The sequence below is a fragment of the Nostoc favosum CHAB5714 genome, assembly GCF_020829495.1.
Classification (GTDB): Bacteria; Cyanobacteriota; Cyanobacteriia; order Cyanobacteriales; family Nostocaceae; genus Nostoc; species Nostoc favosum.
The window spans coordinates 57,672-115,181 of record NZ_JAIVFQ010000007.1; the positions used below are offsets into that span (position 1 = coordinate 57,672).

General features: G+C 41.6%; 63 protein-coding genes and 1 pseudogene (1 of these 64 cut by a window edge). 26 read left to right on the plus strand and 38 right to left on the minus strand.

The window, feature by feature from the left end; translation table 11 throughout:
- Positions 1–1,480, minus strand: partial view of a tetratricopeptide repeat protein gene (locus tag LC586_RS07415; protein ID WP_229483947.1) — the 5' portion only. It extends 155 nt beyond the left edge of the window; the window shows 1,480 of its 1,635 coding nt (coding positions 1–1,480); the start codon lies at positions 1,478–1,480; its stop codon lies off the left edge, out of view.
- A 436-nt stretch (positions 1,481–1,916) separates the two neighbouring features.
- Positions 1,917–2,834: an RpnC/YadD family protein gene (locus LC586_RS07420; protein WP_229483948.1), complete on the minus strand. Its 918-nt coding sequence runs from the start codon at positions 2,832–2,834 to the stop codon at positions 1,917–1,919.
- A gap of 124 nt (positions 2,835–2,958) precedes the next feature.
- On the opposite strand from LC586_RS07420, the gene LC586_RS07425 reads away from it, so the two are divergent.
- Complete coding sequence (locus LC586_RS07425) at positions 2,959–3,417, plus strand: endonuclease domain-containing protein (RefSeq protein WP_229483949.1); 459 nt, start codon at positions 2,959–2,961, stop codon at positions 3,415–3,417.
- A gap of 44 nt (positions 3,418–3,461) precedes the next feature.
- On the opposite strand, the gene LC586_RS07430 is transcribed toward LC586_RS07425, so the two are convergent.
- Complete coding sequence (locus LC586_RS07430; protein WP_229483950.1) at positions 3,462–3,656, minus strand: hypothetical protein; 195 nt, start codon at positions 3,654–3,656, stop codon at positions 3,462–3,464.
- A 147-nt stretch (positions 3,657–3,803) separates the two neighbouring features.
- Between LC586_RS07430 and LC586_RS07435 the strand changes: the two genes are divergently transcribed.
- A complete protein-coding gene (locus LC586_RS07435; RefSeq protein WP_229483951.1) occupies positions 3,804–4,058 on the plus strand; it encodes a hypothetical protein in 255 nt (84 codons plus the stop codon).
- Between the two features lie 20 nt (positions 4,059–4,078).
- Here LC586_RS07435 and LC586_RS07440 read toward each other — a convergent pair whose 3' ends face one another.
- From LC586_RS07440 to LC586_RS07455, 4 genes are all read right to left on the minus strand, one after another.
- On the minus strand, positions 4,079–4,912 hold the full coding sequence (locus tag LC586_RS07440; RefSeq protein WP_229483952.1) for a hypothetical protein: 834 nt from the start codon (positions 4,910–4,912) through the stop codon (positions 4,079–4,081).
- Positions 4,913–5,032: 120 nt separating this feature from the next.
- On the minus strand, positions 5,033–5,407 hold the full coding sequence (locus LC586_RS07445) for a transposase (RefSeq protein ID WP_229483953.1): 375 nt from the start codon (positions 5,405–5,407) through the stop codon (positions 5,033–5,035).
- A gap of 139 nt (positions 5,408–5,546) precedes the next feature.
- A complete protein-coding gene (locus tag LC586_RS07450) occupies positions 5,547–6,332 on the minus strand; it encodes a DUF4058 family protein (protein WP_229483954.1) in 786 nt (261 codons plus the stop codon).
- A gap of 81 nt (positions 6,333–6,413) precedes the next feature.
- Entirely contained in the window at positions 6,414–6,953 is a 540-nt protein-coding gene (locus LC586_RS07455; RefSeq protein ID WP_229483955.1) for an SH3 domain-containing protein, read from the minus strand.
- An 86-nt stretch (positions 6,954–7,039) separates the two neighbouring features.
- On the opposite strand from LC586_RS07455, the gene LC586_RS07460 reads away from it, so the two are divergent.
- A complete protein-coding gene (locus LC586_RS07460) occupies positions 7,040–7,276 on the plus strand; it encodes a hypothetical protein (protein WP_229483956.1) in 237 nt (78 codons plus the stop codon).
- Between the two features lie 133 nt (positions 7,277–7,409).
- Here the strand turns inward: LC586_RS07460 and LC586_RS07465 are convergent, their stop codons facing one another.
- Together LC586_RS07465 and LC586_RS07470 are read right to left on the minus strand one after the other, a co-directional pair.
- A complete protein-coding gene (locus tag LC586_RS07465; protein ID WP_229483957.1) occupies positions 7,410–8,918 on the minus strand; it encodes a UbiD family decarboxylase in 1,509 nt (502 codons plus the stop codon).
- Between the two features lie 1,133 nt (positions 8,919–10,051).
- The gene (locus tag LC586_RS07470) at positions 10,052–10,774 is read right to left on the minus strand and encodes a carbonic anhydrase (RefSeq protein WP_229483958.1); all 723 of its coding nucleotides are present in this window, start codon (positions 10,772–10,774) and stop codon (positions 10,052–10,054) included.
- Positions 10,775–11,495: 721 nt separating this feature from the next.
- Here LC586_RS07470 and LC586_RS07475 point away from each other — a divergent pair.
- From LC586_RS07475 to LC586_RS07490, 4 genes are all read left to right on the plus strand, one after another.
- The gene (locus LC586_RS07475; RefSeq protein WP_229483959.1) at positions 11,496–12,098 is read left to right on the plus strand and encodes a Uma2 family endonuclease; all 603 of its coding nucleotides are present in this window, start codon (positions 11,496–11,498) and stop codon (positions 12,096–12,098) included.
- Between the two features lie 69 nt (positions 12,099–12,167).
- Positions 12,168–12,500 (plus strand): DUF4258 domain-containing protein, encoded by a 333-nt coding sequence (locus tag LC586_RS07480; RefSeq protein WP_229483960.1) that lies wholly within the window; start codon positions 12,168–12,170, stop codon positions 12,498–12,500.
- Complete coding sequence (locus LC586_RS07485) at positions 12,490–12,711, plus strand: YgiT-type zinc finger protein (protein ID WP_229483961.1); 222 nt, start codon at positions 12,490–12,492, stop codon at positions 12,709–12,711. The genes LC586_RS07480 and LC586_RS07485 overlap by 11 nt, the downstream gene beginning before the upstream one ends.
- A gap of 76 nt (positions 12,712–12,787) precedes the next feature.
- Complete coding sequence (locus LC586_RS07490; protein ID WP_229483962.1) at positions 12,788–12,988, plus strand: hypothetical protein; 201 nt, start codon at positions 12,788–12,790, stop codon at positions 12,986–12,988.
- A gap of 497 nt (positions 12,989–13,485) precedes the next feature.
- Here the strand turns inward: LC586_RS07490 and LC586_RS07495 are convergent, their stop codons facing one another.
- The gene (locus tag LC586_RS07495) at positions 13,486–14,106 is read right to left on the minus strand and encodes a tetratricopeptide repeat protein (protein ID WP_229483963.1); all 621 of its coding nucleotides are present in this window, start codon (positions 14,104–14,106) and stop codon (positions 13,486–13,488) included.
- A 217-nt stretch (positions 14,107–14,323) separates the two neighbouring features.
- On the opposite strand from LC586_RS07495, the gene LC586_RS07500 reads away from it, so the two are divergent.
- Complete coding sequence (locus LC586_RS07500) at positions 14,324–15,043, plus strand: rhomboid family intramembrane serine protease (RefSeq protein WP_229483964.1); 720 nt, start codon at positions 14,324–14,326, stop codon at positions 15,041–15,043.
- 126 nt (positions 15,044–15,169) lie between these two features.
- Positions 15,170–15,841, plus strand: a complete 672-nt coding sequence (locus LC586_RS07505) for a rhomboid family intramembrane serine protease (RefSeq protein WP_229483965.1) — start codon at positions 15,170–15,172, stop codon at positions 15,839–15,841.
- Positions 15,842–16,103: 262 nt separating this feature from the next.
- Here LC586_RS07505 and LC586_RS07510 read toward each other — a convergent pair whose 3' ends face one another.
- The 5 genes from LC586_RS07510 to LC586_RS07530 form a co-directional block, all read right to left on the minus strand.
- On the minus strand, positions 16,104–18,278 hold the full coding sequence (locus LC586_RS07510; protein ID WP_229483966.1) for a GumC family protein: 2,175 nt from the start codon (positions 18,276–18,278) through the stop codon (positions 16,104–16,106).
- Positions 18,279–18,388: 110 nt separating this feature from the next.
- Positions 18,389–19,741 carry a polysaccharide biosynthesis/export family protein gene (locus LC586_RS07515; RefSeq protein ID WP_229483967.1) on the minus strand — a complete coding sequence of 451 codons (1,353 nt, stop codon included), beginning with the start codon at positions 19,739–19,741 and terminating at the stop codon, positions 18,389–18,391.
- 211 nt (positions 19,742–19,952) lie between these two features.
- On the minus strand, positions 19,953–20,675 hold the full coding sequence (locus LC586_RS07520) for a cyanoexosortase B system-associated protein (protein ID WP_229483968.1): 723 nt from the start codon (positions 20,673–20,675) through the stop codon (positions 19,953–19,955).
- 153 nt (positions 20,676–20,828) lie between these two features.
- Complete coding sequence (gene crtB, locus LC586_RS07525) at positions 20,829–21,722, minus strand: cyanoexosortase B (protein WP_229484056.1); 894 nt, start codon at positions 21,720–21,722, stop codon at positions 20,829–20,831.
- A 124-nt stretch (positions 21,723–21,846) separates the two neighbouring features.
- On the minus strand, positions 21,847–23,040 hold the full coding sequence (locus tag LC586_RS07530) for a DegT/DnrJ/EryC1/StrS family aminotransferase (protein ID WP_229483969.1): 1,194 nt from the start codon (positions 23,038–23,040) through the stop codon (positions 21,847–21,849).
- 554 nt (positions 23,041–23,594) lie between these two features.
- Here LC586_RS07530 and LC586_RS07535 point away from each other — a divergent pair.
- Both LC586_RS07535 and LC586_RS07540 read left to right on the plus strand, forming a co-directional pair.
- Entirely contained in the window at positions 23,595–25,148 is a 1,554-nt protein-coding gene (locus LC586_RS07535) for a GAF domain-containing sensor histidine kinase (RefSeq protein WP_229483970.1), read from the plus strand.
- A gap of 267 nt (positions 25,149–25,415) precedes the next feature.
- Entirely contained in the window at positions 25,416–26,834 is a 1,419-nt protein-coding gene (locus tag LC586_RS07540; RefSeq protein ID WP_229483971.1) for an IctB family putative bicarbonate transporter, read from the plus strand.
- 255 nt (positions 26,835–27,089) lie between these two features.
- On the opposite strand, the gene LC586_RS07545 is transcribed toward LC586_RS07540, so the two are convergent.
- Together LC586_RS07545 and smpB are read right to left on the minus strand one after the other, a co-directional pair.
- Positions 27,090–27,380, minus strand: a complete 291-nt coding sequence (locus LC586_RS07545; RefSeq protein ID WP_229483972.1) for a WGxxGxxG family protein — start codon at positions 27,378–27,380, stop codon at positions 27,090–27,092.
- Between the two features lie 181 nt (positions 27,381–27,561).
- Positions 27,562–28,047 carry an SsrA-binding protein SmpB gene (gene smpB / locus LC586_RS07550; RefSeq protein ID WP_229483973.1) on the minus strand — a complete coding sequence of 162 codons (486 nt, stop codon included), beginning with the start codon at positions 28,045–28,047 and terminating at the stop codon, positions 27,562–27,564.
- Positions 28,048–28,740: 693 nt separating this feature from the next.
- Between smpB and LC586_RS07555 the strand changes: the two genes are divergently transcribed.
- Entirely contained in the window at positions 28,741–29,424 is a 684-nt protein-coding gene (locus LC586_RS07555) for a response regulator transcription factor (RefSeq protein ID WP_229483974.1), read from the plus strand.
- Positions 29,425–29,513: 89 nt separating this feature from the next.
- Here LC586_RS07555 and LC586_RS07560 read toward each other — a convergent pair whose 3' ends face one another.
- The 5 genes from LC586_RS07560 to murC all read right to left on the minus strand — a co-directional run bounded on the left by LC586_RS07560 (position 29,514) and on the right by murC (position 33,560).
- Positions 29,514–29,984, minus strand: coding sequence for a low molecular weight protein-tyrosine-phosphatase (locus LC586_RS07560; RefSeq protein ID WP_229484057.1), 471 nt, complete (start codon positions 29,982–29,984; stop codon positions 29,514–29,516).
- Between the two features lie 69 nt (positions 29,985–30,053).
- A complete protein-coding gene (locus LC586_RS07565) occupies positions 30,054–30,401 on the minus strand; it encodes a YbaB/EbfC family nucleoid-associated protein (RefSeq protein ID WP_100900466.1) in 348 nt (115 codons plus the stop codon).
- Positions 30,402–30,783: 382 nt separating this feature from the next.
- Positions 30,784–30,954, minus strand: coding sequence for a hypothetical protein (locus LC586_RS07570; RefSeq protein ID WP_229483975.1), 171 nt, complete (start codon positions 30,952–30,954; stop codon positions 30,784–30,786).
- Positions 30,955–30,971: 17 nt separating this feature from the next.
- The gene (gene murB / locus LC586_RS07575) at positions 30,972–31,973 is read right to left on the minus strand and encodes a UDP-N-acetylmuramate dehydrogenase (protein ID WP_229483976.1); all 1,002 of its coding nucleotides are present in this window, start codon (positions 31,971–31,973) and stop codon (positions 30,972–30,974) included.
- Between the two features lie 123 nt (positions 31,974–32,096).
- Positions 32,097–33,560 (minus strand): UDP-N-acetylmuramate--L-alanine ligase, encoded by a 1,464-nt coding sequence (gene murC / locus LC586_RS07580; protein ID WP_229483977.1) that lies wholly within the window; start codon positions 33,558–33,560, stop codon positions 32,097–32,099.
- A gap of 398 nt (positions 33,561–33,958) precedes the next feature.
- Between murC and nadD the strand changes: the two genes are divergently transcribed.
- The gene (gene nadD / locus LC586_RS07585; RefSeq protein ID WP_229483978.1) at positions 33,959–34,585 is read left to right on the plus strand and encodes a nicotinate (nicotinamide) nucleotide adenylyltransferase; all 627 of its coding nucleotides are present in this window, start codon (positions 33,959–33,961) and stop codon (positions 34,583–34,585) included.
- A gap of 116 nt (positions 34,586–34,701) precedes the next feature.
- On the plus strand, positions 34,702–35,715 hold the full coding sequence (locus tag LC586_RS07590; protein WP_229483979.1) for a type I glyceraldehyde-3-phosphate dehydrogenase: 1,014 nt from the start codon (positions 34,702–34,704) through the stop codon (positions 35,713–35,715).
- A gap of 61 nt (positions 35,716–35,776) precedes the next feature.
- On the opposite strand, the gene thiL is transcribed toward LC586_RS07590, so the two are convergent.
- A complete protein-coding gene (gene thiL / locus LC586_RS07595; protein WP_229483980.1) occupies positions 35,777–36,799 on the minus strand; it encodes a thiamine-phosphate kinase in 1,023 nt (340 codons plus the stop codon).
- Between the two features lie 89 nt (positions 36,800–36,888).
- Between thiL and LC586_RS07600 the strand changes: the two genes are divergently transcribed.
- Positions 36,889–37,476 carry a Uma2 family endonuclease gene (locus tag LC586_RS07600; RefSeq protein WP_229483981.1) on the plus strand — a complete coding sequence of 196 codons (588 nt, stop codon included), beginning with the start codon at positions 36,889–36,891 and terminating at the stop codon, positions 37,474–37,476.
- Between the two features lie 62 nt (positions 37,477–37,538).
- On the opposite strand, the gene LC586_RS07605 is transcribed toward LC586_RS07600, so the two are convergent.
- Positions 37,539–38,645 carry a peptidylprolyl isomerase gene (locus tag LC586_RS07605; RefSeq protein ID WP_229483982.1) on the minus strand — a complete coding sequence of 369 codons (1,107 nt, stop codon included), beginning with the start codon at positions 38,643–38,645 and terminating at the stop codon, positions 37,539–37,541.
- Between the two features lie 259 nt (positions 38,646–38,904).
- Between LC586_RS07605 and efp the strand changes: the two genes are divergently transcribed.
- From efp to LC586_RS07620, 3 genes are all read left to right on the plus strand, one after another.
- Positions 38,905–39,462, plus strand: a complete 558-nt coding sequence (gene efp, locus LC586_RS07610) for an elongation factor P (protein ID WP_229483983.1) — start codon at positions 38,905–38,907, stop codon at positions 39,460–39,462.
- Positions 39,463–39,570: 108 nt separating this feature from the next.
- Entirely contained in the window at positions 39,571–40,128 is a 558-nt protein-coding gene (gene accB / locus LC586_RS07615) for an acetyl-CoA carboxylase biotin carboxyl carrier protein (RefSeq protein ID WP_229483984.1), read from the plus strand.
- 75 nt (positions 40,129–40,203) lie between these two features.
- Positions 40,204–40,551, plus strand: coding sequence for an ArsR/SmtB family transcription factor (locus LC586_RS07620; protein WP_012407243.1), 348 nt, complete (start codon positions 40,204–40,206; stop codon positions 40,549–40,551).
- Positions 40,552–40,676: 125 nt separating this feature from the next.
- Here the strand turns inward: LC586_RS07620 and LC586_RS07625 are convergent, their stop codons facing one another.
- Complete coding sequence (locus tag LC586_RS07625; protein ID WP_229483985.1) at positions 40,677–41,288, minus strand: GerMN domain-containing protein; 612 nt, start codon at positions 41,286–41,288, stop codon at positions 40,677–40,679.
- A 289-nt stretch (positions 41,289–41,577) separates the two neighbouring features.
- Entirely contained in the window at positions 41,578–43,392 is a 1,815-nt protein-coding gene (locus LC586_RS07630) for a proline--tRNA ligase (RefSeq protein ID WP_229483986.1), read from the minus strand.
- Positions 43,393–43,594: 202 nt separating this feature from the next.
- Between LC586_RS07630 and LC586_RS07635 the strand changes: the two genes are divergently transcribed.
- The 5 genes and pseudogenes from LC586_RS07635 to LC586_RS07655 all read left to right on the plus strand — a co-directional run bounded on the left by LC586_RS07635 (position 43,595) and on the right by LC586_RS07655 (position 47,019).
- Positions 43,595–44,164, plus strand: coding sequence for a Uma2 family endonuclease (locus LC586_RS07635; protein WP_229483987.1), 570 nt, complete (start codon positions 43,595–43,597; stop codon positions 44,162–44,164).
- A gap of 359 nt (positions 44,165–44,523) precedes the next feature.
- On the plus strand, positions 44,524–45,906 hold the full coding sequence (locus LC586_RS07640; RefSeq protein ID WP_229483988.1) for a lysophospholipid acyltransferase family protein: 1,383 nt from the start codon (positions 44,524–44,526) through the stop codon (positions 45,904–45,906).
- A gap of 62 nt (positions 45,907–45,968) precedes the next feature.
- Positions 45,969–46,193 (plus strand): hypothetical protein, encoded by a 225-nt coding sequence (locus LC586_RS07645; protein WP_229483989.1) that lies wholly within the window; start codon positions 45,969–45,971, stop codon positions 46,191–46,193.
- 151 nt (positions 46,194–46,344) lie between these two features.
- Positions 46,345–46,593, plus strand: coding sequence for a FitA-like ribbon-helix-helix domain-containing protein (locus tag LC586_RS07650; RefSeq protein ID WP_229483990.1), 249 nt, complete (start codon positions 46,345–46,347; stop codon positions 46,591–46,593).
- Positions 46,590–47,019 (plus strand): annotated as a pseudogene (locus tag LC586_RS07655) (type II toxin-antitoxin system VapC family toxin). The gene LC586_RS07650 and the pseudogene LC586_RS07655 overlap by 4 nt, the downstream one beginning before the upstream one ends.
- Before the next feature lie 227 nt (positions 47,020–47,246).
- Here the strand turns inward: LC586_RS07655 and LC586_RS07660 are convergent.
- The 7 genes from LC586_RS07660 to cysE form a co-directional block, all read right to left on the minus strand.
- The gene (locus tag LC586_RS07660; protein ID WP_229483991.1) at positions 47,247–47,789 is read right to left on the minus strand and encodes a (2Fe-2S) ferredoxin domain-containing protein; all 543 of its coding nucleotides are present in this window, start codon (positions 47,787–47,789) and stop codon (positions 47,247–47,249) included.
- Positions 47,790–47,940: 151 nt separating this feature from the next.
- Entirely contained in the window at positions 47,941–48,144 is a 204-nt protein-coding gene (gene nifT / locus LC586_RS07665) for a putative nitrogen fixation protein NifT (RefSeq protein WP_100900485.1), read from the minus strand.
- Entirely contained in the window at positions 48,119–48,406 is a 288-nt protein-coding gene (locus LC586_RS07670) for a nitrogen fixation protein NifZ (protein WP_012407236.1), read from the minus strand. Before LC586_RS07670 ends, nifT begins: the two co-directional genes overlap by 26 nt.
- Positions 48,396–49,526, minus strand: a complete 1,131-nt coding sequence (gene nifV, locus LC586_RS07675) for a homocitrate synthase (protein WP_229483992.1) — start codon at positions 49,524–49,526, stop codon at positions 48,396–48,398. Before nifV ends, LC586_RS07670 begins: the two co-directional genes overlap by 11 nt.
- 371 nt (positions 49,527–49,897) lie before the next feature.
- On the minus strand, positions 49,898–50,095 hold the full coding sequence (locus LC586_RS07680; protein WP_109012176.1) for a DUF2949 domain-containing protein: 198 nt from the start codon (positions 50,093–50,095) through the stop codon (positions 49,898–49,900).
- Positions 50,096–50,366: 271 nt separating this feature from the next.
- Complete coding sequence (locus LC586_RS07685; protein ID WP_229483993.1) at positions 50,367–50,636, minus strand: Asr1405/Asl0597 family protein; 270 nt, start codon at positions 50,634–50,636, stop codon at positions 50,367–50,369.
- Positions 50,637–50,695: 59 nt separating this feature from the next.
- Positions 50,696–51,616: a serine O-acetyltransferase gene (cysE, locus tag LC586_RS07690; protein ID WP_438822877.1), complete on the minus strand. Its 921-nt coding sequence runs from the start codon at positions 51,614–51,616 to the stop codon at positions 50,696–50,698.
- A 711-nt stretch (positions 51,617–52,327) separates the two neighbouring features.
- On the opposite strand from cysE, the gene LC586_RS07695 reads away from it, so the two are divergent.
- Entirely contained in the window at positions 52,328–53,674 is a 1,347-nt protein-coding gene (locus tag LC586_RS07695) for an NAD(P)/FAD-dependent oxidoreductase (protein ID WP_229483994.1), read from the plus strand.
- Positions 53,675–54,054: 380 nt separating this feature from the next.
- Here the strand turns inward: LC586_RS07695 and iscB are convergent, their stop codons facing one another.
- The 3 genes from iscB to LC586_RS07710 form a co-directional block, all read right to left on the minus strand.
- The gene (iscB, locus tag LC586_RS07700; RefSeq protein ID WP_229484059.1) at positions 54,055–55,344 is read right to left on the minus strand and encodes an RNA-guided endonuclease IscB; all 1,290 of its coding nucleotides are present in this window, start codon (positions 55,342–55,344) and stop codon (positions 54,055–54,057) included.
- A gap of 331 nt (positions 55,345–55,675) precedes the next feature.
- Positions 55,676–55,930, minus strand: coding sequence for a hypothetical protein (locus LC586_RS07705; protein ID WP_229483995.1), 255 nt, complete (start codon positions 55,928–55,930; stop codon positions 55,676–55,678).
- A 32-nt stretch (positions 55,931–55,962) separates the two neighbouring features.
- Positions 55,963–56,181, minus strand: a complete 219-nt coding sequence (locus LC586_RS07710; protein ID WP_229484060.1) for a type II toxin-antitoxin system HicB family antitoxin — start codon at positions 56,179–56,181, stop codon at positions 55,963–55,965.
- 67 nt (positions 56,182–56,248) lie between these two features.
- Here LC586_RS07710 and LC586_RS07715 point away from each other — a divergent pair, with 67 nt between their 5' ends.
- A complete protein-coding gene (locus tag LC586_RS07715) occupies positions 56,249–56,479 on the plus strand; it encodes an addiction module protein (protein WP_229483996.1) in 231 nt (76 codons plus the stop codon).
- Positions 56,479–56,769: a type II toxin-antitoxin system RelE/ParE family toxin gene (locus LC586_RS07720; RefSeq protein ID WP_229483997.1), complete on the plus strand. Its 291-nt coding sequence runs from the start codon at positions 56,479–56,481 to the stop codon at positions 56,767–56,769. The genes LC586_RS07715 and LC586_RS07720 overlap by 1 nt, the downstream gene beginning before the upstream one ends.
- A 246-nt stretch (positions 56,770–57,015) precedes the next feature.
- Here LC586_RS07720 and LC586_RS07730 read toward each other — a convergent pair whose 3' ends face one another.
- Entirely contained in the window at positions 57,016–57,261 is a 246-nt protein-coding gene (locus tag LC586_RS07730; protein WP_174710332.1) for a DUF6887 family protein, read from the minus strand.
- Positions 57,245–57,466 (minus strand): DUF6888 family protein, encoded by a 222-nt coding sequence (locus LC586_RS42545; RefSeq protein ID WP_438822880.1) that lies wholly within the window; start codon positions 57,464–57,466, stop codon positions 57,245–57,247. The genes LC586_RS07730 and LC586_RS42545 overlap by 17 nt, the downstream gene beginning before the upstream one ends.
- Positions 57,467–57,510: the final 44 nt, after the last annotated feature.

The following is a 57,510-nucleotide window of genomic DNA, read 5'->3' on the forward strand; positions in this document are numbered from 1 at the left end:
GGATATTGCCACGATTATAATAAGCATCTGCATAATTTGAATTAATCTGGATTGCTTGAGTATAATCTTCAATTGCTCCTTCAAAATCTCCTAAATCTGAACGAGCATTACCACGGTTGTAATAAGCATCTGCATAATTTGGATTAATCTGTATTGCCTGAGTATAATCTTCAATCGCTCCTTCAAAATCTCCTAAATCTGAACGAGCATTACCACGTTTTTTATAAGCTATGGCATCTTTAGGATTAATTTTAATTACTTGGGGAAATCCCGGTTGAGAGCCTAATAAATAACGAGCAATCCCACGGTTTTTATAAGCATCAGCATAATGGGGGTTAATTTTAATAGCCTGTGTATAATCTTCAATTGCTCCTTGGTTATCTCCTACATGAGAACGAGCTTCAGCCCGGTTTTTATAAGCTACGGCAACATTAGGATTAATTCTGATAGCTTGGGTATAATCATTAATTGCTTCTTCTAATCTTCCTAGTTGAGACAGAGCTAAACCTCGTTTATTGTAAGATTTAGCATCATGAAGATTTATCTGAATTGCCTGAGAATAATCTGCGATCGCAGCCTCATAATCTCCTATTTGATAATGGGCTAAACCTCGTTTATAATATAAATCAACATCACTAGATTTAACTTGTAAGGCTTGATTATAGTTGGCGATCGCATTTGAATATTCTCCTTTCTCAAAACATTCATCACCTAATCTTACATAAAGTATATTTAAGTCTTCATTACGATATTGTAAATAATTCTCTAATTCAGGTTGCTCAGAAGATTTAGTCAACTGATTATTAGTTTGCTTAGGTGGCGTTTCCTCTTTTGGAAGATATTTGTAAATTAATGTTTGTTGCCTAGAATTATTTATAGAAGATTGTAACTGTTCTAGATAACACCATAAACCACCACCATACAGTAATTGTTCAATCCCAAATGAAATTTTACCAGTCTTCAACTTAATCATCCGGGTTGGGAGAAAGCCAGCCAAAAAAAGGTGATACTCAGATTGGGCTTCACTCACATCTTCTTGAATCAAAATGCAAACTACAACTGCATTTTTTTCAACCTCTTCAGAACTAATTGACCATCTAACTCTATCAATACTACCGTGACGAGATTTAACCTCAATACCAATAGATGGGTCAGAAGTCAAGGTAAAATCTATATTGCCATCGCCGCCGAATCGCTTTTCATAATCGACTTCGGTAATAAAATCAGCTAAACGTTCTTTGACAACTTCCTCACCCAACTTTCCTTTAAGATAGCTAATGAAAACGTCACGGACTGGTAAAACACGCTTGTACTTCTCAGCCATCAACCAGCAAAATTCCCGTAATGCCCTTAACCTTTCTCCAGAGATTATAGTTAATTCACTATATTGACCTTCTGTTTCACAATGAAGCAGAGAACCAGATGTTAACCTTTTAATAAAATCAGACTGTAGCGATCGCAGTAGTGTAATCCAGTCCATTTATATTTCTGCGAATCTTTTGATGAGATTATTCTATTAAAATATCCAGTTGGCGTAAACCTTTTAATTAGCTTGGGTGAGATTTCCAAAAATTGTAGGACTTACGCATTGACAAGAAATACCAAATATGGAGCAAGGTTAAAAACCATATCTTTCGTAAGGGCACAGCAAAAGCTTAGCCCCTACAGTATGGTCTATTTACGATCGCAGCATAATTAAGAAAAGCCTGAAAACTTCCTCAAGATAGGTAATGCACATCACGATGCATTTGTACAGTACGTAAGTCCTAAATTGTTTACTATTTTGCGATAATTCTTAATTTAACTTAATATGTTAAAATTGCCAGAGAATGAGATTGGATTAAAGGGAGTGTATGAAGACATAGCACTCTGTCTCAGACATTGCTGTTTTTTACAGTCGAGTATGAGTGGTGATATTATTGATAGATTTGCCGGAGTTCTTCTAGAGTATTCACAGTTTTGATACTGGTGAGAATAGCCCTTAATATCTCTACGTTCTGTATCTGGACAATCTCTGGTAATATTGTTAACCCTTCGTTGCCAAATTTTAGTTCCAAAGCAATTTCAAGACCTTGAAGTAACCCTTCCCTTATACCCCTTTTTTCTACGCTAGTAATATACGGCATTTTCTTTTCCTCCTCATATTGAGTCACTTCTTGCCAAAAACTGTTCTCTAATTCTTCAGGTAATCTCATCACCCAATCGATAAATCGAAACAGGTTGATGATATCTTCGCGCTGATAACCTTTTTCGTAGAGTCGTTTCGTTAAATCAAGCTTCCAACGTTTACGCTCTTGGTCATTTTGGCGTGTTTCCTTTGCCTTTAAATGAGCCATAACTACTGTAGCAAATGGGTTAGAACTTGCTTCTAATTCTGTCCATTGTTGGCTATATTCAAGTAATTTAACAATGGGAAACTTGAATTTGACTTCGCAACCCCATAGTTCATCGCTAAATTGATTTGGTTTCCATGTGGGGCGATCGTCACCTAAGACGGCTAGACTAGCTATAGACCGATTGTAACGGTCAAACAGTCGGTAGTGGTAGACGTACATCCGTTGGGCAAAGTTGGTTTCTTCATTACTTTGGACTTCCAGATGGACTAATACCCACCTTTCTTCGCCATTGCGTCGCCAGACTTGAACGAGTTTATCAACGAATCTTTGCCCTAGTTCCGCATCTCGAACGACTTGCTGTAACTCTTTGTCCAAAAAAGTATAGCCGAGCTTCCAGTCTATTCCCTCAGCAGCTACAGGAAAGAAAAATTCAATGCACTCTTGAAAGTAGGTTTCTATAGCTTCTTTCCACGGACTGTCATATTCATCGTTGGACATTGGCGTGATTTACATCAGTTTTGAAGGTGCAGCCATGTCTGATTATGCCAGAGTTTTGAGGAGTTTGGAGAGTGCGATCGCTGGGAATAATACATGAAATATTAGCTAACCACCAACATCGCAAATGGCCGAAAATCACAACCCCAACCCAAAGCCTCTCACCAACTCCAGTCCCCCCTCCTCGCTTGCGGGGAGGGGGTTAGGGGGTGGGGTTCCGGGATACCCTTGGCAAACCCCATACGAACTTTGGAAAAAACTTAAGCCATTAGCGCGACAGATGCGGTGTGAACCAACTCCAGCAGAAAAGCTACTTTGGCAGAAGTTGAGACACAAGCAACTTTTGGGTTTCAAGTTCCGCCGTCAGCAAACAATTGACCGTTTTATCGTCGATTTTTACTGTAATGAAGCGCGGTTAGTGGTGGAAGTGGATGGCGAAATTCACGACTACACCCAAGAGGAAGATGCGATACGTCAAGAATTTTTGGAGAGTTTGGGGTTGCAGGTTGTGCGATTTAGAAATGAGGATGTTCTGGAGAGGATGGAGGGGGTGTTGCAGGATATTGCTACTTGGTTGCAGAGATAGAACCCCACCCCCAACCCCCTCCCCGCAAGCGAGGAGGGGGCTAATTATATGGTTTTTGGTGGTGTGTGCGATCGCTTTGCGTCATCATTTGACCATCGTCTCACAAGACAGCGATTTTGAGCGGATGAGACAAGTGAGGGAGTTATTTTGCGAATCTTGGCTGTAAGTTGAATTTGATAACGGGCGTGCGATCGCTTTTGATGAGGAAGTCTGATCGCAGCTTTGAGATGGACAATCATTCAAATAGATTAAGCACAATACTTGATTAATACTGTTGGAATGGCAGTATTAATAGCTTTTAAAGTGTCCTAGTTAGCGGTGTAGACCTTATTAGGCACAAATGAATATCATTGCTCATGATACTACTCTGAAGAAAAATGCCACCAATGCATCAGTATACTATAAAGGAAATTTTGCTATTTACTCAAAGCTTACTGAAAGATGTTAACAAGACATTGGCAAGTAAAAATCAAGATGTCAAGACTGCTTTAGTAAAAGTTGACAATGCCTTAAATACTATTGAGGAAAAGAATTTGAAGGCTTTAATTGAGTACAAAGATAGCCTTGATAATCTGTTTAAACAAAGGGAACTACGAATTTTAGAAGATATAGATGATTACGGCAAACTAGATAAATCTTAGCCACATTAATAATATATTTTCTACTTGTTTGGAGAGTTAATTGCTTGATTTTGTTGGTGTGCTTTAATTTTGTTTATTAGTTCTTCGAGGTATTCACGAATAATTTTTCTAGACTCTTCTTTAGGAATTTCTTCAATTACTTTTTCATGATTGATAAGTTTATCTTTTATATATTCCAGCGCACGTATTTGTTCTTGTTGATTCAGTGCATTTTCATCGATCCATTCTATCGGAAGATTTGTTGTATCGTGCCTAATGCCGCATATAAGCCAAGCTTTCAAGTATGCGTATAGATGTATAAATTTTTCGTCTGCTGAAGTTTCTATAGGTATTCCGATACGCTTAAGAGCTGTAAAAGTTATTGTATCGAGTAGGTTTACATTTATGCCATTTTTTTTTCTACTAGAAAGTAATCCATTTAAAGCTTGTTGTGAATTTTTAATTCTTTCTAAATTATCTCTAATTCTAGATTTAAATTGTTTTGGATTTTCCTTTTTACGTAATAATGATTCATCAATTTTCTCAAAAGTTATTTCTTCAGACACTAAAGATATAAAATCCATTCTGTGTTTTTCCGCAAGTTGATTACTATCATATTGTTGCTTTAGTCTCTCTTTTTCTTCCTCTGTTTCGGTTTTAATTTGCCAATCTATAAAATAATTAAGCAAATTTACACCACCAGTAGTAAGACCTAAGAAAATACTTATGTACGTTAATATTGTCGAACTAGTAACTCTATTTGTTCTACCTATTTCATAACCAATATAAGCAACTAAGCTAATAAAAATCAAAAAAACAATTAAGATATTAGGACGCTTAAGCATACCCTTAAACATATTTGCCAAAAGCTTCATTCAACTGCCTCAAAAAAATACTTACTAACCTTTTTTAAAAGAAATATCACGTTACTCTCAGCCCTTAGCTTTACAACAAGCTGACAGAACAAGAAAGAGTTAAAAAAGCCTCAGTAATTCCTAAGACTTATCAGTTCCTACAATCCTCTGTAGGAGTCCCCGTTCCTCAGCCATCGCGTTACGAATACGCGCAATCATGTAACTGGCTGTATTCTTATTAACCCCAATTTCCTTAGCAAGCTGACGCACACTAATACCCCCTGGTGAATTAAGCACAAGGTGAATCGCTACAAACCACTTTTGTAATTCTACATGAGTCTTGTGAAAAAGTGTACCGACTGTAACACTGTATGAAGTAAAGCATTCATTACAGTGATATCTACGCTCATTCTTGTATGCAGTAGCGTTGGTTGATTCGCAATATGGGCATTTTGGCTTTCCACCCCAGCGAATTTGCTCAAGTAGGGCAAGGCATTCTTCGTGATTTCGTGACATAGTTATTCTCAGAACTCTGAGAATAACCATGTCAAAAATTACTCTTTAATTTTTTAGAAATATGTATCAAGCGTTAAGGAAAAACCGAGGTAATATTGCGATCGCATAAATATATACTTATAATTCACAGTATTTTGAGTTACCGTAAACCCTTGTGCTGCAACAGTGCATCCGCCCAAGCTGCATCTGCTTCTGACAACGCTGGTACGGGATCTTGACTGTAATCTATTACTAAGTCATAACTTGCGCGGTCATAAATCCCAGCTAATAAACTCTGCAAATCTACCAAAGGTTCACTATCATCAGTTCGCAAAGGTAATGGAAATGAAGGAATTACATCTTGCAAATTAAAGGCATATAAATCAGATTGGGGACGATTTTCTGCCCGACTTACCAAAATCCGATAATCATTTTGCGTACCATCCCCAAAAACTAACATTGGTTCCCCAATACGTAATAAATCAATTTCCAGCAAATGTGTTGAACTTCCCAATACTCGCTGTCGCTTAATTTCGTATGCGTTCCGTCCTTCTCCTGTACGTTTATTTTTAGGTGATAAAATTTCAATTACTGTTACTACTTCTTTTGTTCCTACCTTTCGCACCTCTAAATATCTTTCCTTTACTATCTCAGGTACGGGAACAGTCACCGTTTTAGGTTGAACGGCAGGTGTAGCTACAGCTATATTCGGTATTTTAGGATTTATTGCTGTCTGTGAATTTTGTACTATTACATCAGGAATACCAACCAAGAGTTTATCATCACCAGTAGTTTGATAAATTCGTTCTTCAATGGCGACAAAATATTTAGGACGTAGTTGAGGAGATAGATAATCTGCGATCGCAACTATTAGTCTCCCATGTACTCCTGGCCATAATTCAGGATCTTCTAAATACGGATTCATCCCTGGAAATGGATAAGCCATAACAAATATCCCAAAACCAAAATTCTAGAAATAATTCTCATAGCCCCTCTCGAAGAGCGGGGAGGGGTTGGGGGTGGGGTTCTAAGAACAACTAGTAAGGGCTGCACCACATTGATCTTCTTTTTTCAACCAACCCTTAACACCTTCATATTCTATCTGCGCCCAATCTCTCTGACAGCCTAACAATTTGACAGGCATATTAGCAGGAATTCTTCCCACTTTTCGGCTTTGTTCATTGCTACTAGCATAAACATCCACGCCATTAGTACCATAGCCCTGAGTTGATAAACCTAACTTTGTCACAAACACCCATCCAGTTCCTTTAAAACCATCACTAGCATTAGTAATCTGCACCCAATCTTTAGCAGCAGCAACAACTTGAACTGTTTCATTAATGGGTATTTGCCCTAAAATTCTCTTTTTCGTACTTCTACCACTCCGCACATTTAAAGCTTGCGGATCTGTATCAGTAACATAGGCAAAAATATCACACTTTTGTATTTTTCTTGATTCCGCTAAAGCTATTTGATTAGCTATACCACTATTGAGCATTACACTAATACAACTGAATACCAATCCGATTGCTAACTTGTTCGCCGAATTTTTGACTTTTTTGGTCATAATTTCTTCAATGTGCTGCCATCATTACTCTTGCTTTTCTCACTCGTAAACCAGCTTTTGCGACATTAAAACTAACTTTTGCGACATTGAAACTAACTTTTGCGACATTAAAACCAGCTTTTGCGACATTAAAACCAGCTTTTGCGACATTGAAACTAACTTTTGCGACATTGAAACTAACTTTTGCAACATTGAAACTAACTTTTGCAACATTGAAACTAACTTTTGCAACATTGAAACTAACTTTTGCAACATTGAAACTAACTTTTGCAACATTGAAACCAGCTTTTGCGACTCTGCTGATTGCCTATCAAGTACGATAGCAACGAAGCGGGAAATTTACCAGTTAAAAAAGGGGCTTTAAAAGTTCCCCCCAATTTATCGGGCGGCTAGGGGAGATTTAGGTTTCAGGCTTGAGTGCGTAAGTCACAGCGTAACGCACGGCGATACAAAATACTACTTCATATCGTAGCCAAATAAATTCGGGTCAACGTCTCCTAACTGTAATTCTGCCAAACCATATTCCGCCCATCGTCTCTCTACCATCGCCGCCACATCTGGATCTGATTCTAAAGGCGAACCCCATTCATGGTCTGTTTCCGGCGGAATTTTAGTAGTCGCATCAATTCCCATGCGTCCACCTAAGCCAATCTTTTCACTGGCAAAATCCAAGGTATCAAAAGGTGTATTCGGCAGAATAAAGACATCTCGCACTGGGTCAACTTTGGAACTAATCGCCCACACAACTTGACGCGGATCACGAATATTTATGTCTTTATCGACAACAATTACAAACTTTGTGTATGTAAATTGTGGTAAAGCACTCCAGAACGCTAAAGCTGCTCGTCGCGCTTGTCCCGGATATGCCTTATCAATGGAAATAATCGCCGCTTTGTAACTCAAAGCTTCCATTGGTAGGAAGAAATCGACAATTTCTGATACTTGTTGCCGCAGAATGGGAGTATAAATGCGATTTAGTGCGATCGCCATCATCGCTTCTTCTTTAGGTGGACGACCGCTAAATGTTGTTAAGTAAATCGGATTTTTCCGGTGCGTCATACACTCAAAACGGATTAACGGCGAATCTTCCACGCCGCCGTAATAACCCATGTGGTCGCCAAAAGGCCCATCTGGTAAGACTTCCCCTGGTGTAATCGTTCCTTCTAAGACAAATTCGGAATCTGCGGGAACTTCCAAATCGACAGTTTTACACTTTGCTAACTGCACACCAGAACCGCCGTAAAGTCCAGCAAACAGCCATTCTGATAAATCTACAGGGATGGGTGTAGCTGCTGCCATAATAATTAGAGGATCTACACCAAGTGCGATCGCAACTTCTAATTTCTTCCCACGTTCGGCCGCTTTTCGCAAATGTCTCGCCCCACCCCGCACTGATAACCAGTGAACCGTCATCGTATTCTTGGATTGCAGTTGCAAGCGATACACGCCCACATTTGGAGTACCAGTCTCACAATCCTTGGTAATTACTAGTCCCAGCGTGATAATCTTGCCAGCATCACCAATATAAGGACGTATCAAAGGCAACTTATTTAAATCTAAATCATTACCTTGAACCACAACTTGCTGACAAGCAGGGAAAAAATCCCGTCCTGGTTTCGCCTTCACCACATCAAACAGTACTTTCCCAAAATCTATCGCTTGGGAAATCTTCTTCGGCGGTTTTGGCTGTTGCAGCATACTTAGTTTTTTCCCCAGAGTTTCCAACTCCTCTGGATGCTGCATATTCATCGCCCAGCAAATCCTTTCCACAGTTCCCATCAAATTCACCGCCACAGGGAAGGAAGCGCCTTTGACGTTTTCAAACAACAACCCTGGCCCACCTTTTTGCAGCATCCGGTTGGAAATCTCAGCAATTTCTAAATCTGGGTCAACTAAAGCTGAAATTCGCCGTAATTGTCCCTTATCTTCCAAAATTTTAATGAATCCCCGCAAGTCTCTTGCCATTGTTCTAATAAAGCTGATTATTTAAGAAGTGTGAAGCGCTTTCTTATATTATGGGGCATGGGGTATTAGGCACTGGAGATTGGGAAATATTTTTCTGTGTCCCTGTATTACCATCTCCCCATGTGGGGAATTATTGATTTTAATTAGAAATTAACCTATTTAGTAACTTTTCTTAACTGTGTTTTCCAAAGGATTTAGTTATTGTATCTAGGGATACGCAATTATTTTTTATAAATAAGCGCTAACCTGATCAAACATGGCCAGAATATACTATACCTTCCTGGCGGGCGGCCTTGTTATATGGCCCCTGCCGGGTTTATTTGTTACAAGCTTCGACTGTGCCTTGCTTTTGAGTTTTTCTGAATTTTTGTGAGTTTGCGTTAGCGTAGACCAACCCAGGTATCGCCGCCCCTACCAATTTACGCAAACTCTACGATTCTAGGACTTACGCACTGTACAAATGCATCGTGATGTGCATTACCTATCTTGAGGAAGTTTTCAGGCTTTTCTTAATTATCCTGCGATCGGAAATAGACCATGCTGTAGGGGCTAAGCTTTGCTCATAGGTGTCAACTTAACGTAAAAGTCATGTCCCGCAAGGAACTTCAGTTCCTTGCTAATAGCAAAAGTCTTCTGTTGATGACTAAATATACCCAAAATCTTTAGTCTACTTCAGTAGACTTTAGCTGAAAGCCAAAGAACTTCAGTTCAGGGCGGGTGAGTCAGCCAACAGTTAAGCCATTTCTAGCTTAAGTTGACACCAATGAGCAATGCTTAGCCCTTACGAAAGATATGGTTTTTAACTTAATCCATATTTGGTATTTCTTGTCAATGCGTAAGTCCTAGATTCTTCTCTACGAGACGCTACGCGTTGGCGTTCTTCTTTAACTAGACGTTGCGCGTTGGCGGAAGCCTCTCGTAGAGATGGCGGTTCGATAAATTAAGCTTTTTAGCACTTTTTGCGTAAGTCCTATATGTAACAAATACTTTGTTAAATGGTATAAGGAATATTTTTGAAGTTGAGCAATGAATTTGATTAATTTTCAAGATTATCAATAAAAAATCTTTTATAACTAAGAATTTTTTGCAACATCATTAAACTAAAAATCTTACACCTTTTAGGCATAGAATTTTCAAGTAATAATGTTGACTTTACCAGTGTCAATATCGTAACAAGCGCCGACAATTTTTAGTTTGCCTTCACGGATCAATTTGTCTAAAATTGTTGAGCTTTCCTGCAATTTTTCAGCCTGGTACTGGATATTGGCTATAACTGCATTCTGCATATTATCACCCGTTCTTAACTTTACCCTTTCTACAGATGGTTTGATACCCTCAATAATCAAACCAATTCTGCCAGGAAGTGGTTCGTTTTTGATTGCTTCTGCTACTGCACCGCATCTTTTATGACCCAAAATCACAATCAACTGCGAACCTAATACTGCTGTAGAATATTCCAAACTACCTATAACCGTGTCACTGACGACATTACCAGCAACTCGAACGACAAATAAATCTCCAACTCCTTGATCGAAGACGATTTCCGCAGGGACTCTGGAATCTGCACAGCCCAATATGGCGGCAAAAGGATACTGAGCTTTAGCAACTAATCGCAGACGTTCTAGTGATTGATCGGGATATTTACGTTTTTGATGGATAAATCTTTGATTACCATCCAGTAAGCGTCTGATAGCTTCATTAGGGCTAACTGGATTAGGGTTGTCTGGATGAATATCAGCAACAGCAGTTTGCTCTGTATTCCAAAAACTATCACCAAAAGCAGTAGCTGCAAGACCTAGTACACTGGCAAATTTTAATAAATCACGTCGCCCTACAAATCCATTAATTCGACTCATCAATCTACCTGAAAACAACAAAGCTGTTCTCAGGAATATATCAGCCTTAAGCAACATACAAGAGTACCCTTTTACACGATTTAAGAGTCATTTAATCTTCAGATGACATCGTGATTTAGAACTTAAGTAGGTAGGCATAATTAAACATACAAGAAAATCTTAGTTCGTAGTGAGCTATTCATCGCTCATAGCAAGTTTTATCAGGACTAAAGTTCTTACTATAGCAGTCCTAAATCATTCGTGAAAATTATATCTCTCTTTCTTCTTTCCTTTGTGTCCTTTGCGTCCTTGGCGGTTCGTTTCCTAATCATATTTTTCACAACTCAAATAGGATTGCTATACAAATTTTTAATTATTTCCGCCTATGTATATATTTTCTATGTTTTTTTGGCAATATTTAACACAGAACTAACTATCTATATTTATGGCTTTTTTAGACAAAATAAACTGGAATTTTCTAGGTAAAAATTCTCAAAATAGCTCTGGAATAGATCCGTCTGCCCCTGTCCAACAATCTATAACACCATCAACCCCCAAAAACCTTGCTGAATTGCATATTACAAGCTACATATAATCTAATCATTAGCTCTATGGTAAGCGATCGCCAGAAAGCATCTGCCAGATAAAATGCTGGGACGTTAGTGCTTGGTCAGGGTAGCAATAAAGAGAATGCCCTTTTTTCGCTATCCTAAATAAAGTGAATCATTAAGAGATCGCGCCGATGGTTGCTTTACCCGATCGCATTTTGATGAGTGCAGAGGAATATCTGGTTTGGGAACCCACCCAAGAGGAACGCTACGAGTATTGGGATGGCGAAGTTGTGATGATGAGTGGTGCTACACGCAACCATAATCGGATTTCTGCAAATTTCTTTAAGCTTCTAGATGATGCCCTAGCCGATCGCTCCTGTGAAGTATACATTGTAGATGTGAAGGTGCAGGTAGAACCTGGGCAAAAGTATTTTTATCCAGATGTGGTGGTGACTTGCGATGAGCGCGATGATGATCCACAATTGGTACAATTTCCCTGCTTAATTATCGAAGTGCTATCACCTTCAACAGAAGCAGCCGATAGGGGGAAAAAGTTTGCCAAATATCGCCAATCTCCAACCTTGCAAGAATATGTGTTAGTACAAGTAGCTCAACCAGGTGTGGAAGTGTTTCGGCGCAACGAACAGGGAAAATGGGTGCTGTCGGAGTATAATTTGCATGAAATATTGCGACTGGAATCGGTGGATGTGGAAATAGCGATGTCTACGACGGGCTATGCCTACGCTGATTTGTACAGACAAGTGCAGTTTGAAACCGAAGTAACAGATGCGTAGCAAATAAGAGTCTACATGGAGGATAAATAACATATATCCTGAGCCAGACGGATGTGAAAAAATAGTTATATGACCTCACTTATTGAAGAAATCCGTCAGAAAGTTGCTGATGAACAATTTGAGTTTTCCAAGCACGCCGTTGATCAATCTATCTTGCGGCAAGTTCAGGTTCAAGAAATCAGAGAGGTAATTGCCAATGGACAAGTTATTGAAGACTATCCAAATGATAAGTACGGCCCAAGCTGTCTCATTAGTGGTTTGACCCAAACTCGAAGACCCATTCACGTTCAATGTAGCTATCCCTCTCGTCCATTAGTCAGAATTATTACTCTGTATCAACCTAACCCACAGAAATGGGATGAAGACTTTACACAAAGGAGAAACCGTGGCGATGACTCATGAGCAAGAAACGTTAGTTGAAAAAAAGGTAACTTACACGTTAGAGCTAAATGGACAGGTCTTCATGATTGAGAACGTACCTGCTCGCGTGAATGAAGAAACAGGAGAACAATTTTTTTCTCCATCAACTGTAGAGCATTTACAGCAAATTATCCTCAGTGGGCAACAGCCGGATCACTTCACTGAAGTTCCTGTGTACAACTATGCAGCATAATTATTGAAGATGCCCATTTGTACCACCAAATGCAGTTTGAAACCGAAGCTTAAGGATTACCCCTGGCATTAAGCAGTTGGAGCAAACTAAACCAACCGCCACTGAGTCTGAACAAATTGCTTACATCAATGATGAAACCACTCCTAGCTTCAAGCGTCGTGTAGTTGGTACTTTACAGGCAGGTAGTGAAGCAGCGATTAATGAGTTTATCCTGGAAAACAAGTATCTGAAAGTTGCAAAAGCAGCTGTAAAAGGCTGGTTACAACCAGGTAGTTAGGTTTGTTGGTGTTGCCAGCAGCATAACAAGTCGATGCACCAGAACGCTTCAATCTTGTGGGTTGAGTCGCAAAGGTTATTTACAGCCGCTTAACCGGAACGTTAGCTAGCTTAGGTTATCTGTTGAGGCACGACCGGAAAGTTTTTTTTTCGAGGCGATCGCCTAATTTGCTAGCATCTGAAAAGCACATACCACTTATAACCCAATACGCTTGGGTTAAGGCTAAAACCCTTTGTGAAATCAAATTTTTTAACGAACCTTATTAGGCGCAGAGAAGCCAGTGCGCCCTTGCGGTTAAGAGACTTGAAGCAACTGGCGCGACACAGAGAGAAGGAAAAAATGCTTAACTGAACTGTATTGACTTATAACCAGCATCATCGCCTACAATAGCGATTTTGACATAGTGTGCGATCGCCCAATCCATAAGCGGAATTGACCGAGACATCACTTGTAATTTTCCCTTTCGATAACGCTTAATTTATTTACTATTAAGCAAATCAAAACCATCCTCGCAGAGTTTTATGTACCTGTGCCAGATACCACATATAATCATCAATTTTGTAATTATCAGCAGCTTTAACTATATATTCTTGAGCCAAATCAAGATTATTCTCGACTTCGTAATATAATCCCAAGTAAAGATGACTGTAAAAATTTCCCTTTATCCCTTCTGATTGACCAACAGTTAAAACATCATCTTCTGTACAATCTCCCGCATACAAATCATATACGCCCTGCATAACACGTCGAGGGTCATTTTTCACTGTTAATAAAGAATTACGCGCCTCTTCAACACCTAACAAACGAGTTATGCAGAGATATCGCCATACTGTTTCTTCTACATCTTGAGCATTCACTGTCAAATCTATTTCAAACTGTTGAGCGCCCTCTGCAAATCTTTCTGCATAATAATACGATAATCCCCGTTGCCAGAGGTAAGGTTTAATACTGGCATCTAATTGCTCTGCCATGTCAAAATCTTCAATAGATTCATCAATCTTGGCTAGTTGAAAGTTAACCATGCCTCGGCGAATGTAAGCATTAGGATTTTTCGGCTGATTGCGAATGGTTTCGTTCCAACGCTGGAGTTGGTTTTCCAGAGAATTTGAAAAAAACATGAGTTGCCAAGCCTATATAGATAGATTAACTAGAATATTTTCAGCTTTGGGGAGAGTACGTCAATCCTTTTTCAAATCTTCCAGATATTAAGCGTTGCTAAGATATGATTACTAATTATTTACTTAGTTAAACCGAGATCCATCCACGAGGTAGAAGAAACTACTTGCATTATTCAGTATTGTGTAACTGGTGTCTTAAAATCAGGAAAAAACGCCCGTGGTACCCATTAGAGATAATAATCCGACAACAATCACGCCTTATGTAACTTATGGACTGATTGCTGCTAATGTCCTCGCTTTTCTTTATGAGGCAAATCTTCCTCCCCAAGCATTAAATGGGTTTCTACACCTTGCGGCTGTAGTTCCACGAGAACTGACTTTAAGCTTTGGTGGTGTCTCTTTACATCAACCAGTGCCAGAGTGGGCAACTTTAATTACCTCACAATTTTTACACGGTGGTTTCTTGCACTTAGCAGGTAATATGTTGTTTCTGTGGATTTTTGGTAACAACGTTGAAGATAAGTTAGGTCATGCCAAATATTTACTGTTTTATTTATCTTGTGGTGTTTTGGCATCCTTGACACAGTGGTTCTTCGCTCAAGATTCTAGCATTCCTTCTTTGGGTGCAAGTGGTGCGATCGCAGGCGTTTTGGGAGCGTATATTCTCCGCTTTCCCAACGCCGAAGTTCTCGGCATAGTGCCTTTAGGGTTTTTCTTCCCGACTTTCCGCGTCCCAGCATATTTCTTTTTGGGATTTTGGTTTCTCGAACAAGCTTTCTACGGGCTTGCTAGTCTGCAAACACGTACCAACATCGGTATGGAAAGCGGCGGTATTGCCTACTGGGCCCACGCAGGCGGGTTTATCTTTGGGGCAATTCTCGGCCCACTGTTGGGTTTGTTTAACGATAAATCACAGGAAGAAGCTTGGTATCAGTAATTCTTCAGCGTATCATCAGGGCTTTCAATCAGGCTAATTAATTAAATAGGTGAAATTGCCTAAGCTTCGCAACTGCTAGCCTTACAAGCTATATTGCAGTTAGTCAATAAATTAGGAAAAACATTTGTGTTTCCCCTCTACGACGAAAATCCGACGCGAATCACCCCGTATTTCACCTACGGGTTAATTGGCATGAATATTTTAGTTTTTCTTCACGAGGTAAGCCTGCCAAATGCACAATTGAATCAGTTTTTAAGTCAGTATGCAGTAATACCTCAAGAGTTAACCACCAATTTGAGTGGAGAGTGGATAACATTATTTACGTCGCAATTCTTACACGGCGGTTGGTGGCACTTAATCTCGAATATGGTGTTTCTCTGGGTTTTTGGCAACAATATTGAAGACCGATTGGGTCATGCTAAATATCTGATTTTTTATTTAGCGTGTGGTGCTTTAGCTGCCTTGTGTCAATGGTTTATTGGCATGAATTCTGAGATTCCTTCCTTGGGAGCAAGTGGTGCAATTTCTGGTGTTTTAGGTGCGTACATTATCCGCTTTCCCCAGACTAGAGTCATGACCTTAATATTTTTGGGGTTTTTCATCACCACAATCAGAGTGCCAGCACTAGTAATAATTGGACTTTTCTTTGTGCAAAATGTAATTTCCGGTGTTGCTACCCTGCAAACAGCCGCTAACATGAGCGTGCAAACTGGTGGAGTTGCCTACTGGGCGCACATCGGTGGTTTTGCTTTTGGGGTAATTCTCGCTCCCCTATTTGGATTGTTTAGGCAGGACTAAGTACAAAATTTCCGAAATTATTAGCGAAACAATTGCAACCTATCAATCCTCAGCGTATCCTCTGCGCTAACCTTCTCTGCGAGACGCTGACGCTCCTAACGTCGCTACCGCTTCTCTACGAGACGCTGCGCGAACGCTAATGCGAATGCGATACTCTGCGTTGAAATTTCCACCCTTGATTCACCACAGTTTTACCCAAAGCTGTACTAAGCAATTCAAAATTAGGAGATGCTATCTTAGCAATCCCCTATTTGGGAAACTATTAGTTTTTGCTGGCACCGGCTGAAAGTTCTTCTGATTCTTCTGCCCTAGATGTAAACGTTGATGATTCTACAACTTGTTCAGGTAAAGAAACAATGATGTCAGCGCCATTGATAATTGCTCCCAATAATCCCAGTTCCGATTCAACTAATTGATCAATAGCTTCACCTAACATGTTTTCTTGTGTATAGTGTGGTCGCGCCACAAGTACCATGCCATCGCTGTAGGGTTGAATTAACAAAGGGTCATTGGATATGCTGAGTGGGCTAGTATCTAAAATAACTAAATCAAAACGTTCGCGGACATCCTCCATCAGCCGCCGCATTTCGCTAGATTCAAGAATAGCAGCTGATTGCCGCACAGGGCCAGGGCTGGGTAGGATGTATAAATTTTCTACATCAGGAACTAAACGAATACATTCACTTAAGTTAGCGTAATAACGCAGGGGTTCAATAGTGGCGTCGGGGTCAGGAATTACATTCAGGGATGTACAACGAGAAGGCGATCGCAAATCTGTTTCGATAATCAAAGTTCTTTTACCAGCACGGGCTGAAGCTATACCCAAGTTATAAGCACTTGCCGTTTTACCCTCTAGGCTACTGGTGCTAGTAATCAACACCACCTTTAAGGCTTTACCACCAACCCGGCGCAGATTACTACGGAATTTCTCATAAAATTCTAAATAAGGAGAATCCGCAGAAAGTACCACCGGCACTGCTTCTTGAGGCAAATCATCAACTGGCATTAAAGGCAATTCTCCCAACAGTGCCACTTCCCGTTGCTTGAGGCTCTCGCGGATATCCTCCCTGGTTTTGAAAGTACCTTCCAGCGCTCCCAACAAAAATACCACTCCGCCACCAATCAAGACACCTAAGAAACCACCCACAGCGAGGGTAATAGGTACACTCTTAGGGGGTTTGACGTCCGCAGCCGCTGTGGGGCGTCTGGCAACGCTGAGGCTGCTGGTAGTTTCTGCCTCTGCGGTTCTAGCATCGGTTAGCTTCACCTGCATTTGGTCATAGATGGCTTTTTTAAGTCCAACCTCTTGTTCTAAACGCGATCGCTCTAATTGCTTATTGGGTATCAGAGAATACTCTCGCCGTAGTCGCGCTTCTTGTTGGATCTCTTGAGTTAGTTGTTGTTCCAGCGTCTCCCGTTGAGTTTGCAAAGACACCATTTGGTTTGCCAACTGCTGGCGGGCTGGATCTAAGCTACTTTGGGCGCGAATACCTGCAACGCTACCCTGAAGCGGAGCCGCCGTTCCATCACCACCTAATACCTCCGCAGCCCGTTGTTGCAGCAATTCCTCAGCAGATTCTTTCTGACGCTGCAACTGAACCATTGTTGGGTGTTCCGGTCGCAAATCTTTTCTGAGTAAGGCGATTTGGGACTCACTTTGATAAATTTGCGATCGCAAGTTACCAATAATTGGATCGGCACTTAAAGCAGAAGAAATATAAGCCTGCCCGACTGTTAAGCCTAACTTATTTTGTAAACTGCGAACTTGACCATCAACCCCAGAAATAGTCAATTGCATTTGCCGTTGTAGATTTTGGCTGGCAGTAATAGCGCTTAACAAGCTGCCATTCTCCGCTGCTAATATTGCCGTTCGCTCTATGCGATCGTACTGTTCCAGCTTCTTTTCGGCAATTTGCAATTCCCGTTTAGCTTGTGGTAAGCGCTCGTTAATCTTTTGAATAATTGCTTGTAATCGCCCAGTATTAATGTCACTGCTCAACTTAATCATTGATTGCATCAATGCCGTCAAGACCTCTATGGCTCGTTTGGGGTCTGTATCTACATATTTAAGTTCAAAAGTACTCGTTTCTAAATCTCCAGTCCTGGGATTTTTTTTAGGTAAAGAAAGGACAATACTTGAACCGAGTTGTTTCGGTTTGATATTTACTTTTTCTGCCACAGTCGCAATTATCTGGTTTGATAATAAAACATCCTCATTTAGTTCTTTTCCTTGCTGTTGGATTTGACTACCAGTGGCTGAGAAAGAAACTGGTGGGCCAGCATAAGTAAGTGCCGCAGATGCTATGTAGTTAGTAGGTGGCTCTGGCTGCATAGCCACTACCGTTGACCCCACTACAACTAAACCAAAACTAGCTAGTCCAATCCACTTATATTTTTCAAAAGCAATAAGATAGCGTTTAACAATTGGTGGAGTCATGGCAGGGGCAGATAGAATCAGTTATCAGTTATCAGTTTTATATTTGTCACCTTCATCTCCCCCTCTTTCATATCTGGTAATAATCGGTGAAGAGGTGAGAGTCACTAATTTCACCTACGACCGAAGTCGTCAAAAAATCGGAGAAAGGACTGGACATTGAAGAAGGGTTGGGTAATGGTAGTCAAGAAATTAGTAATTTTACCGATGAGGTTTCGACCAACAACAAGAACATCATTATCTTGAAGGGCCACATTTTGAGATGCATCGCCACCTAGAGCTTTTTTAGCATCAAGTTTCTGGGTAACAGCTTGACCTCGTTCAGGATCAAAGCGAACCAGAGCGATATCTCGGAGATTAGCAGTATCGAGATTTACTCCTCCCAAAGCATCTACAAATGTACTCCCGTTAGGTAGTGCTTGAATGGCAAGACCTCCAGCAGCGTAGTTTAAAACCCGGACTCTAATCTGTGGTGTGGACAAGGATGAACGTGCTACCAAATTGCGGTCATAACCGTCATTATTACCAACTTCACGACGGGGGACGAGTATCGCATCTCCGTCTTGTAAGCGTAAATTAGGAATTGAACCACCATTTTGCAGTGTTGCATATAAATCAATAGTTTGTGAAATCACAGAACCATCGATTAACTTCCGGCGTACTTGCACTTGTCGCAGGTCTGCATTTAAAGTTGAACCACCAGATATTAGCAAGGCATCAGCAACGCGGGGTGTTGGTGAATTAATCGGATAAATTCCTGGTCGAAAAATTTCCCCGCTAACGGTAACTTGAACTGGTCGCGTCCCTGCTAAGGATACTACTACGATTGGATCGGGGAAAATGTTGCTTAAACCCAAGCGAATTTTTTCTTGAGCTTCTTCCAAAGTTAAGCCTTGTAATGACACCGTTCCCACTTGTGGCACTACGATGTTGCCTTCTGGACTAATTACAGCTTGAAAACTTAAGTCTTGACGCTGCGTTGCTAAGGCTAAAACTATTACTGGATCAACTACATAACGATTTAAACCCAAGCGAATTTTTTCTTGAGCTTCTTCCAAAGTCAAACCTTGTAAGGAAACTTTTCCCAGTAGCGGCACCACAATGTTACCTTCTGGGTTGATTAAAGCTTGAAAGCTCAAATCTGGAAAACGCTGCACCGAAACGCTAATTCCATCTCCTATTCCTAAGCGGTACGGGCCAGGAGGACGCTGAAGCACAACACCAATTGCATCTCCTGGCCCCAAGAGATAGCGGCTGAGTTGGGGAGAAATTTCCTCATTTGCACCTAGAGGTACAACCTCAGTACCTGGCACAGGCGCAGGGGGTTGCCTTGGTGATTGTCCTTGAGGTGGAAAAGGCAGGGCAACAACAAGCTGGATAGGTGTTGTTAAGAAAACTCCTATTTGAAGACTGACAAAACACAGGGCGCTGAATGCACGCATATAAGAACTTGTATCTATGAACATCGGTGCAGGAAAACTGAGATAAAAATTAGTCGCGCCGAGTGGTGATTTTACTCTAAAAATGTCCTAAATGTATCTTTTATCTGCAAGTATTTTAGCAATAAAAAGTAGAAAAATTTTGCCAATTTTAATTTATAACATCATATTTTTAACCTGAACGCGATTATAGAGATACAACTGAAGAATCTCTGCACAAATTCATCTGTAACAGACTCTATAAAGAGTCTGCCATCAATTTAGCTTGTACTGTTTCTCCAATAGACTGTGCTAAAGGCCAAGATGTTTCTACCTGCCCCAAAGGTTCCATTGGAATCAGAATACTCACCCCTACCCAAGAAGTGCGTTGCTTACGCCACTGGGCCAATTGATCCGCCAAGAACCAGTGGAAAGGTGATGGATTTCCGCCGTCTGGCATAGCGTACCATTGCAAGACAGCGAAGGTTTGCTGTGGTGTGGCGGCGCGAAAGAACCTAGCTTCTATTTTAGTTTCAACCTTAGATGTCAACTTTGCAGGCGGTTTCACAGTAAATTCAGCAGAACGATATTGAGCTATATCCCACTTTCCCCAGCGTGACCTTCCCCAGCCGTTAACGTCTGTCCACTCTACTTCTGGTTGATCCATAGGCCCATTTTGCGGCAGCAAAAGCAGGATTGCCTGGGATTCGGAACCTTCTTTTTTAATTACCTGCAAAGACCATTTATGTTCGCCAATTTGCTGTTCTGCTTGTTCAATAGTTTGCCAACCAGGAAGGGCTAACCCAGTCTTGCGGATCTGTCTTAACTCCTTGAGGGTGGTAACAGGTGGCGGCTGTTTCCATTGCCAGTGTCCTGTCAGGTATCCGGGAACCCCGCCTATTGCCAACAAGAGTAGCAATAACAAAAGTGCTGCCACCTGACTCAATTGGTTTTCCTTAAAAAACTTGGAGAAAGAAATCATCAGTAAAATTTATAATACTTAGGCAAAATTTTACTTCATAAAATCACACCATGAGTTCAGTAATATTTATCAGTACAGAAAAAGCAGGGGAAGCAGGGGAAGCAAGAATGACTAATGACAAATGACTAATGACAAATGACAAATGACTAATGACTAATGACTTTCGCCTTCTTGGTGAGTTTCTGATGCTGAAAAATAGCTATTAATCCAATTCAGTAAGGGCACTAATGACACCAGCATACAAGCTGAATAGAGATCACCACCCCAACCCTCATGCAGCCATTTAAAAGCCGCTTCTTGACCTGTGCCGTGAAAGAAAGTCAGTAATGTATTACGAATGATATTGGCACAAATACTAATTATTACAGCAAAAGATAAAAACGATATAACTGTGCGGCGTGAAGACAAAGCATCTGTCCAATAAAGCAGCATCAAGCCGACGTAGAGAGTAGTAAACAACATTTTCAGCCCTGCACAATAGGGGGCAACTTCTACAATCCGTCCTCCCACGTAGAGATTGATTTCATCTACGGTTACGTCCATACCAAATTGATTCAGTATAAAGCCTGCTGTGCCAGCGATGAAGCTTTGAAGAGGCAGTGTATAGGGAGCAATGAGATAGGGTACTGCCGTTGGGGTTGCCAAAAATACTAGTAGCAGGGGGAATCCTTGCGATCGCAAACCTGGTATTCCCTTAAACCACAAGCATAATCCTGCTAGTATAACGGGCAAGGAAAGGTTAACCCACTCTGTAACACCGCTAAGATAAAACACTGCCCCGAATAACAAGAAAACAGGGCCCAAAGGATGGATGGTATCTGGTAAACGTTTCCACTTTTTCCGGTTCATCCAGCCCAGATAAGCCGCAAATGGTAAGCCAATAATCCCGTGGCTGAAATATTCGTGTTCTGTACTGATATTTTTGTTCAGCCAACCATCTAACCAGTGAAGCAATATAGGTGCATAAAGCAGCAGCAAAACGCCTAAAATAGCTAGATTTAATAAGCCTGATGCGTTTCTGTTTTTAACCTGTTGCTGGAGTGCCATGATTTTCAGTAATTCAAAAACTTTGGTCATTAGTCATTGGTCATTAGTCATTGGTCATTGGTTTTAGATAAAGCACAAATGACAAATGTCTAATTGTTAGATGCACATTAGGTATGAATTAACTTTAGGCTACCACGCTGCCAAGGTCAGCAGGAGAGGGTTCATCTGCTTTAGGAGTTGTTGAGACTGCATGAGCGATCGCAGCTACAACTTCTTTAACTTGGCTACTGCTCAAACCGGGATACATCGGTAATGATAATATTTCTTTTGAGAGTTTTTCTGCTTGGGGAAAATCTCCAGGCTGATAGCCTAAGTTGGTGAATGCTGGTTGAAGATGACAAGGAATTGGGTAGTGAATGCCAGTTTGAATTCCTACTGCTGTGAGTTTTTCCTGGAGTTGCTGGCGTTCTATGGGGCAAGAATCATCAACTCTAATCACATAAAGATGATACACATGCCCTGTATCACTTTGGTTTTCCATAGGGATAATACCAGCAGTTGCCAAGGGTGCTAGTTCACTATCATACTGTTGGGCAATAGTCAAGCGATCGCTATTCCACTGTGACAAATATGGTAGTTTCTGGTGCAAGACTGCTGCTTGTAAAGTATCCAAACGGCTATTTGTACCTGGTTCAGTATGAAAATACTTTTGCGATGCACCATAATTTCGCAAGCGTCCCATCTTCTGGGCTACATCTGAATCTTGTGTCAGCAGCATTCCTCCATCCCCAAATGCTCCCAGATTCTTGCTGGGATAGAAACTAAAAGCTGCTGCTATTCCTACTGAACCAGCGTGATATCCATCTCTTTGGGCAAGGTGTGCTTGTGCAGCATCTTCAAAAATTAGTAGTTTGTAGGTATCGGCAAAGTTCAATAGTTCACGTGGTGATACCATTTGACCATAGAGATGCACAGGGATAATAGCTTTAGTCTTAGGCGTAATTGCCTTTGCTGCTTTTCTCAAGTCAATTAAAGCTGTTTGGCGATCGCAATCTACCAGAATTGGCTTCGCGCCAGCCCGTTGTACCCCAATCAAGGTTGCTATAAAAGTGTTTGCTGGTAAAATCACTTCATCGCCAGCACCAATATTACACGCTTGCAATCCCAGAGCGATCGCATCTGTTCCTGATGCAACACCAACTCCATAAGCTGCCCCAGACGCTGCCGCAAATGCTGCTTCAAAATCTGAGACTGCTTGCCCTAAAATAAAATCTCCCTGTTCCAATACAGATTGGATTGCATGTTGCAATTGCATTTGAATTGGTTCATGTTGTAACTTCAGGTCTACAAAAGGAACTCTAATGGTCATTTTATTCATTACCAATTGTCCTCAAAAAAATATTTCCTCGGATGGGAAAAATAAAAAAGCCTGTACAATTTTCAGCATGAAATTGTAATAAGTTTAATCTATTGGATCGAGACTTATATAAACTATCTAGGATTGTCAGCCATTAATGCTAGCTGTTCTAGGTAAGAATTACACTACAATAATTACATTACAATAATTATTGTAAGTAAATTTACTTTGAAGATGGAAGTAAGAATTTTTGCTTCTGTACATAAATAATTACAGCCCTTTTGTATTGTATCCTTAGCATTAGCTTACCCTGGCTGAATCCAAATCTAACGCAGTCTGGCTGTAAAATTCCAAGCAATAAAGGCTACACCAGCGCTAACTAAAGAAGATTCAGCAGCAGTAAATAGTAACTTGTGGATACCGCGTGGCCGACTTAATGTAAGGGATAAAAAATTTTTGCCCCAAATTTGTTTGTCAGAGACAAAATTAGGGAATGCTTAAAATAGCAATTGATAACCCAGAAATAGGGATTATATCAATTACAGTATCGAGAAATTATTAAGGTAGCAGTGGCAATGATGGAGCCTGAAAATAAATTATTTGCCCTAAAGGATGGTTGGGACTCTCATGAATCAAGAGAACAACAACGCCTGAAAGCTTTGTCAGATTTAGGTTTGCGGCAACCAGAGACGATTCCAGTTTTTGAAGAGGCTACACAAACTGCTGCCCACTTTTTGGAAGCACCAATTTCCATATTGGGATTTGTGGATCAAGAACGCCACTGGTTCAAGTCGGCGGTGGGCTTATCTAGGTTGGGACTAATGAATCATTTGGCACAAAGCCGCCAACTGTCACGTCGGGAATCCTTTTGCACTCAAGTAGTAGAGAGTCTCCAAATATTTGTAATTAATGATACAGAAAACCTTAAAAACCCAGTACTTGCTAGCAGCAAGTTGGTGCAGGATTATGGTATTCGTGCTTACTTAGGAGCGCCACTGATTGATGCTGAGGGACATTGTTTGGGTGCATTGGCGGTGATGGATTTAGTACCGCGCAATTTTACAAACCGAGACATTGAGTTTTTACAAATAATAGCTCGTTGGAGCATGAGTGAATTTGAACGTAACCGACTCCTGCAACGGAGACTCGAATCAAGCACTCCCGCGATCGCTCCAATATTTTCACTCAATGACGAACGTAATACTGAGATTAAAATCACCCCAGCCATTAAAGATAGCGGCTCTGTTTCTACCAAGCAACTGAAACTGGAACTTTTGGATCAGCTAACTCAGGAGTTACGCACGCCCTTAACATCTGTACTCGGTATGGCTAGTGTTTTAGGACGTGAAATTTATGGGCCTTTGACGACTAAGCAGAGAGAATATTTGGAAATTATCCAACACAGTGGTCGGTACTTACTTTCCTTAGTAAACGAAATTACCGAACTAGGAGCTATGGATGAAAATTCAACTGTGCTAAATATAGCTCCTGTGGATATCGAAATGCTGTGTCAACAAGCTATCAATACCCTTGAAGAAGCAGCTAATCGCCGTGAACAAGATATTCGCCTCTCTATAGAACCGGGACGCAATCGCATTTGGCCTTTAGATAAAGACAAGGTGCGGCAAATTCTCTATCACCTGGTTTTCAGTGTGATTCAACTTTCAGCTACAGGTAGCATTGTTCGCATTCATGTTTCTTACAAAGAAGATACGCTCAACATTACTATTTGGGTTTCCCATCCTTGGCTAGGGGATGGTATTACTGAAGTTGATCCCTACTTCCGTCTCAATTCTTTGTCGCTGCTGGAGCTAACAGGTGAAGTAGCAAGTTACAATACTCATGCACAAAGCCAGGAGCAAGAAGATATTTCATCAGTAGCAGTGGATAATTCAAATAACTTGAGTGCGAATCACTCAAATTTCTTTGCTGCTAGTTCAGGTATAAATTTAGCTAAATCACATGGAAATATCTCTCGTGAAAGTTTGGGTCTGTTGCTAAGTTGTCAACTGGCAGAATTGCATAGTGGACAAATTTTGATTCAAGGTTCACCAGAATCAGGATATCGTTATGTGCTTTCTTTGCCACTGCAATTAGCAACTCCTTCGCAAGCAATTAGCGATGTTTGATTACAGCTAGTAGGGAACATACAGGTTACAGATAATAGGGAAATACAAATTAATGCTTTCTTATGTACTAACTAGGTGAAGGGTTAATCTACGGCTATCTTCACTTAGTATTAGCTGAAGTGCTTTAGATTACAGGTGGTGCCTGAGCGTTATGAGTCAGAGCATTATCACTAAATTGCAATTTACGTTATTACCTTTTTATAGCCATAGGCATTATGATCAATTCCAAGTTCTGCGTCGGCAGGCTAATTGATTGCAATGTTTTTTATGAATTTAGTCTGGCAACGATTTACTTTATCATCTTTACCGCTCAAAGAATACCTTGCTACCAGTTACGTACATCGTTCTCTGGTGGGACTGTTAAGTTCTTGGCGGCAAACCAGCGTCTTGATTCAGTGGGGAGATGCGACAGCAGCTGCTTTACTCAGTTTAGTATATGCGCTTGCACCTTTTGCTTCGAGTACATTGGTGGGCTTGTTGCTGGTGGCTTGTGTAGCATTTTGGCTGTTGTTGACTTTATCTGATGAAGTAACACCAGCAAATGTCTCCTCAGTCACTCCCATTCACCTGCTGGTATTGCTCTACTGGGGAATTGCCGCAGTCGCAACGGCATTGTCACCAGTGAAAAAGGCGGCACTTAACGACTTGGCAACGTTGACCTTGTATTTGCTGCTATTTGCCCTTTGTGCCAGGATACTGAGGTCGCCTCGCCTCCGGTCTTGGATTATCATCCTTTACCTACACGTATCGTTAATTGTCAGCGTATATGGGTTGCGGCAATGGTTTTTTGGAGCCACAGCACTAGCAACTTGGGTTGATCCAGAATCTCCCCTGTCTAAAACTACCAGAGTCTACAGTTATTTAGGCAATCCCAACTTATTGGCTGGATACCTCTTACCAGCAGTAATTTTTAGCTTAGTGGCAATTTTTGCATGGCAAGGCTGGATCAAAAAACTATTAGCATTAACAATGTTAATTGTCAATACTGCCTGCCTGATCCTCACTTTTAGTCGTGGGGGTTGGATTGGATTAGTGGTGGCAATTTTGGCTGTGATGGCATTGCTAGTTTATTGGAAAAGCGTAGAAATGCCTCGTTTTTGGCGAACTTGGTCGCTACCGATTGTCTTGGGAGGTTTGATTGCGGTATTGGTGCTAGCAGTGATATTTGTAGAGCCAGTACGCCTACGAGTGTTCAGTATTTTTGCTGACCGTCAAGATAGCAGTAATAATTTTCGCCGAAATGTGTGGGATGCTGTTTTTGAGATGATTCGGGATCGCCCGATTTTCGGCATTGGCCCTGGTCACAACTCTTTTAATAAAGTTTATCCTCTCTACCAACGCCCTCGTTACACTGCTTTGAGTGCCTATTCGATTTTGTTTGAAGTGACTGTAGAAACTGGCTTTGTTGGTTTAGCCTGCTTTCTCTGGCTAATAATTGTCACATTTAATACGGCATTTCTACAAATGCGACGACTACGACAATTCAGAAGTGTAGAGGGATTTTGGTTAATTGGAGCGATCGCTATTTTGTTGGGGATGCTAGCTCATGGAACCGTAGATACTGTCTGGTATCGTCCTGAAGTTAATACCCTCTGGTGGCTCATTGTTGGCTTAATTGCTAGCTACTGGACACCTTTAGCTCAAAATCAGACAAATTCATCTAACTTAGAACCAACAGTAAATTAAGATAATTAAGTTGTCAGTTGTTTTTCTACTCAACAACTGACAATTTTTAAATTTTGAATCGTCTAGTAACAGGTCGGCGGAAATAAACCTACCATTTCATTACAGTCAGAAAGCCCAAAATTAAAGCCTTTTAACTTTTGACTTTTTAGAGCCAGTCGCTCATGGGGAAAACCCCTTGGCGCTAGCCTCTCCCTTTGGGAGAAGACCGCGCTAGCTCCCAACGCACTGGCTGCTTTTGACTTCAGGCTTGCAGTACTAGTCCCTATAGGTAGTGGTTCCTGGAGCATTAGGGTCGCGGTAAGCGGTGGGTTGGTTCTCACTCTTTTTACCACCCAAACCAGCCAAACCAGCTAGACCAATTAATCCTAGCCAACCCCAATCAAAACCGTTGCGATCGTCGGAAGTGGTCGTTGTGGTCGTTCCTGAAGTAGTATTTGCCCCGGGGTCAGTTGTTGTCTGAGCTTGTGCGGATAGAGTTAAGGGTAAAACTCCTATACTCAAGGTGAGAACGCCAGCACTAACAGCTGTAATGAAATTACTTTTCATAAGTTGTGACAATTCCTTATGCCATCCGAAGTTACTCACCACTTTATCGATTCCCAACTTTAAGAAAATCAATCTGCGGCTATAAACTAGGAATTTTCACAACTCACGCTGTGGACATACAACATACTTTTTACAGACATCCATTTCTCACTCTGGTGTGGTAGTTTGGCGACACTGACGCTCAATAGTTTTTCATTGCCCGTTGAATGTCACGCTGGTCTTGGCGTCGTTTCAGGTCTTCTCGCTTATCGTGGAGCTTTTTACCTTTGCCAAGGGCTATACTCACTTTTACCCAGCCGCGTTTGAGATACATTTTCAAAGGGATTAAAGTTAAACCCTGCTGTTCTACTGTGCCAATTAGCTTGCGGAGTTCTTTGCGATGCAACAGCAGCTTGCGTGTACGCCGTGGTTCATGATTAAAATATTGCCCACTAGCGTTATAAGGCGAGATATGCACATTGATCAACCATGCTTCACCATTGCGAAGCAAAGCATAGCCATCTTGGAGATTGACTTTACCCGCACGAATCGACTTCACCTCGGTTCCTGTCAACTCAATTCCAGCTTCGTAAGTTTCTAGAATTTCATACAAATAACGGGCTTGGCGGTTGTCGCTAATAACTTTGTAACTGTCGCTCTTGTCGCTCTTGTCGCTCTTGTCGCTCATTGATAATTTGGTGTGCTTGAAATGTACCTAAAAAATTATTTGGATTGGCTTGTTAATTATAGGCTGTATCTTAGAATCGCTATAAATTATGAACTGTATATCACTAATTTAGCTTTTATCAGTTCACAATTAAGAGTTTTCTGGCAACTTTAAGTTATATGATACCGATTACCTGTGAGCTAGGTAAGACTTGAGGCTTAAGCCCTAAGTCTTACCTAGTTTGATTTTGTGTAGTTTCATAAAGAATTGGTATGATGCCAATAATCATTAGTGATTAGCTAAGAATTAATTACAAAAGGCAAAAAATAAAAAATATTTATTCCTACTTAGCTTTCGGTAAATTATTAATTAAGTTAATATTAATTTACACAGGTGAGTATTTACTGTGCTTTATTGATGAGTTGTTACAAACTACAAAGCTCTCTATGCCTCCCAAGCAGAGGGAGTCAGCCCCTTCCCTACGGGACGCTGTTCGCGTTCGGGGAAGTCAAAAGTCAAAAGTCAAATGTGAGTTACACTTCTTTAACCCTTTTTAAGGATTTAAGATTTTCTTTATAAATCATCCTTAGAGACATCATTAGCTGGTAATCCTGTCATAGTATGAAACATAAGAACACTATTATTGCCTGTGTTCACTGATCAAGCGCGTAAAAGCAAATTTCTGAGTAAAAAAATGCTAGGGGTGTATTGTCCATGCCCTTGACGATCCTTGTAGTGGATGATGATTTGGGAACTCGTCTGTCTGTTAGCGACTATCTTGAACTGTCTGGCTACTCAGTGATCACGGCTAATGACGGTCAAGAGGCTTTGGTTATGGTGGATGAGCATCATCCAGATTTGATTGTCACGGATATCGTGATGCCGCAGATGAATGGCTACGAACTAGTGCGCCGGGTGCGTCAACAACCAGTGTTTCGGTTATTACCTGTTATTTTATTAACAGCTCGAACTAAGACCCAGGAAAGAATTTTGGGCTACCAGTCAGGGTGCGATTTATTCTTACCCAAGCCTTTTGAACTGGAAGAGTTAGCAGCAGCAATCCGCAATCTTTTGGAGCGATCGCAAATTATTCAATCAGAGTATCGATTTTCTCATAAAGAGAGTTTGGGCATTTCCGCCTCGACAAAAGTGGTGGATGCTTATAATTCTTTGTCCACTCAAATTCAGAAATCCCACCTGCACTCATCCCTAACTCATAGAGAACAGGAAGTCTTAGAGTTATTGACTCATGGTCTTTCTAATGCCGAAATGGGTCATCAGCTACACCTGAGTCCTCGCACAGTAGAAAAGTACGTTAGCAGTTTATTGAGAAAAACCTCAACCAGCAACCGAGCGGAATTGGTGCGTTTTGCCATAAAGCATGGTTTGGTGGAATAAAAAAAGTTAGGAGGAGAGACGCGATTAATCGCGTCTGTACAGGAGTGAGGAATTAAAACTCCTAATTTTTAACTCTTAACTCATAACTCCTAACTCCTAACTTTTGTCAGCAGACCTTCACAAGCATCGATCAGTAAATCAATAACCCGATTAAATCCCTCTTGACCACCGTAATAGGGATCTGGAACTTCCTTCAGGGTGTGTCGAGAGCAAAACTCGCACATCAAACGCACTTTATGCTGATACTGCTTAGTTTGATCAAGAGTGAGGATGTTCTCATAATTTTCTTGATCCATCGCTAAAATTAAATCAAAGTCTTGAAAGTCTGACTTTTGAAACTGGCGTGCTCGACCACGCAGTTTAATTCCCAACTTTGTAGCAGCCGCAGCACTCATGCGTCTGTCAGGTGGGCTACCAACGTGATAACTAGATGTACCAGCTGAGTCACAGAGGATACGTTCGCTCAAGCCAGCCTGCTCAATTAGATGATTCATAATGTTTTCTGCCGATGGCGATCGGCAGATGTTACCTAAGCAGACAAATAGCAACTTGTAAGCCATAGATATGTTTTGTCCTTTGTCAATAGTCATTTGTCCTTTGTCCAATGACCAATGACTAATGACTAATGACTAAAATCCAGGAAGTTCTAGTCCACTGGTCAATTCTTCCATACGTTCCCGCATTGTTGCTGTGGATTTGTTGTAGGCTTCTTTCATTGCCACTGTCACCAGATCAGAAAGTACTTCTGCACCTTCCCCTAGAGCATCTGGAGAAATTTCTACTCGCTTGGGTTCTTGGTTTCCACTGACAATCACCTTCACCAGACCACCGCCAGATTCTCCTAGAATCTCCATTTGCTCCAATTCTTCTTGGAGTCGCTTTGCGCCTTCTTGAACTTGCTGCGCTTTCTTAAAAGCGTCAGCCAATTCTTTCATTTTTCCTAAGCCAAAGCCAAATCCCTGTCCTTTTCCTGTCATAATTATTTGTACGCCTGTGCGCTGAATAACAAATCAAATTCAATTATAGATGCGGTAAGTAATTTGCCTGCTACACAAAACTTGACTAAACTTTTTAAAAGCTAGTTATTCAACTAAAGTTTCCTTTAGAGGGTCTGCTTCTTGCTTCAACCAAGGGAGTCGGCTCCTTCTTGTCCACAAGCGTAAATTTGGGTGTAGCCCACCCTATCTTTGTTTTACTAAGCAACTTGTTGAAACTTTTAGCCATTGGACACCCATTATTTTTAGCAAATTTAACAAACCGTGGACTCCCGTTTGACCTTTTTACAGGCTCGCTAGTTTTGACTCGACCGTGGTTTACAAACCAGATATTTAAAGCCTTGGTTTTCAGCTTTAATTATATTTAACCACTAATTTTACCAATAATTAATGTGTCACAGAATGGGGAGTAGGGAGTAGGGAATAGGGCATTGGGCATTGGGCACTTGTACTGAGCGAAGTCGAAGTATTGCACATTGGTTATTAATTCTTCTTCCTCATCTTCCTCATCTCCCTCATCTTTCCCACTCCCCACTCCCCACTCCCCATTTTTTATCCACAAGCACCTTGAAACTCTCCGAGCATTTTGACTTCTGGCTCTAAATTAATAGACCAACGTTCTTGTACTTGATGTTGGATGTGGCGAATGAGACAGAAGATATCACTAGCTTTTGCTCCACCACGGTTAACGATAAAATTAGCATGGAGTAGTGCTACTTGCGCTCCACCAATTTGGTAGCCTTTGAGACCAGTTTGTTCAATTAACCAGCCAGCACTGTAAGGTTTGGGATTGCGGAACACACTACCACAACTGGGGAAGTTGTATGGTTGGGTGCTTAACCGATGCTTTTTGTGTTCTTTGGTGATTGCCACAACTTTTGCTGGGTCTGCACCTGGCGCGAGTTGTAATGTGGCTTGGGTGACTATGCGATCGCCACCTTGCAATAATGAAGTTCGGTAGCTATAACCTAACTGATCGGGGGTAAGAGTTTCCAATGTGCCATCGGGTGAAAGTACCTGGGCACTAACTAACATATCTGCGATACAGCTATTATGTGCCCCTGCATTCATCACCACGGCACCTCCGGCTGTTCCAGGGATGCCAACAGCCCACTCCAATCCTTGCCATCCTAATTCTGCTGCCGCCAATGCCAAGCTAGGAATTGATTCTCCAGCAGCAACGGTTAATTGACCTGTCTCTGGGTCAAAGTTGCTGAAGCGGAGATGACGAGTAGCAATGACTAAGCCTGATATACCGCGATCGCTCACTAGCAAGTTAGAACCTGCTCCCAGTGTTGTCACCTTTAAATTACGTTCTTTTGCGTATTTAAGACTTGCTTGCAGTGCTTCTATGTTTCGGGGAGCAACGTATAAATCAGCTGCTCCCCCAACTCGATAGGAAGTAAACGCTGACAAGGAAGCCTGGGACTTAATCGCACAATCAGTATTGGGTAAGTAAATTACTTCACTGTCCACCGAATTAGTTGTTTGATGTTTCTTTGTATTCAAAGCAGAAACTGTGCAGACGTTTCCAGCTGCCTGGTAAATGGTCATTTTTACTTTTTTTGGTAAAATTTTTACATTTATTTACCGCAAAGATACGGTAATAGAGTTAACTTATGGAACCGTTGCTAGACGGGTGCTTTGCTGAGAAATAAAACTTCGCAAAGCCTCCACTTAAGATGTGGCTTTAGCAGGTTCGCAAAGTGTCGTAATTATTTCAGGAATCACCTGATTCAAGTTCCCAGCCCCCAAAAACAGCGCCAAGTCTCCTGGGCGTAGTGTTTGCAGCAAGAACTCACACACTGAGGGTAAAGTTGGTTGATAAACTACAGGAGAATGCTGTTTAGCAATTTCCGCCGCTAGATGTTCACCAGTAATTTGCCCTAAATTGGGTTCACCTGCACTGTAAATATCAGTCAGTACAACCAAATCAGCATGGGTAAAGGAATCGGCAAATTCTTCTAAAAAAGTGAGTGTACGGCTATAGCGATGGGGTTGGAAGATGGCAACCACTCTTTGCCCTGGTCTTGCCTGTAAGCGTGCTGCAGCAAGAGTAGCGCGAATCTCGCTAGGATGATGAGCATAGTCATCGATGAAGGTAATACCATCGACTTCACCCCGGAACTCAAAGCGGCGTCTTGCTCCTTCAAAGGTGGCGATACCTTTGGCAATTTCTCCAAATTCTAAGCCCAAGAGACGACCAACAGCTACTGCTGCTAAGGCATTACTGAGATTGTGCCGACTTAGCAGGCGTAACTTCAACACGCCCAAAGCTTTGCCTCTTTCCCAAACTAGAGCCGTGGTGCCATCAGCACGATAATCAATATTAGTAACGCTGTAATCAGCGTCGGTATCTGAGTATAAGCTGTAGCTAATTGTGGGTTGCAAGCGATCGCGCACTGTGGCACAGTCAATGCTACCTATTAATGTTTTACAACCCTTAGCAAATGTCTGGAAGATGTCAATTACTTCTTCTAATGTATCGTAATGGTCTGGATGATCGAGTTCAATATTGGTGATGATGCCGATCTCTGGAGCGTGTTTTACCAAGGAACCATCAGATTCATCTGCTTCGGCTACCAAATATTGGCTTTGTCCCAATCGAGCATTACCTTCCCAAGCATTGACTTCGCCACCTACTAAAATCGTTGGGTCTAGACCTGCTTCTAGAAGCATATAGCCAATCATGCTACTGGTTGTAGTTTTGCCGTGTGTTCCTGCGACTGCAATACTGTGGTAATCGGCAATTAAAGCTGCTAGTACATCTGAACGGTGTAAAATTGGGCAACCTAATTCCAGCGCTGCTTTGTATTCTAAATTATTCGTGTTAATTGCTGTTGAACAAATGACTTGAGGCAGTTTTGAGTTAGTAGCAGTAGGTAATTCTTCTTGTGAATTTAATACTACTGCATTGGCTAATACCTGAGGGTGAAAGAATTCGAGATTGCTTGCCTCTTGTCTACCAAAAATATGAGCGCCGATAGATTCCAACTTGTGCGTAATGTGGTTAGGACGAAGATCCGAACCTGATACTGGAAATTGACGCTTGGCGAGAACGTATGCCAGAGCAGACATACCTATGCCACCGATGCCAATGAAATGAAATGGTCTACCACTAAAATCTACAGAATTAGTCATTTCTTGCTCCTCTTACACCACACCATAATCACAAATGACACGCGTATCATAACAGGAATTTGATTTTTACCGTAACTGCCCCTTAATCATGTTTATGTTTGATGGTCAGATGATATTTCTGCTCTGGTTTTGCTTGTTCAGAATGATTTTACCTTGGTTAGAGGTTTTTCCTATTTCTGAACTGTTTTTAAGATTATTCTGAAAATTTTGGTCGCATCGGGAAAGAAATTCTTGTAATGTCAAATACATCTTTTTGGCTATCTTACTGGAATTGGCTACATCATACATTGTTAGTGAAGCTGATTTTAAATTGCATCCAGTTTAGGCATGAATTGACTACAATAGTACATTGGTAATGAAACTATTTTTCTAATTGCATAAAATCCACGCATAACTGGATGCAGCAACTAGCAATTTTTGGTGGCACATTTGATCCAATTCATTGGGGACACCTGCTCGTAGCCGAGACAGCTTTGCATCAAGTATCCCTTGAAAAGGTAATTTGGGTGCCATCCCTAAATCCTCCACACAAACAAGCAGCTTTGTTTGAGCATCGTGTGGGTATGCTGCAATTAGCCATAGAAGATAACCCAGCGTTTACTGTCTCACTAGTGGAGGCAAATCGCTCTGGGACTTCCTATGCCATTAACACCCTGATAGACTTATCTGCTTCTTACCCAAATACTCACTGGTACTGGATCGTAGGCTTGGATACTTTCCAAACTTTACCCCGTTGGTACCGTGGACACGAACTAGCACAAATGTGTGATTGGTTAATAGCACCCCGACTGCTAGGTGGTGAGACTATAACTCAAAGCAAATTAATCTGCAAGCAGGTGGAGCAACAACTGAGGGAGCAGTTAATTACCATTCACTGGCAACTCTTAGATATACCTTTAGTAGGAGTTTCGTCAAGTCTAATCCGCAAATTCTGCCGCGATCGCCAGTCAATTCGTTATTTAGTCCCGGAATCGGTCAGATCATATATCACTAACAACAATCTCTACTCGAACAAATCTGAATAAATTATGTGTTTTTTTATTGATCTAACACTTTATCGTTATGAGTGCCCCCCCCCTTTGCGATATGATTGGGGTCAACGATATCAACATATAAGCATAAATACAGAGGGCAAGACACTGTGATTAGAGTTGCAATCAACGGTTTCGGGCGGATTGGACGTAACTTTGCGCGTTGCTGGGTGGGTAGAGAGAATAGTAAAATCGATCTTGTCGCTATTAATGACACATCAGACCCTAGAACCAATGCTCATCTGCTGAAGTATGACTCGATGCTGGGGAAGATCAAAGGTGCTGAGATTAGTGCCGATGATAACTCTATCATCGTTAACGGTAAGACCATTAAGTGCGTATCCGATCGCAACCCAGAAAACTTGCCCTGGAAAGATTGGGGAATTGACCTAATTATCGAAGCAACCGGGGTATTTACTAGCAAAGAAGGAGCGCTCAAGCATGTAAATGCTGGAGCCAAGAAAGTTCTGATTACCGCTCCTGGTAAAAACGAGGATGGCACTTTTGTGGTTGGTGTGAATCATCACGATTATGACCACAACATACACCACATTATCAGTAACGCTAGCTGTACTACCAACTGCTTGGCACCGATTGCCAAGGTGTTGAACGATAAGTTTGGCATCATCAAAGGCACGATGACCACTACCCATAGCTATACAGGTGACCAACGCTTGCTAGACGCTTCTCACCGAGATTTGCGACGGGCGAGGGCAGCAGCAATCAACATTGTACCCACCTCTACTGGTGCAGCAAAAGCAGTGGCGCTGGTTATCCCAGACCTCAAAGGCAAACTAAATGGCGTTGCCTTGCGTGTACCTACTCCGAACGTCTCAATGGTAGATTTCGTAGTTCAGGTTGAGAAGCGTACTATTACTGAAGAAGTTAACCAAGCTCTCAAAGATGCTTCCGAAGGGCCACTCAAAGGCATTTTGGACTATAGCCAACTAGAACTGGTATCTTCCGATTATCAAGGTAGTGATGCTTCTTCGATTGTTGATGCTAGCTTGACTTTGGTTATGGGCAATGACCTAGTAAAAGTTATGGCGTGGTATGACAACGAGTGGGGTTACAGCCAACGAGTTTTGGATTTGGCAGAATTAGTAGCCGAGAAGTGGCAATAATTTGTCATTAGTCATTGGTCGTTGGTCATTAGAAAAATAACAAAGGACAAATGATAAAGGACTATTGACCAAAATGTTGAAATCCCTGGCTAAGACTCAGAACTTGGTCAGGGAATTTTTTTTGTTCATCGTGCAATAGTACTGTTGATCCAGATGTAATGCTGCCTATGATCGCAGCACCTTGACCAAGATGTTGTACGAAGGCTGATGCTAACTCTTGTGGTAAGCACAGCACTAATTCAAAGTCTTCGCCACCGTATAGAGCATATTGCAAGGCTTGCTCTTGTGTCAGCCAATGGTCAAAAGCTGCTGGAATGGAAATTTGTCTGCGTTCTAGCACAGCGCCAACACCACTGGCGCGGGAAATTTGAATAATCGCATCTGCCAAACCATCGCTGCTATCCATACCAGCAGGGGGGAGTTGGGAATCAGGAGTTAAAATTTTCCAAAGGATTGGTAAGACATCTAATCGTGGCTGTGGGCGTTGGTGTGCGCGGATTAGAGCCATCTTTTCCACGTGATTGAGGTCTTGTCCTAATTCGGGGTGCAAGAGCAGTTCTAAGCCAGCTCTTGAGGCTCCATGAACGCCTGTAACGACGATCGCATCTCCCACAACAGCAGTAGAACGGCGGATAATTTGATGAGGGGAAACTTGACCAAAAGCAGTAATTGCCAGAGTAGTCACAGGCGATCGCACAATATCACCCCCAACAATTGAGGTATTGTATTTTTGCAGGCATTCTGTGATTCCCTGGTATAGTCGCTCAACCCAACTTACCTTAACTTCACCGGGGAGTCCCAACCCAACAGTAATTCCCAATGGGGAAGCACCCATTGCTGCTAAATCTGATAAATTGGCAGCAGCAGCCCGCCAACCAGCATCTTCTGGGGAAGTGGTGACATTGCTAAAATGTACGCCATCAACCAGTACATCTGTAGTCACTACTAAAGATTGTCCTGGTGCAGTCACAAGTACTGCTGCATCATCGCCGATAATTTCTGGAGGGCAAAAGCGCTGCAATTTTTCTAAAAGACCTTGTTCACCAATGTCTTTTACTTGTTGAGAAGATAACTCACTGTTCACAATCGGTTTTCCGTGTTGCAAAATTACGAAGAAAACTGATGATTTGCTTTACTGTTTAAGATAAGGGTATCGTCTAGGAGTCAGTTGGGATGGTAACAGCACCAGTAACCAGCATCACGTTTGAGGAGTACTTAACCTATGATGATGGTAACGGTTTTCATTATGAATTGGTGGATGGCAAGCTAGAGCTAATGAACCCACCAACTATTGAACATTTTCTGATTGCCAAATTTCTTGAGCAATTACTAGATGGAGAAATCAAACGTTGCAGCTCACCTTGGCTGTGTTTTCGGGAAAGTGGGGTGAGAACGGGTAGAAATAAATCTAGGTTGACTGATTTGTGTGTAGTGACAGTGGAACAAGCCAGAGAATTGTTGAATGCCTCAGCAGTATTTCAGTCACCGCCGTTACTAATTGTAGAGGTGGTCAGTCCAGAGTCGGTGAAACGGGACTATCGCCATAAGCGATCTGAATATGCGGCCTTAGAGGTTCCTGAATATTGGATTGTAGATCCGCTAGAAGGGAAGATTTCAGTGTTATTACTGGAAGATGGATTTTACGAAGAAACACTTTTTACAGCCACTCAAGAAATTGTATCACGGACTTTTCCAGAATTAGCAATCACAGTTGATCAGATATTCACCGCCGGAAATCTGAATCAGGGGAGACGCGATTAATCGCGTCTGTACAGGAGTTAAGAGTTAGTAATTGTTCTCCCCCTGCTCCCTCTACTCTCTTCTTATGCAGTTTGTGGCTCAACCAGATTTTCTATTCCTTGAATCACAGTTGCCGATTCAATTTTGTCACCTGCCTTCAGTTTATCCAAAACTTCTTTGCCTTCGGTGAGATAGCCAAACACGGCATAGCGACCATCTAATAGGTTGCGTCCGGCGGGGGTGAGTTCTGGTTCAAAGAGGAAGAAGAAGAATTGCGAAGATCCACCATTTACTTCACTTTCGGGACGAGCCATCACCACTGCCCCAAAAGCAGAGAAAGGTAGAACTGGCATATCGATGTAACGACCAGCTTCTTCTAGTGTAATGCCATAGGTAGGTGCTTTATCACCTTCAACTAATACTTCTAAGGGAATAGCACGATATTTGCCCGTTTTTGGGTCAATAAAACCTACGTCTTTGCCAGCAGGATCTCCAGTTTGCAGAAAGTAAGATTCTTCAGAACGGGTAAATTCTAAGCCATTATAAAAACCCCTCTGCACCAAATCTACAAAATTACCAGCAGTGACAGGGGCGCTATAACCATCTACTACAAGGGTCAAATCGCCTTTGTTAGTTTTGATTTCTACAGTGGCACGACCTTTAAGTTGTGGCAGGTTACTGTACTCAGTAGGGACTTCAAAGGGGAATTGTTTCACCATTGACTCTTCTAACTGAGTAACGAGATTCAGAAGTTTGCCTCTCTCTTCCAGAATTTGTTCTTTATCTTTGTTCTTCGCCAATTCTTCCAATTTACCCACCCCAGATTTCAACTCGGTAATCCAAGCTTCGGCTTGGGGTTGGCGTTCTGCGGGAACGCTTGTTAAGATTTGGGAGGGTTTATCGAGAACGCGGGATGCTTTGCTGATGTCCTTGGAAATAGCACTCCACCGCCGATTCGCCCGTAGTTGGGCAGAGATGTCCTCTAAACTGGCTTGTAGTTGCCGTACAGGTTTGTTATCTATCGGGAGTGCATACCGCAACAAAGCCTTGCCGTCGGTAATTGCGTTGCCGGCTGGCAGCGCGGCGCTACTGGAGGGAGTCCACCCAGCTGTAGTTATGCCTAAAAATATTGTTACCAGCAGTATTGCCATTAGGCTGTTCTTCAGCCAGGATTTTAATAAGTTAAGCATGGGATAACTCAAATGCAGCATTAGATTGTTGACTGGACGTAACCCATCAATAATCTTCCCACGTTAAGGGCGGAGGATAAATGACTAATGACTAATACTTCGGCTTACCTCGGCTTCGCTACCTCGACTTCGCTCGGCACAAGTCGGCACAAGTCGCTCAGTACAAGTGACAAATGACTAATGACTAATGAGAAATGCCCAATGACGACCCTAGAAGGGTACAATAAATGCCGATTGTCTTCCAAAATTTGAAAGTTTCATGATCTCCAGTAACGACTTTCGACCCGGTGTTTCAATTGTATTAGATGGGTCTGTATGGCGAGTGCTAGAATTCTTGCACGTCAAGCCAGGCAAAGGTTCCGCTTTTGTACGAACTAAGTTAAAAAATGTCCAGAGTGGCAGCGTGATGGAAAAAACGTTCCGAGCCGGGGAAACAGTTCCGCAAGCCACTCTAGAAAAAAGTACGATGCAGCATACCTATAAAGAGGGCGATGAGTTCGTCTTTATGGATATGGAAACCTACGAAGAAGGCAGATTGACCCGTGCACAAATTGGCGATCGCGTCAAATACCTCAAGGAAGGTATGGAAGCCGAAGTTATTCGGTGGGGCGACCAGGTGCTAGGAGTAGAATTGCCTAAGTCTGTGGTTCTGGAAATTGTACAAACAGATCCAGGTTTAAAAGGTGACACTGCTACCGGTGGCTCAAAACCAGCAACTCTGGAAACTGGTGCAGTTGTGATGGTTCCTTTGTTTATTTCCCAAGGAGAACGCATCAAAGTTGATACTCAGGAAGATAAGTATATCAGCAGGGAATAACTTTCATCTCTATGGAGATGCAAGTCCCGATTGAAATCCCTACATCTGGATTTAATCCCTGCCACACTTAAGATGCTAATTTACGGATAGGTCGAGGTAATAAAAACTGTGCCATTGGACTTTAATGAAATCCGCCAACTACTGGCAACTATCGCCCAAACAGATATTGCAGAAGTGACGCTCAAAAGCGATGATTTTGAACTAACAGTCCGTAAGGCTGTGAGCGTCAGCAATCAGATGTTGTCGGTAGGTCAAGCGACCTTCGGCGGTGTGGTGGGTTCTGGCTCGACATCGGGTTCATCTGGGGGAAACCAGGTGAACACGAGTCAGGTAACGGAGGTGTCCACATCTCGTGTATTTGAGAATACTGGTACTAGCACACAATTGCAGTTGTCAGTAAGTCCTCCCTCAATCATTGACCAGAGATTAGTAGAAGTGCCTTCCCCAATGGTGGGAACGTTTTATCGCGCTCCTGCGCCGGGGGAAGCGGCATTTGTGGAAGTGGGCGATCGCATCCGCAAGGGTCAAACTGTCTGTATCATTGAAGCCATGAAGCTGATGAATGAAATCGAAGCCGAAGTCTCTGGACAAGTAATGGAAATTCTTCTCCAAAATGGTGACGCTGTAGAATATGGTCAACCTTTGATGCGAATTAACCCTGATTAAGTATTAATCTATATATGAAATGAGTCATCCCAAATGAGTCATCGTTAAAACTTCAGTCCTTGCGGGTTAATCCTGATGAAACAAACGTTGCCTTTACCGCCAGAAGTGGTGCAACAAGTAGCTGAATACTTCAGTCTGTTAAGTGAGCCGATGCGCCTGCGGCTGCTCCACTTATTACGGGATGAAGAAAAATGCGTGCAAGAGTTGGTAGAGGCAACACAGACTTCTCAGGCAAATGTGTCAAAACACCTGAAGGTAATGTGGCAAGCAGGTATCCTTAGCCGCCGCAGTGAAGGAACTTGCGCCTATTACCGGGTGGAAGATGAAATGATTTTTGATTTGTGTAATCGGGTTTGCGATCGCCTTGCCACAAGGTTAGAAGAACAAGCCCGTAATTTTCGTGTGTTAAATAGCAAACGGTAATTCTAAAAAAGTTATGAGTTATGAGTTATGAGTTATGAGTTAAAACTTCTCACTCCTGCACAGACGCGATTAATCGCGTCTCTCTTGCACAGACGCGATTAATCGCGTCTCTACTCCTAACTTCTTTAAAGCGAATAATTTTTCTGAAAGCTTTCACGAGTTAGTGGCTGTTGTAACTCTACACCTTCACCACCTAAAACATCCAACGGTTTGCCGTTCACGTCAATGTACACTTTGGCTTTGGGATTTAAAGTTGTCGCAGTATAAACAACTTGTCCTACGCGGCCCATCATTGATGTGCTTCCACCACCACTGGTAAAATCTTCAGATAAATTAACGTGAACTTCGTCATTTTCTGACTTCAGCCCCAAAAGTTTGGTTCCTTTGGGGATAGTTGTGGAATCTGTCCCTTCTGTTGGGCCTGCCAACAAACTTTGGAAAGCTGCTTCTAATGGCTGATTAGGTCGTATTGAAGCGACTCTAACAGGCTGGGGGACTAAAGTAACATTTTTGTCCGTTGGTTTTAGCCAATAAACGTTAGGGGTTTGCTCATTAGCTGGCTGCCTAGTTGATGGCTGTGCTGGCTGTTCGATGCGCCCAGAAGGGTTTGATGGTGTGGGAGTATTGCTGGAATGTGTAGTAAACCAAGCCACACCGCCACCTACGGCTACAACCACTGCTGAGACGGCTGCAATTGCGCCTGAAGAAATACGATTAGATCCTTGTTGGCCTTTCATGTTCAAAACCTTCCTGACTGAGGGCTGATATGGTAGTTATGTGAGGAGCAGCCTGGTTAAGGACGATACTTATAACTGAAGAGTTTCCCGCTACCTGGAGGAGGCGATTATTTTTAATTCTGCAAGTCCCTGATTTAATTTTAGAATTTCTATTTGTAATTCGTCACCTACCAAATTATGTAAATCTCTTTCTTTTTGGAGATGATTAAATTTACAACGCAGAGGAACGCTGAGTAAAACGCAGAGGAACGCAAAGTAAAGTATTGATTCCTCTGCGAAAATTGGGTGTTTAATTTTTTACCTGAATGGCGGCGGTAATCCACTGTTTGAGTGTAGTTGTAACTTCCTCAATGACTATTTCTTGAGAGTTGCGGGTTGCTCTTTCTACAACTTCTACTTTGCCATTGGCGATCGCTCGTCCGGTTACAATTCGATAAGGTATGCCTATCAAGTCAGCATCTTTAAATTTAACTCCAGCCCGTTCGTCGCGGTCATCTAGTAGGGTTTCAATTCCCGCTTGATTGAGTTCTGTGTAAAGTTTTTGGGCGATTTCGATTTGTTGAGCATCCTTAATGTTAGGAATTGTGACGATCGCGTGGTAAGGTGTGATCGCAACTGGCCAAATAATCCCATCTTTATCGTAAGATTGCTCTACGGCAGCTTGTGCTAGTCGTGATACACCTACACCAAAACAACCCATCAATAGCGGCTTTTCTTCACCCTGTTCATTGGTATAAGTTGCTCCCATCGCTTGGGAATATTTAGTACCTAATTGGAAGATGTGACCTGCTTCAATTCCACGGGCGCTGAAGAGAGTTTGTTCTGGGTTATGGATGGCGCGATCGCCTGGTCTTGCTTTACGTATATCTACTACTAACCTTGGCAGCTTAAAATGCTCACCCCAATTAGCACCAACTACGTGATAGCCAGCTTCATTCGCACCTGTAACAAAGTTTTTTAAATCAACGGCTGTTTGATCCACTAAGCGCAAAAACTTGGGATGGATCTGTTTATTGGCGTTAATATACTCATCTGCGATGTCTGGCGCAATGTAGCCTAAAGGTAGAGATTTAGCTGTCCATGCTTGCTGGGCTTCTACATTTGGTACATTCAAACTAATAATAGTTTTAGCGCCATACTCAGGAGCTAATTTGGTCAATTCATTTTGCAATTTGACTTCATTAACTTCCTGATCGCCTCGAATGCTCACCAGAACTAATACCGTTATACCATTATCATAAACTGTCTGATAAAGGACATTTTTCACTAATTGAGTGGGAGAACAGTTGAGGAGTTGACAAACCTTTTCAATCGTCTCTGTTCCAGGTGTATCGCGTTTCTCGTAGGTTGTAAACCGTGAGGTTTCGGCGTCAATTGGTAAAGAAACAGCTTTTTCTACGTTAGCGGCATATTTACCATCTTCAGTGTAGAGAACTTCATCTTCACCAGCTTCTGCCAAAACCATAAATTCTGTGGAACCAGAACCGCCAATTGCACCAGAATCAGCTTCCACTGCCCGAAAAGCTAAACCAGAACGCCGCAGAATATTACTGTACGCTTTATACATATCCTGGTAAGTTTCTTTGAGGCTGGCTTCATCGGCATGGAAGGAGTAGCCGTCCTTCATGATAAACTCCCGTCCGCGCATTAAACCAAAGCGGGGACGAATTTCATCACGGAATTTGGTTTGAATTTGGTAGAGGTGCAGTGGTAGCTGGCGATAAGAGCGAATCATATCACGAGCGATCGCTGTGATTACTTCTTCATGAGTTGGGCCTAATCCTAATTGTTGCTCACGGCGGTCAATTAGGGAAAACATGATCCCCTCAGCTTTCGTGTAAGTGTCCCAGCGTCCCGATTCTTTCCATAAATCAGCCGGTTGTAATTGTGGTAGGAGACATTCTTGTGCGCCTGTAGCGTTCATTTCTTCCCGCACAATCTGGGAAACTTTTTGTAATACCCGCCACATCAAAGGCAAATAAGCATAAATACCACTACCGATGCGACGAATGTAACCTGCACGGAGTAATAACTTATGGCTAGGAATCTCAGCATCAGCCGGATCATCCCGCAGTGTAACAAATAACATTTGTGAAAGTCGCATCGTTTAATCCCTTTCCATAATCACTAATTTGTTTATAAACCACTTGGCGATTAGAAATCGCGGCCACACAAACTCTCGTCTGCCTGTGCGGACTAAGAAGGCATCTTAGTTTTTGAACTTGCGTGGTGTGCGATCGGCATCTTACAGCCGTTAAGATGTGGCATGATATAATCTTTGCAACTATTTAATCTAGGTCTAGGTTATGAGTGCTTTGACATTAAAACTAGACACCGTTCACCTGAGTGACGAACAATTTTATCACTTATGTCAAAATAACCGCGAATTGAAATTTGAACGCACTGCCAAGGGAGAATTAATCATCATGTCCCCCGTTGGAGGTGAAAGCGGCAATCGAGAAGCAGATTTAATTATTGATCTGGGAATCTGGAATCGGCAAACTGGCCTCGGTTACACTTTCAGTTCTTCTACTATATTCAAATTACCCAATGGTGCTGACCGTTCCCCAGATGCCGCTTGGATTCAACGAGAACGTTGGCAAACACTCACACCTGAACAAAGACGCAAATTTCCCCCCATTGCACCCGATTTTGTCATTGAATTAAGGTCAGCAACAGATGATTTGGAAATGTTGCGTTCCAAAATGCAAGAATATATGGATGCAGGCGTGCAATTGGCATGGTTAATAAATCCCCAACAACAGCAAGTGGAAATTTATCGCCAAAAACAAGATGTGGAAGTGCGAAATCTGCCCACACAATTATCGGGTGAAAATGTATTACCAGGATTTAGCTTGAGTCTATCCTGTTATTAAGATTTGCAAGTGCCGCTAAACCTCCACTATCTGCCCATACTTTCCATAGCAGCAGAAAATACTCTATAAGTATGCGTAGGTGCGCTTCGTTAAAAAAACCTGCTTAGGCAGGTTTTGTTTGTGTAGCTGCGACTTCAATCGTCAGGGTATCTTATACCATTTCTTTGTGAGGCTGCGCCAAATTTTCTTTCTTTCTTTGTGTCCTTTGCGCCCTTTGCGGTTCGTTTTTCTTCCTTATACTTCAGTCCTAATATGGTTTAGCGCATCTTCATACAGAATTGGTATTACAGCCGCTAAGATATCTTAAAAGAAATAACCACCAGGCGATTAAAATTGCAGCCTCTTTAGGAGAAACTACCTTGGCAGATGTAATTTATCAAGCACAGCCACCCTTAGAATTTATTCCTCCGGCGTTTAACCCCTTATTTTTACGAGTTGTGCATCTGTTGCTACCCAGTTGGATAAACTGGCAAACAGCTATTACCCAAATTGAAGCAGACAACGTAGAGGTTCTGGTGGATCTCTATCGCCAATTTCAAGAGGGTAAGATCCGTTTTATGCTGGCATTTCGCCATCCTAAAACAGACGATCCGTTTTGTTTGACCTACTTGCTGTCTCAACTCGTGCCAAAGGTAGCACGATCGCAAGGTACAGCACTACAACTTCCGATTCACGCTCATTTTATCTACGATCGCGGCATTCCTCTATGGGCAGGTTCCTACGTCGGCTGGATTGCTTCTCGTTTAGGTGGGACTCCGATTCAGCGAGGTAAGGCTGACTGGACGGGGTTACGTTCGGCGCGTGACTTGTTTGCCAATGGGAAATTTCCGATGGCTGCTGCGCCAGAGGGTGCAACCAATGGTTTATCAGAGAATATTAGCCCCCTAGAACCTGGTATCGCCCAATTAGGCTTTTGGTGTGCTGAAGATTTGCACAAAGCTGGACGCGACCAACAGGTACTAATTGTACCAGTTGGGATTAAATATAGTTACGTTGATGCTCCTTGGGATGCAATCGCAAATCTTTTAAGCGAATTGGAAGCGGCTAGTGGTTTACCTGTGAATGCACCAGAAAATGCTTCTATAGAGTCGCTTTATCCGAGGTTGTTGACTTTGGCAGAACATTTACTTTCGTTGATGGAAAAATTTTACACGCGCTTTTATCATCTAAAGCTGCCAGATATGAAAACAGTAGTAGGTAAAATTGAAGATAGAAATGAAGCGTTGGCAGTTCGTTTGCAAGCTTTATTGAATGCGGCGCTATTAATATCAGAACAATATTTTGATTTGCACTCAAAAGGTACTTTGAGTGACCGATGTCGGCGGGTAGAACAAGCTGGGTGGAATTATATATTTAGAGAAGATTTTAAGGATGTAAAAGGAGTATCTGCTGTAGAGAAAGCTTTAGGCGATCGCGTTGCAGAAGAAGCGAATGCGCGAATGTGGCACATGCGGTTAGTAGAAAGTTTTGTGGCAGTTTCTGGTAATTATATTCGGGAAAATCCCACAGCAGAAAGGTTTGCTGAGACGACTTTAATTTTATGGCAAATGATTGCTAAAATTAAAGGCAATAAAACTGTACAGCGTCCACAATTGGGTAAGCAAAAAGTCAAAATTACTGTGGGTGAACCCATATCTATTTCTGAGCATTACCCGGCGTATAAGCAAAATCGTTTGGGTGCTAGACAAGCTGTTGCTGATGTAACGAATGATTTACAGCACGCATTGGAAGCATTGATTTGATTAAGAGGGTAATATTTCAAGTTCCTGGATCAGCTTGCTTCAGAAATAATTAAATTATCTTCTTGAAAAATGATTTTCTTAAGTTTGTAAGATTGCATCATCTACCTCATTATATTTGTCTGTCTTACACGGATATTACTCAGGCAATTCGTCAAAGCGTTCGCGGTAATGCTGTAACAGATGTTCTGCTAATTCGTGTTGTTATCGTTCCTGTTCAGCACGAATACTTTCCTGTTGTGCAAGTTTTTCTGGAGTGGGAAATCTATTACCTTGCTCATCAAATATGAATAAACTTCCTCTGACTTCACATTAAGAGAATACCAGTATCAGTATCAGAGGTAAACTAGCAAAAATACTCAATTCTATTTAATATAAAAAATCATTATAGCACGTATACTCGCTATAATAGGCTTGACATAAAAATGCTATTGATTGATTATGAATAATATTAGTATATCTAATCTTGATGATGATATTAAATCTCGTTTAAAAAAACGAGCCGAAAAACATGGTCGTTCCCTCGAAGAAGAAGCCAAAGAAATTCTTCGTATGGCTCTAATAGAAAATCACGAACAGCCCTTAAACTTAGCTAATATGATTGAGCAGCGTTTTGCAAATTTGGGAGACTTTGAATTACCAGAAATTCCTAGAGAACCTATTCGCACCGTATCAACATTTGAAGAATGATTATTCTTGATACAAATGTTTTGTCAGAATTAATGAAGCCTAAAAAGCCTGAACTAGTTCGTAGTTGGGCTGCTCAACAATCGTTAATGAGTCTGTTTACCACAACAATCACTCAAGCAGAAATTCTGTATGGTATCGCCTTACTCCCTCCCGGAAAACGGCGAGAAGAACTTAGTCAAGCAGCACAATTGATGTTCTCAGAAGATTTTGCTGGGCGTGTTCTTCCTTTTGATCAAGCTGCTGGCTGTAGCTTTTGCTAATATTGCGTCTCAAAGAAGACACAATGGTACTCCTATTTCCCAAGCTGATGCTCAGATTGCAGCTATTTGTTACACCCATAGAGCAACCATAGCAACACGCAATTTCTCTGACTTTGAAGGGTGTGGTATTTCTATTATTAATCCTTGGGAATTTCCAAGGAGATAGAAGCTATACTCGATAATTGGGGTGGAGCGTAGACGCGCAGTGCCTTACAGCTACGGAAATTTTTATAAGTGCTGCTTATATTTGGTATTACTAGCAGTGCAGCAGTTATAACTTAGCCGATCGCAGTTTGACAAGGGTGCTATATAGATGATACTTACAACAAATAGGGGTAAAAATTTTACCCCTACAAACTTGCGTATTATTTTAAGAATAGCTAGAGAAGATTATTACTCTGTTAAGTGACTTTCTAGCAAAGATGCGATCGCTTCAGGGTGAATATTCTTGTATTTCTTTTTACCAAGGTGTAAAACACAGTTGGGGGCGCTGCTACAGCATTTTTGGCAACTAGTATGTTCAATGGTAACTTTGTCTAACAAACCGCGATCGCACAAAGTTTTTTCTAATTCTGATAATAACCCTTTACCACCACGCTTGAGGCAACCGCCCTTTTGACATACCATAATCCTCGCTTTGGTTTGAGGCGGTAAATCTTGCTTTGGACACGCATCAATTGGTGTCACCCGATAGGCTTTAATTTTTATTTTACTTGTGCGCGAATCTACCTTACTATGGCCACAAACGCGAATTTGCTGGCCAGGAACTAAGGATGAACTTAGTAAACGGCGTAACTCTTTAGGCAGTTTAATTTCCACATTTCCAGATGGAACCGCCAATTGTAAGTACTTATATTTTCCTGGTTCACCACCAATAAAACCTAGTAACTGTCCCTCAAGATTCAATTCTGATAACGTCAAATACTTGTCACCCATGATTGATAAAAAGTTAGGAATTAGGAGTTAGGAGTTAGGAGTTAGGAGTTAGGAGTGAGAAGTTAAGAATGAGGAGTTAGGAGTTAAAATTCATAACTCATAACTCATAACTTACAACTCATAACTCTTAACTCTTAACTCCTAACTATTTTTATGCGAGTCGTTTAGCTTCTACAGTTTGGGGTAAATTTGCTGTGTCTGGCAAATCACGAAATTCTAATTCCCAACCATTTGCTAGGGTGAGAACCTTGCCATCATTTCCATCGGTTTGTTTGACGACTTCTTCTTCAAGGTCTTTTTTCGCAACGTAAACTACTAAAGTACCGGCGTCATTCATGCGTAGCATTACTTTCATGAGATTCCTCAACAGATTCTAGTTCTTTTTTCTTACAGCCGACGACGAACCCTGTTTCTAAGAAATGCACAGCATATATATAGGAAGTCTGCAAATATGTGCCTATACTCGCTATGTAGCCGATATCTCCTTTGTTCACTAAAACTTGCCCAACTTCTTTACCAGGAAAAGTACCATCGTTCTTGAGCAGTTTCCGAACTCTGACTTTTTCACCAATTTCAAAAGCAGGTGGTAAGTTTAGCTCTAATTCATCACGTTGCATGAGAGTACCTCTGTTCTCTGACCAAATTCAATAGTTCTTCTGTCGTCAAACTGCGTTTTTTCTGTACCGATTGATGGCGCACTGCGTCTAAAACAGATTGGGTTTCTTGGGAGTTCAAGAAAATGCCATGCTGTTCTAGCAAGTTTGCAACCAAATGCCGTCCAGAATGTTTACCTACTACTAAACGTCGTTCCCAACCCACTTCTTCAGGAGCAAATGGTTCATAGGTGATGGGGTTTTGCATTACTCCGTGAGCATGGATGCCAGATTCGTGAGCAAAGGTATTTTCGCCAACGATCGCTTTCCAGGGTGGTACACTAGCACCTGATGCATCAGCAACTAGTTGAGACAGTTCCAGCAAACTGGGAGTGTCGATGCCCAAATCAACGCCATAGATGCGTTTGATAGCCATGACAACTTCTTCTAAAGCTGCATTTCCCGCTCTTTCACCCAATCCGTTGACTGTGGTATTCACTGATAAGGCTCCGGCTTTGATACCCGCAAGGGCATTAGCAGTTGCCATACCAAAATCATTGTGGGTGTGGATTTCTAGGGGAATCATCAAAGCTGAAACCAGCCGTTTGACCTTGGTGTAGGTGCTGAAAGGGTCGAGAACTCCTACGGTGTCGCAGAAGCGGAACCGGGATGCACCCCATTCTTGGGCATAAAGCGCTACATCTAAAAGGAAATTTTCATCAGCCCTGGAAGAATCTTCTCCGCCGACTGCTACCCAAAGACCTTGATCGACGGCGAAGCTGATACAGTCTTTGAGTTTTTGCAAACTGACTCGCCATTGACCGTGGAATTTAGCGGCGATTTGGATACCAGAGACGGGAATGGCAATATGCACCCGGTTCAGTCCGCAAGCGATAGAAGCCTTAATATCTGAGATGACAGCGCGGTTCCAGCCCAGGAGTTTTGCTTGTAAACCCAAGGCAGAAATTGCGGCGATCGCTCGTGTTTCTTCATCACCCATTGCCGGTATACCGACTTCTAATTCGGGTATACCAATGGCATCGAGAAATTTAGCGATCGCAACTTTTTCTTCTAGGGTGAATGCAACACCTGCTGCTTGTTCGCCATCACGTAAGGTAGTGTCATTAATTATGATTTGATTCATTGCAAATATCCCTCTCTTGGAAGTATTCTTAATAACCTTTCTCTCTACAATTCCCAGCGATGGTAAATGCTAAAAATATCACAATTCATAATCTAGGATACATGATCCTTAATTATTGACCGATTAGTAGCATCACATCTGTATGGCAGGGAACTAAAAACATGTATAATTTACTAATCGTTTTTACCGATGTCATTTGAAATTTCTTCGATTAGCAATGAACTGATATAGCTATTAGCAAATCCTGAACAAAGTAAAACACAGAATCCAGCAATTAAGGATGTAATCATCTTAGTAACCTCAGATTTTTTAGAGCATTGGTGTGTAATTTCGGCAGGTAATGGTACTCAAAGCTAAAGGGTTCAAATAAGCTAACTTTGTTCTGCTAGCCAGTCAAAAATCTTTCCTAGCTGCTCCAAGTCAACTAAACCATACTGCCAGAGGAGCATCGGTAGTGGCCCATTTTCTAATTCACGGTGTCGCAGAGCTACAGCAATATCAGCATTTGAAAGTTCAAGTTCATTGTGCAAAAAATTCAGAAGTTTTATATCTCTGTTACGAGTCGCCATAATTGATTGAACTTTCAATTTCTTAATTTGGAAAGGAATTAAAAATCAGAAATTCCCAGTCTTGTTTGCTAATTTAACCTTTGTAATTGTCGCTAGATGTCAGGAAAATTTTAGATTTAGCAGACTGGATAAAATCTAAAACTCGGTTAATCTCCCTCAGTCTGCAACAAATTCTGTTAGCGTACAGTAGCTTCAACTTCTAAAGCTATTCGAGCTTTGTGCATCTATGAACAAAGAGGGGAGTGGGGTATGAAAAACTTTTCATTTGTACTCAGGACTCATCACTGTAAAGCCAGCAACGCTCTAGCCACTCTAATAATTCGTGACGAGAAGCAAGAAATTGCATAACTGTACTGCGAATTAGAATTACTTCGAGCAAATTGTTGACTTGCACTCGTAAAGAACCATCGGGGGGACAGGAACTCTTAATTTTTAACTCTTGCAAACGGTGGTAGATTCGCCAGCGATCGCTCAAAGGAATCTGCAAAACTTGATCACCTAAAGGGTCGGAATTAAGTTGTGAGCCGTTTAATTTTCTCATTTTGGCAGTGGGTAGATGAGGGGGATGAGGAAGATGAGGGAGATGAGGGAGAATAATTACTAACTTCTAACTCTTGTACAGACGCGATTAATCGCGTCTCTACTCCTAACTCTTGTACAGACGCGATTAATCGCGTCTCTACTCCTAACTCTTGTACAGACGCGATTAATCGCGTCTCTACTCCTAACTCTTGTACAGACGCGATTAATCGCGTCTCTACTCCTAACTCTTGGTCTTAAAGCTTGCAGTTGTTTTTCGAGTTCTTCAATGCGCGAGAGCAAAGAACGAATCACGGTTGCTTCCATATCAGGTAGCTTTCCATGTTCTAAAGGAGAAAGGCTGGCGTTTTCATTCCGGGAAATAATTCGACCGGGAACTCCCACAACTGTGCGATCGCTGGGGACATTCTGCAAGACAATGGAACCTGCACCAATACGGACGCGATCGCCAATTTGCAGATTACCCAAAACTTTCGCACCCGCCCCAATCACTGCATTTTTTCCCACTGTGGGATGACGCTTACCAGTTTCTTTACCAGTTCCGCCAAGGGTGACGCCTTGGTAAATCAGTGTATAGTCGCCGATGATCGCAGTTTCGCCAATGACAACGCCCATTCCGTGGTCGATAAACACGCCCTGACCAATCTCTGCACCTGGGTGAATTTCAATTCCCGTCAAAAATCGCCCCAAATGAGAAATTAAGCGGGGGATAAAACTTACACCTCGACAATGTAACCAGTGAGCAAGACGATGCAAACATAGCGCGTGCAATCCAGGGTAGCAAAACACCACTTCTAGCCAATTACGTGCTGCTGGGTCGCGCTCAAAAATAATGCGAAAATCACTCAATAATGGCTCTAAAAAAACGCCAGAGAGGAAATTTTTCAGCATGGATGTATGGGCAGAATCCTGCGTTTTGGTAGTCTGGCGTAGGCGCAGCCCGTCGTAGACATCGCTAATACTATCTAAAGACTGTTGCATCGGTAATGTCTATCTGGTAAAAGAGCCATCTGCTATTTTTATGCTTATATCAGGCGACTTCCAACTCGATAGAAAACCCAATGCTGATTGGATTTATTGGATTGATTAAGGTTGTACTCAAACGCCACAACCCCGACTCAAGATAAACTTAAAATTTGTCTTGGGTTAGGGGCGCTAGTATTTAATGATAGGGGTACTAGTATTTTTGGGGTAGGGTTTAAGAATTTCTGTGTTCGCTACAAGAAACTTTACCTGTAAGCTTTCGCAAATATTTCATCAAAATATTTTGCAATATATTAAGCTGTACTCAGATGCACTCAAATATAATTTGGATGAGGCTACAAATCAATATTCTGTATCTCCTATTACTATTAGTATCTTATTATTTGGATAGGCGAATGACAGGTTTCTTTATTTTCTTTTAGGATTTCCTGTCTGTATGTATATATACCTTTCAAAATATAGTTATCGCTCATAGTGAATATCTTATTATATAGATGTGTTGAAAAAAAGCATTTCAATAAGTGCAAATATACCTGCTTGCCGAATTGATAATTACTAAACTGTTTCCTGTTAATAATGACTCATTACTAACTTTGGCTACTTTCATTATTTTTTTAATTGTTCTAAATAAACAGCAACCTCTATCATAATGCTGTTACATCTTTGTTAAGAATAGTTACAACTTCTTAACACAAGGAAATTTTTCTTATGGCAGTCTCACTTGAGAATAATGCATCACATCAGGTTGTTATCGTTGGTGGTGGTTTTGGTGGACTGTATGCAGCAAAGGCTCTGAATGCAGCGAATGTAAATGTTACTCTCATTGATAAACGTAACTTTCACCTATTTCAGCCGCTTTTATATCAAGTTGCCACAGGTACACTATCACCTTCTGATATTTCCGCACCATTGCGATCTGTATTTAGCAAAAGCAAGAATACAAAGGTATTGTTGGGAGAAGTAAATAATATTGATCCAAAAGCGCAACAAGTTATTTTGGGTGATGAAGTAGTACCTTATGATACATTAATTGTCGCCACAGGTGCGAACCATTCCTATTTTGGTAAGGATAACTGGGAAAAAGTAGCTCCTGGCTTGAAAACTGTGGAAGATGCCATAGAAATGCGTCGCCGGATATTTGGCGCATTTGAAGCAGCAGAAAAAGAAACTGATCCAGAAATTCGCCGTGCTTGGTTGAGTTTTGTGATTGTAGGGGGTGGCCCGACTGGTGTAGAATTAGCAGGTGCGATCGCCGAGTTGGCATACAAAACTCTCAAAGAAGATTTCCGCAGCATCAACACTTCAGAAACGAAAATTTTACTATTACAAGGGGGCCCTCGCATCCTCCCACACATTGCGCCAGAGTTATCGAAATCAGCAGCAGTATCTTTGCAAAAGTTGGGTGTGGAACTCCACACTCACACCAGGGTGACAAATATTGAAGGTGATATCGTTACTTTCAAGCAAGGCAATGAATTTACAGAAATTACCTCAAAAACTATATTGTGGGCAGCAGGTGTCCAAGGTTCCCCAATGGGGAAAGTCTTAGCAGAAAGTACAGGTGTAGAGTGCGATTACTCTGGGCGTGTAATTGTAGAACCTGACTTGTCTATCGAGGGTTATGACAACATTTTCGTAATTGGAGATTTAGCTAACTTCTCCCACCAAGATAGTAAACTCTTACCTGGTGTTGCACCCGTAGCTAAACAACAAGGAGAGTATGTAGGTAAACTAATTCAACGACGGCTTAAAGGTCAGACTTTGCCACAATTTCATTACAACGATGTGGGTAGTTTGGCGATGATTGGGCAAAATTTAGCTGTTGTAGATTTAGGCTTCCTCAAACTCACAGGTTTCCTTGCTTGGGCATTTTGGCTATTAGTTCACATCTACTTCTTAATCGAGTTTGACACCAAATTACTAGTTGTATTTCAGTGGGCGTGGAATTACATCACTCGTAATCGTCGCTCTAGATTGATTACAGGTCGAGAAGCTATTGTAGAACCAAAAACTGTTAACAATAGGGTGCAACAGCCTTCTGTGACACCTCTGTAACTTCAGGTATCACAGCATTACTCAACGATGGTACAAGGGGCTATTGGAGTGATGAGTGCCGTGTGGTGGCAAATCTTGGGCGAAGATTAGCTGTTCCAGGAAAAGAATATGGGGATGAGATACCGCCCTAAGCAATTTTGGCAATTTGGCATTTCATGACTTCGAGTTGCAGTTTCAATGGAGATATCAACACAAAACAAAATTGTTATTGAACCGGGGGACTTATATCATGTCCGACTTAATACTTATGTCATTGCGAGCGGAGCGTGGCAATCCCAAACCGCAAGCGAATTGCTTCATTTCACCAGATACCTCTCGCCGTGGAAGCCCCCGGATTTATCCGTGGGGGAAAGGCGTAGGCGAATTTATTCGCCGTCAAATTAATCTGAAACACTGTATGAATATCCATCTTTTTTGTGAATTGATGTACAAAATCTGTGACTGATGCCAGCAACTCTCCCCCCCTTAGTAGCAATATCAAAACTACCTGTTGCCCGACATAAGACACGCCCAACATATTGCCCAACCTTTTTTCCAGAAGTGACAACAGCTTTAACAATATCGCCAGTGCTAAAGCCAAAATGGATTTGTTTATTTGTGCGATGACGACAAGGAATCCCGAATTTATCCGTGCCACACATCTGTCTATTACCATGACCATTTGCTGTAATTAACAATGACTTAATCCCTTTAATAATCAATTTAGGTGTTGATTTACCAACACACGCTGCATCTATCCAATGCTTCTTTTCTAACTTCTGCTGACTTCGATTGAATTTAGTTAATCCGCCGGAGCCTATTTCTACTGGTAGCCCAGTTGCTTTTAAAACTTCCAGCAATGCAAGTCTGGTTGTGTTTACTGCGGCTGCATCAGCTAATGGTCTTTTTGCTTGTTTGAAGATTTTTTCTAACCTTGTAAGGTCTTTTTTAAGGAAATCTTTGATATCTTTAGTCCCTTTTTTCGTATTACATTTCTCGCAACTTAAGGTCAAATTTGTAATGGAATTGCTACCCCCTTTGGCTCTAGCATGAATGTGTTCTACCTGTAGTGGAATATCCTTTATCCCACAATATGCACATTGTCTATCCCACTTTTCTAGCAAGTATTCTCTAGTTTCATAACCAGCAAGTGTGCCTTGTTGATACTCTTTACCTTGGATATCTGGATTACACATTAATTGCATATCAAAGCGTACTAATTCTTGGCTGATAGCTCCAATTGGTGAAAGTCTACATAACCTTTCAACCCATGTCTTGATATTTTCAATCCGACTTTGTAGACTCGGTACTAACCATCCTTTTGGACGTATTCGATTTAAAAATCTGGGTTGTCTGTAACGAGTTTTACGGTTCCTTCTGCTACGTCTTAATTGTCTTCTAGAGGTTAAAGCATCTCTAATAGCAGACCCTCTATGCTTTAATTCTGCTGCAAAAACTACTTCCCCAGTATTATCGTTAACTAATGCAACTCCTGTATATTTTGCACCTGGGTCAAGCTTTAATCTAAATGGTTCTATTGTTGCATCCGGTCTAGATTTTTTGAGAATAATAGTGAACGGAAATTGGCAATATATTGCGGCTTTTTTGTTTCTTAGTAATTGTCTAGCTTGTGCTGAGTGGATTGGGTTTAATGGTCTTTTGTCTGTATCCAAAACGAATACTTTGCACATAAGTGCCTCCTTTCGGGTAATGTTAGCTTCTCCCAAGGGGAGACGCTGCGCGAACGACAATGTTAGAGGTCGGTACTTTCCAAACAGCACTTCTTTAACCCATTAGAGATGTTTAACTGTTCGGTTTTAGAGCAGAGAACTAGCTACGCATTCTCTGGTAAGTCTTTCAACACTTGCCTCTAACGTAGTTCGGTTAAGAACTTAGTCTGGTCAGATAAGCTTTTTCAAGCCTCCGGCTTTAGCCGTGGGGTTTCTGACAAATATACTCGGCGCGATCGGCAACTAAACGCCGCAATTCTGCATTAATATATGGACGAGACATTTTGAATACTTACTCCGCGCTGATATACTGACGAGCTTTTGCTTTTGCTAGTAGCATAATATGCTCTAGCGTGAGGAAATGATCTAATTCTCGCTGGTCACTTCCTGTAAGACCCTCAGTTTTTGCCCGATAAACGAGATCCTCTAAACGGTCTTTGGCTGCATCCGAGAGTTTAAAATCGATAACGCTTTGGGGAGTGGTGCCAGCAGCAATAAAGTCTATAATTTCGTCGTAGACTTTGGTAGTATTTACAGATGTAGTCATGAGATTACCTCTTTTTATTTAATTTTACTGATTTACAACGCCACTTTTAATGACTTTCCTAATGTTTTTGGCTCTGGTAGAGTTTCATCGTCAGCCAAAGACGATTCAATCAGCATCTCTAGCACTTGTTGAGCATTTTTTAGAGCGCCTTTGTAAGTCTCCCGGTGAGTGTGGCAAAATTCTCCCCATTCAGTAAGACTGACAACAAAACACTCATTTTCATCAGACCATTGAATAATTATCGTGAATATTTAGCTAGAAACAGAAAAAGTAACCTAAACTAAAATGAAAATAACCTGCTACTAAATCTGAAAAAGTATGGTTAACACCTATGATGAAATCTTCGATGCTGCATTGTCATTACCTCCAGGATTAAGAGCAATGCTTGCTGAACATTTGTTTAAAAGTCTGGATGCTGAAAATCAACTAGAAATTGATCCTCTGTGGGCGGAGGAAGCAGAGAAAAGATTTCAAGCTGTTGAACAAGGCGAAGTTACTCTAATTTCTGGTGAACAGGTGTTGCGAGAACTGCGTTCCAGGAGTAAGTAATGGCTTATGATTTTCATCCTGATGCCAAACAAGAATTAGATGATGCTGTTGCTTACTATGACAATATCAGCCGCGAGATGGGGGACGCATTTCTTGCCGAAGTTGAACGCGCTATCAGTCGTATTGAACAGTTTTCAGAAGCATGGACTCAATTATCAAAGAATACAAGACGCTGCCGCGTAGCTAGTTTTCCTTATGGAATAATTTATGGCATCAGAGAGCAGCAAATTTTGATAGTTGCAGTCATGCACCTTCAGCGTCAACCAAATTACTGGACTAATAGAATCTGATATGCCGAATTGTTCTCCAGTTTTTTACCCGACCTTCAGCAATATCTTTTTTACCTCTTTCAAAAGATTCAATAAATCCAGGGATATCAAGCAACTCTTGGGTAGCGTCTTCGCTATCTTTATCTGCTAGATATGCTAAAAAGTCAGCAACCAGTTGTAGGCGTTATGAAGATAATACATCTAGATATTGGTTTATTTGCTGACGAACTTCTGTGTTGTTCATAATTTTTAGCCCATCTTTTATTCTTAACTTTGAGAATCTTGCTTGCTTTGATTTGCTTGCTCAATGCGTTGCCTAATTGCTTCTTCTGCAATGCGAATATTTTCTTCTATTGGTGTACCATCTTCAGCTACCATTGGCCCGTACCATGTTGCTTCTGAATCAGGAGTGCGGCGACCATACAAAACACGCAAAGGCTCTACATCTTCCCGGTGTGCAAGTGCGTAAGCTATTAGTTCTTTGTTAGTCATTGCTTCAAAATTCGGTCGCATTTAAAAACCTCCAGTTTCCATTAGCGGGTACAATGATTTGGAGTTCTTCATTGACAAAAATAAATACAACTCCGGTTTGGTCGTCAAAGCGATATAGCTCAATACTCCGATAGGTGTTAGACAACATCTGGCAAACACGGACACAGGCTAAGGCTTGTTCGTTAGTTGGGTTGATCGTCTGTTCCTCAATTGTGACATAGATAATAGTAAGCCTTTCTTTTGCGGTTTCTACTGTTAATAGTAAATCAG

Coding starts and splice junctions, on each gene's coding strand:
- LC586_RS07545 (WP_229483972.1), bottom strand. CDS start 27,380: ATGAAAAGTAATTTCATTACAGCTGTTAGTGCTGGCGTTCTCACCTTG.
- crtB (WP_229484056.1), bottom strand. CDS start 21,722: ATGGCACTCCAGCAACAGGTTAAAAACAGAAACGCATCAGGCTTATTA.
- LC586_RS07685 (WP_229483993.1), bottom strand. CDS start 50,636: ATGAGAAAATTAAACGGCTCACAACTTAATTCCGACCCTTTAGGTGAT.
- LC586_RS07630 (WP_229483986.1), bottom strand. CDS start 43,392: ATGCGACTTTCACAAATGTTATTTGTTACACTGCGGGATGATCCGGCT.
- LC586_RS07635 (WP_229483987.1), top strand. CDS start 43,595: ATGAGTGCTTTGACATTAAAACTAGACACCGTTCACCTGAGTGACGAA.
- LC586_RS07600 (WP_229483981.1), top strand. CDS start 36,889: ATGGTAACAGCACCAGTAACCAGCATCACGTTTGAGGAGTACTTAACC.
- LC586_RS07485 (WP_229483961.1), top strand. CDS start 12,490: ATGACTCATGAGCAAGAAACGTTAGTTGAAAAAAAGGTAACTTACACG.
- nifT (WP_100900485.1), bottom strand. CDS start 48,144: ATGAAAGTAATGCTACGCATGAATGACGCCGGTACTTTAGTAGTTTAC.
- nifV (WP_229483992.1), bottom strand. CDS start 49,526: ATGAATCAAATCATAATTAATGACACTACCTTACGTGATGGCGAACAA.
- LC586_RS07530 (WP_229483969.1), bottom strand. CDS start 23,040: ATGAATAAAATGACCATTAGAGTTCCTTTTGTAGACCTGAAGTTACAA.
- cysE (WP_438822877.1), bottom strand. CDS start 51,616: ATGCAACAGTCTTTAGATAGTATTAGCGATGTCTACGACGGGCTGCGC.
- LC586_RS07425 (WP_229483949.1), top strand. CDS start 2,959: ATGGCCGAAAATCACAACCCCAACCCAAAGCCTCTCACCAACTCCAGT.
- LC586_RS07455 (WP_229483955.1), bottom strand. CDS start 6,953: ATGACCAAAAAAGTCAAAAATTCGGCGAACAAGTTAGCAATCGGATTG.
- LC586_RS07420 (WP_229483948.1), bottom strand. CDS start 2,834: ATGTCCAACGATGAATATGACAGTCCGTGGAAAGAAGCTATAGAAACC.
- LC586_RS07730 (WP_174710332.1), bottom strand. CDS start 57,261: ATGCGACCGAATTTTGAAGCAATGACTAACAAAGAACTAATAGCTTAC.
- LC586_RS07670 (WP_012407236.1), bottom strand. CDS start 48,406: ATGCAACGTGATGAATTAGAGCTAAACTTACCACCTGCTTTTGAAATT.
- LC586_RS07705 (WP_229483995.1), bottom strand. CDS start 55,930: ATGACTACATCTGTAAATACTACCAAAGTCTACGACGAAATTATAGAC.
- LC586_RS07695 (WP_229483994.1), top strand. CDS start 52,328: ATGGCAGTCTCACTTGAGAATAATGCATCACATCAGGTTGTTATCGTT.
- LC586_RS07495 (WP_229483963.1), bottom strand. CDS start 14,106: ATGTTTTTTTCAAATTCTCTGGAAAACCAACTCCAGCGTTGGAACGAA.
- LC586_RS07515 (WP_229483967.1), bottom strand. CDS start 19,741: ATGTTCATAGATACAAGTTCTTATATGCGTGCATTCAGCGCCCTGTGT.
- LC586_RS07465 (WP_229483957.1), bottom strand. CDS start 8,918: ATGGCAAGAGACTTGCGGGGATTCATTAAAATTTTGGAAGATAAGGGA.
- LC586_RS07430 (WP_229483950.1), bottom strand. CDS start 3,656: ATGATTGTCCATCTCAAAGCTGCGATCAGACTTCCTCATCAAAAGCGA.
- LC586_RS07520 (WP_229483968.1), bottom strand. CDS start 20,675: ATGATTTCTTTCTCCAAGTTTTTTAAGGAAAACCAATTGAGTCAGGTG.
- LC586_RS07440 (WP_229483952.1), bottom strand. CDS start 4,912: ATGAAGCTTTTGGCAAATATGTTTAAGGGTATGCTTAAGCGTCCTAAT.
- LC586_RS07470 (WP_229483958.1), bottom strand. CDS start 10,774: ATGAGTCGAATTAATGGATTTGTAGGGCGACGTGATTTATTAAAATTT.
- efp (WP_229483983.1), top strand. CDS start 38,905: ATGATCTCCAGTAACGACTTTCGACCCGGTGTTTCAATTGTATTAGAT.
- LC586_RS07535 (WP_229483970.1), top strand. CDS start 23,595: ATGATGGAGCCTGAAAATAAATTATTTGCCCTAAAGGATGGTTGGGAC.
- murB (WP_229483976.1), bottom strand. CDS start 31,973: ATGACCATTTACCAGGCAGCTGGAAACGTCTGCACAGTTTCTGCTTTG.
- LC586_RS07620 (WP_012407243.1), top strand. CDS start 40,204: ATGAAACAAACGTTGCCTTTACCGCCAGAAGTGGTGCAACAAGTAGCT.
- LC586_RS07715 (WP_229483996.1), top strand. CDS start 56,249: ATGGTTAACACCTATGATGAAATCTTCGATGCTGCATTGTCATTACCT.
- LC586_RS07510 (WP_229483966.1), bottom strand. CDS start 18,278: ATGACTCCACCAATTGTTAAACGCTATCTTATTGCTTTTGAAAAATAT.
- smpB (WP_229483973.1), bottom strand. CDS start 28,047: ATGAGCGACAAGAGCGACAAGAGCGACAAGAGCGACAGTTACAAAGTT.
- LC586_RS07450 (WP_229483954.1), bottom strand. CDS start 6,332: ATGGCTTATCCATTTCCAGGGATGAATCCGTATTTAGAAGATCCTGAA.
- LC586_RS07540 (WP_229483971.1), top strand. CDS start 25,416: ATGAATTTAGTCTGGCAACGATTTACTTTATCATCTTTACCGCTCAAA.
- LC586_RS07720 (WP_229483997.1), top strand. CDS start 56,479: ATGGCTTATGATTTTCATCCTGATGCCAAACAAGAATTAGATGATGCT.
- LC586_RS07560 (WP_229484057.1), bottom strand. CDS start 29,984: ATGGCTTACAAGTTGCTATTTGTCTGCTTAGGTAACATCTGCCGATCG.
- nadD (WP_229483978.1), top strand. CDS start 33,959: ATGCAGCAACTAGCAATTTTTGGTGGCACATTTGATCCAATTCATTGG.
- murC (WP_229483977.1), bottom strand. CDS start 33,560: ATGACTAATTCTGTAGATTTTAGTGGTAGACCATTTCATTTCATTGGC.
- LC586_RS07625 (WP_229483985.1), bottom strand. CDS start 41,288: ATGAAAGGCCAACAAGGATCTAATCGTATTTCTTCAGGCGCAATTGCA.
- LC586_RS07445 (WP_229483953.1), bottom strand. CDS start 5,407: ATGTCACGAAATCACGAAGAATGCCTTGCCCTACTTGAGCAAATTCGC.
- LC586_RS07475 (WP_229483959.1), top strand. CDS start 11,496: ATGGTTGCTTTACCCGATCGCATTTTGATGAGTGCAGAGGAATATCTG.
- iscB (WP_229484059.1), bottom strand. CDS start 55,344: ATGTGCAAAGTATTCGTTTTGGATACAGACAAAAGACCATTAAACCCA.
- LC586_RS07660 (WP_229483991.1), bottom strand. CDS start 47,789: ATGGGTGACAAGTATTTGACGTTATCAGAATTGAATCTTGAGGGACAG.
- LC586_RS07435 (WP_229483951.1), top strand. CDS start 3,804: ATGCATCAGTATACTATAAAGGAAATTTTGCTATTTACTCAAAGCTTA.
- LC586_RS07555 (WP_229483974.1), top strand. CDS start 28,741: ATGCCCTTGACGATCCTTGTAGTGGATGATGATTTGGGAACTCGTCTG.
- LC586_RS07680 (WP_109012176.1), bottom strand. CDS start 50,095: ATGGCGACTCGTAACAGAGATATAAAACTTCTGAATTTTTTGCACAAT.
- LC586_RS07480 (WP_229483960.1), top strand. CDS start 12,168: ATGACCTCACTTATTGAAGAAATCCGTCAGAAAGTTGCTGATGAACAA.
- LC586_RS07650 (WP_229483990.1), top strand. CDS start 46,345: ATGAATAATATTAGTATATCTAATCTTGATGATGATATTAAATCTCGT.
- LC586_RS07565 (WP_100900466.1), bottom strand. CDS start 30,401: ATGACAGGAAAAGGACAGGGATTTGGCTTTGGCTTAGGAAAAATGAAA.
- LC586_RS07605 (WP_229483982.1), bottom strand. CDS start 38,645: ATGCTTAACTTATTAAAATCCTGGCTGAAGAACAGCCTAATGGCAATA.